This is a genomic window from Alteromonas sp. AMM-1 (assembly GCF_047290655.1).
Taxonomy (GTDB): domain Bacteria; phylum Pseudomonadota; class Gammaproteobacteria; order Enterobacterales; family Alteromonadaceae; genus Alteromonas; species Alteromonas mangrovi.
The window spans coordinates 57,672-110,585 of sequence record NZ_JBLBUE010000002.1 but is presented as its reverse complement, the minus strand read 5'-3'; the positions used below and the strand labels follow the sequence as shown (position 1 = coordinate 110,585).

The window sequence follows — 52,914 nt, the reverse complement described above, 5'->3', positions numbered from 1 at the left end:
GCACTGCACTTGCGCTTCATTGTATAAACGTCGCACAGACTGCTGCAAAATCATACAGCAAAGATCAACACGCCCTAATACGAACCAGCTAATTTGGCGTTATGCCAAATCAGCCAGCATGGCTTCCAGGGTAACCTGGTCTTTAGCGAACTGGCGAATGCCTTCTGCCAGTTTGTCGTGAGCCATTTGATCTTCGTTCATGTCCCAGCGAAACGCTTGCTCAGTTAATGCCGCAGGCGCGGGCTTTGGCGAATCAACCGGGTTGAGTTTACGCTCAAGTGTGCCTTCTGTATTTGCCAGTTCATCCAGCAGTGCAGGGCTGATGGTTAAACGATCGCAACCCGCCAGTTCCTGAATTTCACTGATATTGCGGAAGCTGGCACCCATTACAACGGTGTTGTAACCGTGAGTCTTGAAGTAGTCGTAAATACGGCTTACTGACTTTACGCCCGGATCGTTAGCACCGGTAAAGTCTTCACCTGGCTGATGTGCTTTGTACCAATCCAGAATACGGCCAACAAAGGGAGAAATCAGGAAAGCACCGGCTTCGGCACTGGCACGAGCCTGAGCGAAAGAAAACACCAGGGTAACGTTGGTTTTGATGCCCTGAGACTCAAGAATGCGCGCAGCCTGAATCCCTTCCCAGGTGGCGGCGATTTTGATCAGTACCCGGCTGGTATCGATACCCTGGTCACGATAAAGCGCCAGCAGGTGATTGGCCTTTTCAACGGTAGCCATAGTGTCGAAAGACAAACGGGCATCAACTTCGGTAGACACATATCCGGGTACCTGCTCCATTAATTTACTGCCTATTAACACTGCCAGCTTGTCGGCTGCCGCACCAGCAACATCGGTTACAGCGTTCTGAGCAGCTGCCCATTTTACTGCTTCGGCTGCCAGCGGGCGGTATTTTTCAATTTGCACGGCTTTCAACAGTAACGATGGGTTGGTTGTTGCATCCTGAGGCTGGTAGCGCTTAATTGCTTCAAAGTCACCTGTATCGGCAACTACTGTGGTCATGGCCTTCAATTGTTCTAGTTGGGTTGTCATAGCATTTTCCATTCAACGGTTAACACAGAGCGGCGCGGCATTTTCCTTTTTCACAGCCAATCAGGCTGCCAGCTATTGCTGGAAGTGATGAAAAACTAAACACCACACCATTAATATTAATTTTATATTACCTTTACATTTGCGTATTATTGATATTATCATACAATTAAATTTGGTGGCTAATTTAGTTAGCAGTTCGTGGAATAGAAAGTTTATGTCTCGTTATACATTAGGGCTCGATTATGGCTCTGATTCGGTCAGAGCGCTGTTGGTTGATGTAACAACCGGTACAGAGCTGGCCAGCCATATGGTGAATTATCCGCGCTGGGCACAAGGGCGCTATTGCGTACCCGCCCGCGACCAATATCGTCAGCACCCGCAGGACTACATCGACAGTCTTATCCAGGTAGTTAACGCGTTGTGGAAAAAAGTGCCTGCCGGTACCGCCGACAACGTTGTGGGTATGAGCTTTGACACGACTGGCTCAACCCCTGTACCTGTGAACGCAGAAGGTGTGCCGCTGGCCTTAACCGACGCGTTTGCGGAAAATCCAAATGCGATGTTTGTGCTGTGGAAAGATCATACTGCCGTTAAAGAAGCCAGTGAGATCACCAAAGCTGCCAACAATAACGATGTCAATTATCTCTCTTATATGGGCGGTATTTATTCGTCTGAATGGTACTGGGCTAAAGCGCTCCATATATTCCGCAACGATGCGGCGGTGAAAGCCGCAACTTACAGCTGGGTAGAACACTGCGATTGGATGACCGCGCTGATGTGTGGCACCACGCATCCATCACAATTACAAATGGGGCGCTGTGCTACCGGCCATAAATTAATGTGGAATGAAGCCTGGAATGGTTTCCCGCCAAACAGTTTCTTCACCAGTATCGATCCATTACTGGATGGCATCGTTGACACGCTTAACCCGTCTACACAGCCAAGTGATAAAGCCGCAGGCAATCTCACTCAGGAATGGGCCGACAAGTTAGGTCTGCCAGCAGGTATTGTTGTGGGGTTTGGTGCATTTGACTGTCATATGGGCGCGGTAGCAGCCAATGTCCGCGAAGGCGTGCTTACCAAAGTCATGGGTACGTCTACCTGTGATATTACCGTTACCACACCTCAAACATTGGGTGATACCTGTGTTAAAGGGATCTGTGGTCAGGTTGATGGTTCGGTTATTCCGGGCATGATAGGCCTGGAAGCGGGTCAGTCTGCGTTTGGTGACTTGTACGCGTGGTTTAAGAACCTGGTGTTATGGCCAACGCAAAACCTGCTGCACGAACTGATGGAAACCGGTGCCAGCGAACTGGCAGACAAAATTGAAGCCATTACCCTGCAGCGCTTGTCGAACGACGCTGCATTGTTGCCCGTGAGTGCAAACGATATAACCGCACTTGATTGGGTAAACGGCCGTCGCACACCCGATGTCGACCAAACGGTATCGATGGCAATCACCGGTATTAAAATGGGTGCCGACGCACCTAAGTTATTTAAAGCACTGGTTGAAGCCACGGCATTTGGTGCCCGTGCCATCACCGAGCGTTTCCGCTCTGAAGGCGTACCTATTGACTCCGTGGTGGTCATTGGTGGTATCTCCAAAAAATCTGACTACGTAATGCAAACCTGCGCCGATGTGTGGAACTGCCCAATCGACGTATTAGAAAGTGAACAGAGTTGTGCCTTAGGCGCCGCTATCATGGCTGCTGTGGCTGCTGGCGAATACCCAACTGTCGCCGACGCTCAGGCTGTGATGGCGTCGCCTGTTTGTAAACAGTACCTGCCGAATCCTGAAAACACAGGTGTTTACGACGAGCTCTATCAGAAATATCAAAGCCTTGGTGCCTATATCAGCGGAGGCAAGCCATGAGTTATACCGAGTTAAAACGCGAAGTGTATGAAGCCAATATGGAGCTTCAGCACCGTAATCTGGTGATCTACACCTTTGGAAACGTGTCACAAATTGATCGCGCAAAAGGCGTTGTGGCAATTAAGCCAAGTGGTGTGTCTTACGACCAGATGAAGCCCGAAGATATCGTTATTGTTGATTTGGAAAACAACATAGTGGAAGGCACCATGCGGCCTTCCTCCGACACCAAAACCCACACGCATTTGTATCGTGCGTTTGACAACATTGGTGGCGTAACCCACACCCACTCAACCTATGCAACGGCTTGGGCTCAGGCCAAGCAAAGCATTCCTTGCTTAGGCACCACCCATGCAGATTACGTGCACGGTGAGATTACTTGTACACGAGAGTTAACCAAAGAACAGGTAAACGGTGACTACGAAGAAGAAACGGGTGTGCAAATTACCGACGCTTATACCGACCGCGACCCGCTTTCAGCACCCATGGTGATTGTCGCGGGTCACGCGCCCTTTACCTGGGGCAAAGATGCAGCGCAGTCTGTATATCACGCTGCACTGCTCGAAGAAATTGCCCGTATGGCTTATTTAACCCGCACACTGAGTCCAAACGCGGCGCCATTAAATCAGGCCATTCTGGATAAACACTATTTACGCAAGCACGGCAAAAACGCTTACTACGGTCAGCAATAAGCCGCAACGCACCTTTATCTATAGAGGACAGAATTATGACTACAGTACAAAAAGAAGTTTGGTTTATTACTGGTTCACAGCACCTGTATGGTCCGCGTGTACTGGAAGAAGTGGCAAACAATAGCCAGGCGTTGGCAGCCGGTCTGAATAACAGCATTCAGCCAGTTAACATTGTTTATAAAGATACAGTTAAAACACCTTCTGAAATTCATCAGGTGTGTCAGGCAGCCAATAGTGCGCCTAATTGTATTGGTGTGATTTTATGGATGCACACCTTCTCGCCAGCAAAAATGTGGATTGCCGGTTTGAACGAGCTGCAAAAGCCCTGGTTACACCTGCATACACAGTTTAATGCCGGTCTGCCATGGAGCAGCATCGACATGAACTACATGAATACGCACCAAAGTGCACACGGCGACCGTGAATTCGGTTTTATCGGCACGCGTATGCGCAAAGAGCGTAAAGTGGTTGTTGGCCACTGGCAGGATCCAAAAACCGTTAAACAAATCGACGGCTGGTGTCGTGCGGCATTGGGCTGGGCAGAAAGCCGGTCGCTGAAAATAGTGCGCTTTGGCGACAACATGCGCCACGTAGCGGTAACGGAAGGCGACAAAGTTGCTGCGCAAATTACCTTCGGCTACGAAGTACATGCTCACGGTCTGCAAGAGCTGGCTGATGTAGTAGCAAGTGTGAGCGATGCTGATGTAGCAGCTCAAATGGATGCTTACTATCAGGAATACGATGTTAGCAAAGAGCTGCTGACCGACGATTACCAGCGCGACCGCTTGATGAAAGAAGCGCGTTTAGAGCTGGGTATGGAGAAGTTTTTCGTTGACGGTGGTTTCGGTGCTTTCACCAACTGCTTTGAAAACCTGGCAGGCTTAACCGGTCTACCTGGTTTAGCGACTCAGCGTCTGATGGCGAAAGGTTATGGTTACGGCGGCGAAGGCGACTGGAAAACTGCGGCCATGGTTCGCATCATGAAAGTCATGGCAAACGGCCTGGAAGGCGGTTGTTCCTTTATGGAAGACTACACTTACAACTTTACAGGTGGCGTAGATCAAGTGCTGGGTGCACACATGCTGGAAGTCTGTCCGTCAATTGCCGGCAAGAAACCGCGCCTGGAACTGCACCGCCATACCATTGGTGTGAAATGTGACGTACCGCGTTTGTTGTTTGCTGCTAAAGCGGGTCCGTCGATTAACGTATCGCCAATCGATATGGGTAACCGTTTCCGCATTCTGGTTAATGAACTGAATACCGTTGATCAGCCAGAAACGACACCAAAACTGCCTGTTGCGTCTGCACTGTGGGAGCCTAAGCCGAGTCTGGAAGTAGCCGGTGCTGCCTGGATTTACGCTGGTGGTGCACACCACTCAGCTTACAGTCAGGCTATCACGGCCAGCATGATTGAAGATTATGCTGATATGGCGGGTGTGGAAACCGTGGTCATCGACGGTGACACTAACCTGCGTACCTTTAAGTCTGAACTGCGTTACAACGCAGCTTACTATCAGCTTAAGCAAGGCATTTAATCGACCTGCTGGTGCGTTCACACGGTGAGTTGACATGATAATATTACGATTCATTGTAGTATGAATATTACCGGCACTTTTGTGCCGGTAACTGTCTCTTGAACCGTAACGAAGGAGTTTTCATGGTCGATTTATCCGGCTACCAGGGCATTATTTTTGATATGGACGGCACGTTGGTGGATTCCATGCCGTCTCACATGGTGGCATGGGAGCGCGCATGTCAGGCGTTTGGTTACCCGTTCGACCTGGACTATATGAATTCCCTGGGCGGCGTACCTACGCAACAAACTGTCGTAATACTGAACGAAAAATTCGGCATGGATCACGATCCAGTGGCTGTGGCAAAGTTCAAGCGTGAGGCATGGGAAACCATGGATCTCGAGCCTGTACTGATCCCGTCCACCATGGCGGTATTCGAGCATTATCGCCCTACCATGCCAATTGGTATCGGAACCGGTGCAGAGCGACCGCATGCTGAGCACCTGCTTGCCAAGCACGGATTGTTAGCACGGATTGATTCACTGGTGACGGCCTCTGATGTAACAAATGGAAAACCGCATCCCGAAACGTTTTTAACTGTAGCGAAGCAAATGGGTGTCGCGCCACAACATTGTGTTGTGTTTGAAGACACTGAGATTGGCTTTCAGGCTGCTAAAGACGCGGGAATGGACTGTATTATGGTAAAACAGGGCGAAATTCAGCGCTAACCGTGAATTAACGCATGTGTGTTGCTGGTTTCATCAGCGGAACACACCTGCCAGTGAACTGAATCATTACTTGCATTCCCTGTTATATTTGTAATATAAAAGTATAAAAATAATTATGGGAATGTTAACCATGTCTACGCTTTCGCTTACTTCAATACGTCCTTCACAACAATTTACCGCCTCCGGTAGTCGCGCTAAGTGGCTGCTGGCAGGTGTATTGTCACTCACCTTTGGCTGTAGCAGTCAGGTGATGGCAGAAAAAGGACAAACAATGACAACGACTCCCTCTGCAACAATCAGTGCGTATGGTGTGCTAAGTGACGCTACACCGGTGAAACAAGTCACGCTGAAAAACAGCAACAACATTGAAATTGATGTCATCAGCTACGGTGGCATTATTACCCGTATGTCGGTACCCGATGCCAACGGCAAATCCGGTAACATCGTGTACGGGTTTGATTCGCTGTCAGACTATGAAACGAAAAACCCTTATTTTGGCGCGTTGATTGGCCGTTACGGCAATCGTATTAAAGACGCTAAATTCTCGCTGTTTGGTACCGAGTACCAATTGGCTACCAACGATGGAAGCAACCATCTTCACGGCGGCGTGCAGGGCTTCGACAAAAAAGTTTGGAGCATGGAACCGTTTGCAACCAAAACCAGCGCTGGCGTGAAATTAACTCTCGTAAGCCCGGACGGCGATCAGGGGTATCCCGGTGAATTAACCACGGTAGTGACTTACACGCTAACCAACGACAATACGCTGGATATGCAGTTTATTGCCACAACCGATGCACCAACCATTGTTAACCTAACCCAGCACACGTACTTCAACCTCGCGGGCAAAGGCGATATTCTGGATCACGAATTAACCATTCACAGTTCAGCAATTACCCCGGTAGACAGTGGCCTTATCCCAACTGGTGAACTCATGCCGGTTGAAGGCACTGCATTTGATTTCACTGCGGCCAAAGCCATTGGCAAAGACATTGGTGATAGCCACAAACAGCTGTCATTAGGTAAAGGTTACGACCACAATTACGTGTTGAAAGCGCAGCCTGATGACCGCTTAATCGAAGCTGCAATGGTATACGAGCCAACGACGGGCCGCGTGCTGCGCGTACTTACCGAAGAGCCTGCGGTGCAGTTTTACTCAGGCAATTTCCTGGATGGCAGCACCACCGGTATGGGTCAGCAACATATCTTCCGCGGCGCTTTCTGCCTGGAGCCTCAGCATTCACCTGATTCGCCAAATCAATCCGCGTTCCCCAGCACAACCCTGTTACCGGGTGAAGTGTATTCAACGCGCATTGTGTATGCGTTCGAAACCAAGTAATACGAGTGCGTAATAATGTGGCAGCGTACAACTAAACTGATACTGGCGGTGCTGGTCACCGCTATTTCGTCGGGTTCGGTTTGGGCAAAGGCCATTGTCAGTTTGCACAGCCCGAACTACGAACTCAGTGCTCAGGTGTCGCTTAATAGTGATAATGCCCTGGTGTATCAGGTAAAGCGCAGAGGCGAGGCAGTGATCCAGCCTTCTGCTCTGGGCCTTACCCTCGCCAATGCATCGTTTGCCAGTGAGCTCAAACTGAACAGTGTTGGCGACGTACGCGCCATTGAATCGACTTATAGTCTGATACACGGGAAGAAACGTGACATTGTGTATCAGGCTAATGAAGTGCTGGTGAGTGTTGAAAATTCTCGTGGTGATGCGCTGGCAGTCCGCTTGCGATTAAGCAACGACGGCCTGGCGTTCCGCTACGAACTGTTGGGTAAATCTACCGACACACGCGTAGTGATCAGCGAGCAAACCAGCTATGGCATGTTTGCTGACACGTTGGGATGGCTGCAACCTAAAGCGGCGGCTCAGTCGGGGTGGATGAACACCAATCCATCTTATGAAGAAGAATACCAGCACGGTATTGTAGGAAAGCTTACACCACAGTTCGGCAATGGCTGGGTGTATCCGGCTTTGTTTAAATACAGGGATACCTATCTGGTAGTCAGCGAAGCTGGTATCACCGAAGGCTATGCTGCTAGTCACCTTGTAAGTGACGAACAAGGCATATTTGAACTTACGTTTCCTCATTCTGCGGAAACCGTTACTAACGGCCAATTGTTACCCGAGCATGCATTGCCTTTTACATCGCCATGGCGACTGCTGTTAGTAGGCGATCTGGATACGATTGCTGCTTCTACACTGGGCACTGATGTAGCCAACCCACTAGCATTTCAGGATACCGGTTACATAAAGCCAGGGCCTGCGGCATGGAGTTGGGGGTTGCTAAAAGATGAATCAGTTAATTCTACAACCCAACGCGAATTCATCGACTATGCCGCTGACATGCACTGGCCGTATGTGCTGGTGGATGTGAACTGGGATCAGAATATTGGTTACGACGGGATTGCTAAACTTTCAAAATACGCAGCGTCCAAAAGTGTGCGTTTATGGCTGTGGTATAACTCATCAGGGCACTGGAACCAAACGGTTTACAGCCCTAAAGGTCAATTGCTTACGCAGGCCGACCGCCGCAAAGAATTTGCCCGTTTGCAAGACATGGGGATTGCCGGTGTAAAGATTGATTTCTTTCCGGGCGATGGCGCAGCCGTATGGGATTACTTTAAAGCGATTCTTAGCGATGCTGCCGAATTTAAGCTGATGGTGAATTTTCACGGCGTAACACTGCCGCGGGGGTTGCAGCGAGAATACCCCAATCTGATGACGGCAGAAGGGATCAAAGGCCAGGAAATGATTACGTTCTTCCAGGACTTCGCCGACCGTCAGGCGTATCACGCAACCCTGTTACCCTTTACCCGCAACCTGTTCGATCCTATGGACTTTACGCCCACGGTGTTAGGCGACATTCCCAATATCGAGCGACGTACAACGAATGCTTTCGAATTGGCTGAAACCGTATTGTTCTATTCAGGTGTTCAGCACATTGTTACTACACCTGCGCAGATGCCATTGGTTGAGCCGCACGTAAAGCAGTTTCTGCAAACATTGCCGACAAGCTGGGACGACACAAAACTCATTACCGCTCACCCGGGCAAATATGTTGTGTTGGCTCGCAAGGCGCAGTGTCAGTGGTTTATTGCAGGCATTAATGCCCAGAATACACCACAGCAAATCGTTATACCGGCAGATGCCTATCCTCTGACGGGAGGAACGCTGTTAATGACCGGCGAAAACGCACGCCAAACCCGCATTCAAACCTTGCCAGCAGGCGATCTTCATTTAACGTTATCTACAAACGATGGGTTTGTGCTGACAACACAAAGAGAGAGTACCAATGATTGTAAAGTCGATTAAACGGCTGACTACTGCGGCCTTGTTACTGGCCGTACTGGGCGGATGCAGCAGCACCACGTCACAGAGTGATGTTACCGCTAAACAACCAGACAGCGTAGCCACGGAAGCTTCTGGTATCTTTACCAATCCGCTATTTCCAAATGGCGCCGATCCGTGGCTGGAATACTGGGACGGTAACTACTACCTCACCACCACCACCTGGACGTCACAACTGGTTATGCGTAAATCCCCCACATTAGCAGGACTGGCAGACGCTACTCCGGTAAATGTGTGGTCATCCACCGACCCTGATCGTTGCTGTAACTTCTGGGCATTTGAATTTCACCGACTAAAAGGCCCGAATGGCTTTCGTTGGTACATGATGTATACCGCAGGGCAAGACGGCACGCTGGATCACCAGCACCTGAATGTGCTGGAAAGTGTTGGCGACGACCCCATGGGGCCGTATCAGTACAAAGGCGCGTTAATGCCTGATGTATGGAATATCGACGGAAATTACCTTGAGCATAACGGCAAGTTGTACGTGATCTATTCCCAGTGGCGTGGCGATACCCAGCTCAACATTATCGCTGAAATGGAAAATCCGTGGACGTTAAAAGCCGGCCAGCCCCATACAATACTGACGACACCTGAACTGGACTGGGAAATCAGCGGCCGTAAAGTGACTGAAGGAGCCGAAATTCTGCAGCGTAATGGCCGCACCTTTATGACCTACTCAGCCAGTTTCTGTAACACACCGGATTACAAATTGGGCTTGTTGGAACTGGTGGGCGATGACCCAATGAATCGCGACCACTGGACTAAGTACCCAGAGCCGGTTTTCAGCCGCACTGAAACTGTATTTGGGCCTGGGCACAACGGCTTCTTTACCTCGCCGGACGGCAAGGAAGACTGGCTGGTGTATCACGGCAACGATTCTGTTGAACATGGCTGCAGTGCTACGCGTTCACTGCGCGCTCAAAAATTCACCTGGAATGAAGACGGTACACCACAATTTGGTGAGCCACTGACGCCGGGTGTTGAAGTTGCACCGCCGGGTGGCGAAAACGGCCCGCTGGTGACACGTGTTCAGGGGCAGCGTTATCAGTTGGTTAACGCAACCAGTGAACTGTGTCTGGATATTTCGGCTGACCCACAGGACAACCGTGCGGTTCAGCGCCAGTGTGCCGGCACCAACGGACAGTGGGTGTTGGACTCCACCACCGACGGCTTTGTGCGGTTAGCCAATCGCGAAGACAGCAAATTCCTTGAAGTAGCGGCTTGTAGCACGGCTGACAACGCGCGTGTACAGTCTGCGGCATGGCGTAACAACTACTGTCAGCAATGGCAGGTAGCGCCGGGCATTGATGGCAATGTAACGATCACTAACCGCTACTCAGGTAAGCCGTTGGCAGTTGCAGGATGCTCAGCGTCTGCAAACCAAGCGGTATTGCAGCAGAATGCCGACAGTGCCTGTAATCAGTGGCAGCTTCGCCCGATAGGTGAGGTGGCGCTGATGAGCCAGCAAAGCGGTAAAGCCATCACGGCTGATAAAGACAATGTGGTACAGCGCGCATTTAACTATCTGGACGAACAAACCTGGGTATTCCAACCCACAGACACTGGCTACCTACAGCTAAAAGCTGATGCGGCCAGCTCGCAGTGTCTGGGCGTGGTGAATAACCAGGTTGTGCCGGGGGCAAATATCGATATGGTGAACTGTGATAGTAAAACTGCTCAGTGGCGATTAGCCCCCGTGGAGGGTGGCGGCATGATGTTGTTTAACCGTTACACGCGTTTACCTCTGGGGTTAACCGACTGCGGATTAGCAGAGCAAACTAATATTGCGCAACAGCCTGATTTAGGTACGCGTTGCCAGGTATTCCATTTGCGCGAACCAAAGTAATTAATACGTAACCTTGTTGTTCGAGGGGCGGCACTGTGTAGGGCGGTGTTGCCCCTTCTTTTTTTTGGGGCGGTAAGCTGAAAAATCGGATAAGTGGATGAGTAACGAAGGGATGAGAGTGGGAAAGTTGCTTTTAAATTGATAGGCTTATACTCAATACTTCAAGTTAGTTCTATACTTAGAGAATAAGTATCGACTTTTTATGGAATTCACCTTGGTAAGGATAAGCATGCGAAAGAGCGTCTACCTACCCATTTTAATAAGCTTTATTGCTGTATTAGTAACCGGTTGTGTAATCAATGTTACGCCTCAGAATCTGATCTATCAGTCTCCAAAGGTGGAAACGCTGAACTTAACGAACTTTCAGGAAAAGGCGTTTAAAGACGGCATATCAGTAGCAATTAAATCCATTGCTATTACAGGTGTAAGAGGCAACAAAATCAGAGGCGTACAAGTGCTTTATCAAGGCGCTAAAGCCAATATAGTGTTGTTTGGAGGCAATGGTTCAACCATTAACAAGTCTGCCAGTAAGCTGCACAGATTAGGCAGTATTCCGGCCAATATCATTTGGTTTGACTATCCGGGAGCTGGTATCAGCGACAAGCCAGCAGATATGAAGCCAGAGCACATGTTGCAGGATGCGATGGCCGTATACGACTACGCCACCGAGAAACTGCGCAACGATAAGCCAATGTTAATTCATGGTGTGGACCTTGGCACTGCGGTAGCCACGTATGTTGCGTTAGAGCGCAACCCTGATGGATTGGTGTTGGAAGGTGCGGTAGTAAATTTAACGCAGCTGATTTACGACAACTCGCCTGGCTGGTCTGCCTGGCTGACGCGCTACAAGCTGTCTGACAGTTTAAAAGCGGTAGATAACGCGTATCAGGTTGGCACTTACACTGGACCATTGCTGGTTATTGTGGGTGAGAAAGACAAAAAGACACCGCCCAAATACAGCCAGATACTGTATCAGGTGTCCCCTTCAGAAAACAAAAATCTGGTCGTGGTTGAAGGAGCAGAACACAACAATGTACTGACTTCGCCCATTGCAGTAGAGGCTTATCAGGCATTTATTAAAAGCCTGTAAGCCTGGCTTCTTTTTTTAATGTTAAACAGGCGCAAGTCTCCCTGCGCCTGTTGATTTCACCTTTATTTTACTTCGCTTCATTACCATTGCTGTTTTGCACCCACTTGCACAGAAACAGGAATAACATGAAACAATATGTAAAGTATGCCTTATCGTTCGTTTTGCTAGGGGCTATTAACAGCACCAACGCAGCAGCAGGATGGTTTGTTGAAGGCGCTGCCCTTACTAGCTTTTATAACTACAACGAGCGCGATGCGCGAAATGCACTGCCCGACACGGTAACCCAGTTTCTCGGTGACGATGACCTGACTGGTAGCGATAATGATCTTATCAATTACTATCTGGCAGCAGGGTATTATGTAACGCCCACAACCAGTGTGAAGCTAACTTATGCCAGTGGCATAGATTTGGGCGTTTTAGACGGACTAAGCTGTTTATTTTGTTCCGACGGAACCGAGCACTACCATACCGATGCTGAACTTAGCTATATCTCGACTGACGTTACTTACCGTTTCTACACCATCAATGACGCGTTTCATTTCTATGCTAAAGCGGGTGTGGCTTACTATTTCATTGAAAGCATGACCATGCAGAAGCAGTCTGCCGAGTGGACGACGATAAGCACAGACAAAGCGAACAAATGGGGAGTACTTGGTGGCGTAGGTGTTGCCTGGGCTCTCACCGATAATGTTTCGTTGAACGGCGGTGTGAGTCTGCATCAGTTTATGGCAATAAAACAATACAGCATCGCCTTAGAGTACCGTTTTTAACCTCTTTTGAGTACGGGCTACGGGTAATAAGTTAGCTGGCATTTACAACAGACTCTTTGTCTGTTGTAAATACCGGCTAAGCGCTTACGCTGCTTGATTACCTGCGTGCATTATTGTGCTCGGAATTGGCGCAGGTATTCGCTTAGAATAATCAAATATAACCAATTCTTTACATTGGTTGAAATTAATAATAATTCGCATTAACATTCTTTCCCGCGATCGCAGTCCCTGGACACCTAACAACAATAATAACGCATCGCACACAGGCTTGTGCTTTAAGAACGCACACAAACAAATGGAGAGAATGGCTTGAAATTCCAACTATCTGCGATTACCGCAGCGTTGCTTATTAGCAATACTGCACTGGCAAATACCGAAGACGATCCGGAGCGTATTGTTGTTGAAGGGCAGTATTTGTCGTTCAATAAATCGAATTCGGTAAAAACCCCCACCCCCATCATTGATGTGCCTCAGAGCCTGTCAATTATGACCGCCGATGAAATCATCGCACGTGGTATCACCAGCATTGGTGAAATTATTGACTACACGCCAGGCGTGAATACCTCGATGGGCGAGGGGCACCGTGACTCAGTAGTGTTCCGGGGCGTACGATCAACCGCCGATTTTTATATTGACGGTAACCGCGACGACGTGCAGTACTTCCGTTCACTTTACAACATTGAACAGGTTGAAATTCTGCGCGGCCCTAACGCATTGTTGTTTGGTCGCGGTGGTACCGGCGGGATCCTGAATCGCGTATCCAAAAAAGCCAGACTGGACGATGCGTTTACCGGATACAAAGCTACGCTGAATACCTTTGGTGGATACAGCGCAGAAATCGATACTAACGCCAGCTTAAGTGAAACCTCTGCAGTACGCGTAAATGCAATGTATGAATCATTGGAAAATCACCGCGATTTCTTCGGTGGTGAGCGTATTGGCTTTAATCCAACAGCGCGGTTTGAACTCAGCGCTGATACTGTGCTGGACGTATCTTACGAATACATTAACCACGATCGCTTTATTGATCGCGGTATCCCCACTGGGGAAAATGGCAAGCCCGTTGAAGCGTTAAAAGACATTACGTTTGGCGATCCAAACAACAATTACCACGAACTGGATGCGCATGTGTTTCGTGCCAACGTAGAACATCAGTTTTCCGATACTATTAAAGGAAACCTGAACGCGTTTTACGGCGATTACGACAAAGTGTATGCAAACTTTTACGCAAACAACTTTGATGCAGCCGAAAATACCGTTGAGCTTGACGGGTATATTGATAACACCCAACGTGACAACCTGATTTTTTCGGGCAATCTGATTGGTGAATTCCAGACAGGTGGCATTGGCCATGTGGTGATCACCGGCGCTGAATTCATTCAAACCAACTCAGACCAGAACCGCTTTAACCCTGTATTCAGTACCTCAGGAAACGACAAAGAGACTTTTGCCATTGAGCGACCACTTAACATTCGCGGCATGGCTGGCGTGAATGCTGAAGGCACACCGTTTACTGTTGCGTTTACCGCGCTTAATGATGATACCCGTGTAACGCTGGATGTGTTTTCATTCTACCTGCAAGACGAAATTGCGCTTTCAGAACATCTGGACCTGGTGCTGGGTGCGCGTTTCGACAGCTTTGATATCGAAGTATTCGATGCGAAAGCGGGTAACACGCAAAATCGCAAAGACAGCCAGGTATCGCCACGTGCCGGGCTGATTTATAAGCCGCAGGAAAATATCTCTTTGTATGCCAGCTACAGCGAGTCATTTTTGCCTCGTAGCGGCGAGCAGTACACCGATATTAATGGCGACAAAAGCCAGCTCGATCCAGATACTTACAGCAACCAGGAAATTGGTCTGAAGTGGGATTTTGCGAAAGGGGTGAGCTTCACCGCTGCGGTGTTTGAAAACGAACAGAAATCGCCACAGGTAGCTGATGACGATCCGGCCACACTGGATGTGATCAACTCTGAAATTTCAGGCTTTGAACTGCAATTCAGCGGTGCAATTAGCGACGACTGGAACCTAACGGTGAACTACAGCAACCTTGACGGGGAAATTGTAGAGCGCACAGGCCCAACCGGACTGACCCCACGTGAGCTGCCGGAAAACACCTTCTCAGTATGGTCTACCTACCAGGTTAATGACCGCTTTGGTTTTGGTGTAGGGGCAACGTATCAGGACGAGAGCTTTATTAACAACAGCAACAGCGCTGTGTTACCGAGCTATACGCGTGTTGATGCGTCGGCATACTACGATATTTCAGATGATCTTCGCGTTCAGCTGAACATTGAAAACCTGACCGACGAAGTGTATTACCCTAATGCACACTCAACTCATCAGGTAACTGTAGCGGCACCAATAAATGCTATGTTAACCGTAGTCGGTAAGTTCTAATCGACGTCTTTATGCACAAAGCACAGGTTCAGCCTGTGCTTTGTTTAATCTTAGTCTTCTCGTAACGCCTTCATTTCATTAAGTAATGCCTTGAGCTTTTTAATTTCACGGCCGTATACCATGGTGACATCAGCGCGGTAAATCCTTGCTCCTGCCACGCCCAAAATAAGTGAAATGAGCCCGATTGCAGCATAAACAGTAAACGACGGCATTCCGTTGCTATTAACCATGTCCAGTTGGGTTAGCACTGCTATTGCATTGTCAGAATAAGCATATCGCACAGTACAAATTGCAAAAAGTGCAGGGTAAAAAAAACGGTAAATTTGGGTGTACTGAGCAATGGCATTATCTAACCAGATATCAAATTCGTTAAGGTACTCAAAGCTAGATTGGTCCTTGCTAATCTTGCTTAATTTCTTTAGCTGTCCGTGTCCTGCCATTACTAGTCCAGTTAGCATTGCTGCTATTATTGCGCCGACAAATGGCGCGCCAACGTAAGCCACGGCACTGCCAATAACCATCGCAGCAAAGAGCACAGCCTTCTGATTTGCAGCAAACAGCGATTCAAATTTGTCTACCAGGTTTTTTGACTTCATCGCATACAGATTATTCACTTTTGGAGCAATCAGTGCCATATCGTCAATAAATCCGCTTTGCCAGATGTCTTCAATGGATTTGCGCATGTCCGGTCTCCAAATTATTTAATAGTTTGTTCAGGCGGTGTTTAATTCGCGATATACGAACACCAATGTTATTCGCTGTCAGCCCGAGTATTTCCGCGATGACTTGATTCGATTGTTGCTCCAGGTAAAGGAGAATTAGGGCCCTGTCGATTTCAGATAACTGGTGAATTGCTTTGTACAAGTATCCGACTGATTCATCCTGAGCGGATTGAATGTCACTCATTACTTGCTCTGGCAGAGGGTCAGACGTAAAGGTTAATGGCGAGTGTGTTTGCCTTTTTAAATACGTTAAACACACGTTGAGGGCGATTTTGTAAATCCAGGTTGTCCAGGCGCAATTGTGGTTGAAGCGCTCATGGCTGCGCCATATCTGCAGACACACTTCCTGATAATAGTCTTCGAAGTCTTCCTGATTATTGGTGTAAGCACGGCAGATCTTAATAATGATGCCGGCATAAGGCAGTATCTGCGTGGTGTAAAAATCGCTACCCATTTATTTCGTCATAGTGTTGTTTTGTTAGTTAGTGGCTGGAAAGCTAATTTATTACACTCTAGTGCCCTTTTTTTATTTTGAAAGACATAACCGGGGAGGGTAACTGGTAAATTGGCATTTCAGGTATACTATGCTTCTTTACCTTTGAAGTCCTGACTTTTGCACAACGCTATTCTTGCACTCCGCCAGCGCGAACTGGCTTTATCAACCAAACCCTTTGCTGCACGTGGTGGAAAGGTAAAACGCTGTCAGCGGTGTTTGCTGCCAGTGCCAGACTGTATGTGTGCTCATACCCCTGCGCCTATGGCTGACGCAGCGTTTTTGTTTTTAATGGCGAAAGGCGAATGCTACAAGCCTTCCAATACGGGACGTTTGATTGCAGATGTGGTGAAAACCAATTTCGCCTTTACCTGGCAACGCTTAGAGCCCCAGCAAGCATTACTGGACTTGCTCAACGATGCGCGTTACGCGCCTATTATTATTTTCCCACATGAATATGCAGAGCCAGCGCGATGCATTCACAATCTTGATAGCGTGCCAGACAGCCGCACACCATTATTTATTATGCTCGACGGCACCTGGCGCGAAGCGCGCCGAATGTTTCGCAAGAGTGAGTACTTGCAGCATTTGCCGGTATTGGGGGTGCGCCCGGTTGCACAGTCTGATTATTTGCTTCGGGAGGCTGCCCATGATTATCAGTTGTGTACTGCAGAAGTCGGTGTTGAAGTATTAAAACTGGCTGGAGATACCGCGTCTGCTGACGCGTTGACTCGCTATTTTAAGGTATTTCGGCGAAGTTATCTGAAGGGTAAACCGCATTTGACCGATAAAAATGAACAGGCAGAAAACGGTCTGATGTGACGCATTTTCCGCCTGGGGTCGAACGGTTGTATCTATTACAGTAAGCGATATTACTGCAAGCGACCCACCAGTACCGATTTAGCTGGCAAGGTTAAATCATTCAGCGAAGCGCTAAACGCAGCAGGTTTCACTACTTCTTTTTGTGAGAATGTGTTCTTTGCTGTTATAGCGTCGTGAGTCAGTAACTCACCGGTAAGCTTACTAAAGTTACCGTTACTCAAGTTAAGCTCAATACTTGCTTCATTCTCTGGATCAAGATTCACCAGCGCTAAATAAACATGACCATCTGTCCCCAATGCCAGTGATGCGGTTACTGCAGGTAATTGCTTATCGCCTTGTTGGTATGCACCGCTATCAATCGTAAATGGTATCGCAGTAGCGTTCTGGAACACTTTGTACATGCCAAATACGTGATAAGTTGGCGTAACCAGCATATCTGCGCCATCGGTGAGTACCATTGCCTGCAGTACGTTAACCATTTGCGCAATGTTAGTCATGTGTACGCGATCTGCGTACTGGTTAAACAGGTTAAAGTTAACCGCGGTAACAACGGCGTCGCGCAGGGTATTTTGCTGATATAAAAAGCCAGGCTCTCTACCAGGTTCTGGATCATACCAGGTACCCCATTCATCTACATAAAGGCCAATTTTGCCTTCCGGATCGTTTTTATCCAGCTTGGCAATGTTGGCTTTCAGGTAGTCGTTCATCCTATACGTACGTTCCAGCGTGGCAAACCAATCGTCATTATCAAACTCAGTAGCATGGCCTTTTTTCTGCCAGTCACTGTTGGGCAAGGTATAGAAGTGGTAACTGATCCCATCCATGTTTTGCTGAATATTTGCGCTCAGCACATCTGTCCACTGTGTGTCTTCAGTATGTCCGCCGCTGCCCACCAGTTTAGGCTTTTTACCACGAGGTGTTTTGATAAACGTCGCGTACTGTTTATACAAGTCTGTGTAGTATTCCGGGCTCATGTTGCCACCACAGCCCCAGCTTTCGTTGCCAATACCGAAGTAAGCGATGTCCCAGGGTTCTTCGCGACCGTTTTTACGTCGCTCATTAGCCAGAGTGGAGTTTTTATCGGAGGTCATGTATTCAACCCACTCCGCCATCTCTTGTACGCTGCCACTGCCCAGATTGCCGTTTATATACGCATCAGCGCCAAGTAGCTCGATGAAATCAAAGATTTCATGTGTGCCAACAGCGTTAGTTTCTTCCACGCCACCCCAGTGTGTATTTACCTTTACCGGGCGTTCGCTCTGTTTACCGATGCCGTCGCGCCAGTGGTATTCGTCGGCAAAGCAGCCGCCGGGCCAGCGCACCAGCGGGACTTTTATTGCTCTTAATGCATTGAGTACATCATTGCGAAACCCCTTGGTGTTGGGAATATCGGAGTCGGGTCCTACATAAATCCCTTCATAAATACCCCGGCCAAGGTGCTCGGCAAATTGCCCGTAGATGTCTTTGTGTAACAGCGGGCCTGTCTCTTTCAGGTTCGCAGTAAGGGTGATGTCGTGTTGTTCCGACACACAGCCGAACGACAAACCAACGCCAAATAACGTGGCTACCAGCAATTTGCTTTTCATAATGTAACTCCTTAAGGCTGAATACCTTCCGTTGTCATGACGACGCGTTTTAACGTGCCATCTTCGTTGTAATAAAGTGGGTCAATGGACACAGAACGACGGAACCGGCCACCACTGGGTTTGCCATCAATTGGTGGTACTGCACCTGTGTGATAGATGAAGTAATCCTTGCCTTTAAACTCAATGATCGACTGGTGGTTGGTTTCTGTGTTTCCGGCAATTTCGTTCAGGATCCCTTTGTATTCCCATGGGCCATGAATACTTTTGCTCATGGCATAGCAAATCTTTTCCGGGAATTCACAGGCGTAACTTAAATAGTAGTTATCGCCTTTTTTATGCACCCAGGACGCTTCGGTGTAATTGGGTAAATCAAGTGCCTTAATCTCACCGTCAAGCTCAATCATATTGTCTTTGAGCTTCACGTATTTAGGAACCAAATTACCAAAAAACATATAGGTATCACCATTTTCCTCAATGAAAATAGCGGGGTCGATATCGTCCCAATCGTTCGGGGTATGCTTGGTCATGTCATCGGTAACCAGTGCTTTTCCAATGGCATCTTTGAACGGGCCAGTAGGTGAATCTGAGGTTGCTACACCAATGGCAAAGCCTGGCTTGTCGTCTTTGTGGCGAACGGTGGTATAGAAGTAAAACGTACCGTCTTTTTCTACCATGTGCGCTGCCCAGGCATCGCCTTTAGCCCATGTAAAGTCGGTGGCTTTCATAATCGGGCCATGTGCTTCCCAGTTCACCATGTCGGTAGAGCTGAAAACCAGCCAGTCGTGCATTTGAAAGAACACATCGTTGTTAGGCGCTTCATCATGGCCGGTGTACAAGTAAACTGTGTCGTTGTGCACCAGGGCTGCTGGGTCGGCTGTGAATACGTCGGTAAATAGTGGGTTGTTGGCTTGGGCACCACATGCCAGTATGCTGGCGCCTAAAAATACAATTGATTTGCGAAACATCAAATTCATTCCTTGTTAAGCATGAGGCGCAAAAGCGCCTCTCTATCATTATGGGTTGGCAAACAGGTTATTGATTTCCGTGGCATCCAGCGCTTTGTCGAAGACTTTGAATTCATCAACTCTTCCCTCAAACAGCGGATCCCAATCAAAGTAATTGATACCGAAAAGGAAGTCTCCATCCTGACCTGAAAACAGATCTGGGAATCCGGTACCCGTGAACTTCTCCACGCCATCGATATAAACTGTAATTGTTCCTTCGTTAACGCTAAAGGCCAGGTGAGACCAGGTATCTAGAGGGATTTTTTCTTTTGTTGCACCGTCAAACCAAACACCATTGTTGTTACTCCACAGCAATGTGTTGTTATCCCAGCTAAGCGGGACGAAACTTAACCAACTGTCAGCATCGGTGCCAGCAAAGAACGAGGGAGTGTGTTGTGTTTCTGCGGTTGGATATACCCAATAAGATACTGTGTATTGATATCCGTTGATTAATTGCCCGGTGAATTTTAACCCACCATTACCATTGAGCAGTAAAGCCTGGTTGTTCACACCGCTTACGTATTCACTAGAGCCTGTTTCATCGGTGTAAACTGCACCAGTTGCTATTGCATTCGTAAATACATTGTTTTGATCGGCAAGGGTATTGTCAAAAGAATAGTGCGCTAACAATCCACTGCCTGAATCCGCACGCACAGTTACCGTGAAACTTTTCGTCTCAGTTACGGAGTCCAGCGTTACCGAGACCGTAAGCGTTACGGAAGCATCTCCATTTGCCGATGATGGCCTTGTAACAGTTCCATCTGTAGCTATGTAATTGGGGTGAGAGGAAGTCCAGGTTAATGTTGCTCCTAATAGTCCCTCGGTAGGGAGTGCGAGGTTTGAGGTCACTACGTCTGCAAATGTAAGGCTGGATATAATAGCATCTACCGCTTCTTCGTAATCAACCACTGGCATGCGTGTTCCCCACACGGCGTAGCCGTTGCCTGACACAAGGGAGAATACCGGTACCAACTTAGATTCTTGCTGATGCCATTGCCACATGGCTTTTCCTGAATACGTTGCATTGGTAGACTGAATAGTTAATGTATTGTCTTCTAATGTATAACTTCCCTCAATTGCACCAGACACATTCCCTTTGTTGTCTAACGTGACATACTCTGCTTCTTTTACTGTGCGATTGATGTCTTTTCCGTGATTAATTACCTGATAAATGCCAAGAATATCCTCTTCATCAACGATATTCTCACCAACAATAGGTGCATATCGGTGTGGAGCAACTAACGGCCATCCATCATCGCTAAACAACAATTCATGAACACGAACTTCATGTAGCTCGCCTCGGTTAGGGAAACGAGTATGGAAAAACAATAAGTACTTCCCAAGTGTTTCATCATACATTGCCGAACCGTGACCCGGTGCCATATAGGCATAATCAGTGCCCGATAATCCCAGCTCAGAGGCAAACTTAAATCCTCCGATGATCTTATTTCCATAGGGAGCGATATTGTCCCAACTTCCGCTGGCATCAATAATGTCCTGTCCGGTGGAATCTGTGAATGGACCATTGGGGTTACGCGAGCGGGCAACCCGCATGTTGTAACCGTCGTTTTGAGCGAAACCGCCGTAAGACGTAAATAAGTAATAATAGTCATGCTTGGCGTTGTAGAGCATGAATGGCCCTTCTATCGCTGAATAAAATCCCCCAGTGAGCTTGGTGCCATAGCTATTGCTATTCAATGGTAGTCCTGTTGAAGGATTTAATTCCATAACCCAAATGCCGCCTGAGTATGAGCCATACACCATCCATAGACGGCCTTCTTTGTCAAAGAACACATCAGGATCGATGGCATTGGGGTGGACATTACCATTGTAGCTTTCGCCATTTACACCTGGCCCATCTTCTGTTCTGTGTCCGCTCTTTAGAATTAGCTGAATATTTTCATATGGCCCAGTGATGCTATCAGCGCGAGCGACACCTAAATACGAACGAGAAATACAGTTGCCGTCAGGATCTTCAGCACAATGGTCGTAATAGAAATAGTATTTCCCATCTTCGAGTTGTACGACATCAGCTGCCCAAGAGCCAACCCAGTCATCAGTCCAGGCTATGCCTTCTGCTGCTTGTTGTGCGTAAGTATTAAATAGCGGGTTTGTATCGGTTACGCCATCAGCAACTCGGCTCCAGCGTATTAGATCTGTAGTTTTGGCTGAGGATAAATGAGAGCCAAAAACATAGTACTCGCCTTCAGATGTTTTAATTACAGAAGGGTCGTGTACCGAAATATTCTGAAAAATAGGTGTTGTACTTACAGTTGGATTAGCTATCGGACCCTCACCACCTGTTCCCCCGCCAGTTGAAGGTGGATTTGTTGTACCACCTCCAGGATTCGAAGGTGTGGTTGGGGTAGAGGTACTTCCACCGGAGCCACCGCCACAAGCACTAACAAGGCTGGCGAGTAATAGCGCCAGCGCAGAATACCTAATTTTCATAGTGATACCTACTAAAATACTATTGTAATACATAATTATTATTAAGCAGAATATCACAGATAAATTCTATGTAAACACCATGTAAATTGGTCATTTTGTTAAATATAAGAAATTGTTGCTAAAAAACATAAAAGTCACAAAGATACCTCCTAAATGATTCTCGCGAATGGTGGGAATGTGTTTTTATTATGTATTAAGCTTATGTTAATAAAGGATATTTGTATGTTATTTGCTTGCTCTGTATAAACAGGTATGAAGGTATCGACAGACTTGGATCCAGATCAAAAAGTTCAATTTGTTTAACATTTGGAAGTTGACAGTCTAATAGTCATACAATAATATGATAGCGAATAACAAAAAATTAACAGTTAGCACAACATCAAAACATAGCCGGAATTGCACACTCGCACCCGGTATCGGAGTAAGCAACCCAGGTAATTAACCTGGGTTATTTTAAACTGGGAGAAGACTCTTATGTTCAAGCGAACGCACGTTGCCACCGCCATTGTATTGGCCATGTCGTGGCAGGCATCATACGCTCAGGACGCTAATTCAAATGAACAGCCTGTTGAAATAATTGAAGTATCAGGTGTTCGTGGTAGCTTGAATAAAGCCATCAACATCAAACGTCAGGAAAAGCAGATTGTTGATTCAATTGTTGCTGTTGATATTGGTAAGTTTCCTGATAATAACGTTGTCGAAGCCTTACAACGTGTAACCGGTGTTCAGGTTACAGATCGCGGTGCAGGTGAAGTTAACACTGTTACTATCCGTGGTTTATCAGACGTAACCACAACGGTAAACGGCCGTAATATTTTCACTTCATCTGGTCGGGCTGTAGCGCTAGCTGACATTCCCGCAGCGTTATTAGAAAGTGTTAACGTTTATAAAACCCGCTCTGCCTCTCAAATTGGCAGTGGTATCGCCGGTCAAATTGACGTAAATACACAACGTCCGTTCAATTTTGATGGTGCTGCTGTGGTGTTAGCAGGTCGTTTGATTAATCAGAATCAGGCAGACAAAACCGATCCTCAATTAAGTGCTTTATTTTCGAATCGCTGGGAATTAGATGGCGGTGCAGAAATTGGTGCTTTATTAAATGTGGCATACACACGCACTAATTACCGGGACCAAACCTTGACCGCCGGTGCTATGGTGCCATTTATGACCGAATCTCCGGCTGCTGGCTTTACGCCACTTCAGCGCATATTTCCTGACCAGTGTGCTGGTGGATGCTGGGAGCCGGGTACCGAAGAAGGTCTACCATTTGCGGCAGGTTCTACCCTTGATATTAATGGTGTAGACACACCTTATTATCTGGCTCGTGATGCTGTATTTGGTTTCGACAATACCGGCGAACGTGAACGCCCAGCAGTTAACTTGTCTGTGCAGTTTGCACCAAATGCTTCATCAGAATATACCTTTGAAGCATTCTATAATGGTTACCGTACATCCAACTTCAATACATTGAATTTTTACTTCGTGGATTGGTGGGGTAGTGTTGACGCGAATGACCCAATTGAAGTGATTGATGGTACAAATATTATTCAATCTCGCTATATCAATAATGCCTTTAACTTCAATTCTGGTGATTATTTTGAAGCCAGTACCGACAGCTATTTGTTTGCACTGGGCGGAAAATGGTTCATCAGCGATGAATTAAAGTTGGAGTCTGAGATTTATTATCAGAAATCTGAGTACGAAAGTGACTTCTTTGCCCTGCGTAATACAACTGTTCATCCTCGCTTGTATCACCACATTAATCCAACTGGAAACGGTGTGCCTGCGGTAGAAGTAATTGGAACCGACCCAGCTGATGCGAGTATTTATACTGTCGCAGAAGGCTATGATAATGGCTCTGCATCAGAAGGTGACGCGTTAACCTTTACATTTGATGGTGAATATACGCTTAACAGCGATATATTCGAGAACGTGAAGTTTGGTTTGTTCCTGGATAAGAGAACGGCAACTGAAGGTAACCGCGATATTAATGGTTTCCTGGGTGCCGCTATGTCTGATTTCGACGAATCTTACTACCGTACTAACAGTGGATTCTTTGATGGGCGTGCAACCTTCCCTGATTCGTGGGTTGTTATGGACGCACAAAAAGCGTTTGGCGAGCGCGATGTATGGCGTGATCGTTACGGCTTTACCGGCAACGCATTATTGAATATGTTCTACAACTTCGATATCGAAGAAACTACGTTGTCTTTGTATGTTGAAAGTGAATTCTCTTCAACTATTGCGGGTCGCAAGTTAGATGGTGAGATTGGTTTACGCTACGAATCAGCTGAAGCTGATATGCAGTTCTTCGATCGAGCTTTGGATCCTAGTTCAGCCAAACGTGACGACAGTTCTTTATTGCCTAGTTTAGTTGCTCGTTATCACTTAACCGATGATCTGGTTGCCCGTTTTGCTTATACACAGACTATTAGACGTCCGGCTTTCAGTGCACTTAACTCTTATGTGCAGTACTTCCCTGACGTAACGGACATTGGCTATGGAACTGCCTCGAGTGGTAACCCAGACCTGAAGCCTGTTGAATCTACTAACCTGGATTTCTCTCTGGAGTACTATTTCGGTGAAGGTAATACGGTTTATGCAACGTATTTCAATCGCGATATTGAAGGTTTGTCTTACGATTCTGTGCGTTCAATCACTGCGCAAGGTCCATTGGATGATGCGCCTGGTACATATATCCTGAGTCAGCCAGGTAATACATCGAATGCTACGCTTAACGGCCTGGAACTTGGCTTGGTTTACTTCCCGGAAGGTTTGCCAGGAATTCTGGATGGTTTAGGAATTCAAGCAAGCTATACCGCACTTGATTCTGAGCAGGATATTCCAATCTTTGACCGTACCACCGGTGATTTAGATTATTATATCAAGCAGCCTGTTTTTGGTGTGTCTGACAGTTCATATTCAGCGGTACTGATTTATGACAATGATGACTTCGATATGCGTTTGTCATATGTGTGGCGTGAGGACTTCCTGCGTCGTTATGAGGCCCGCTTGTTTGCGAACCCATTACCGATTTATCAGGAGCCAGAAAAATCATTGGATCTACAGTTAACGTATGATGTTACTGACACGTTAACCGTTACTTTCGATGCGACTAACATCACTGAAGAAATTTTCTCTGAGTACTATCAGTATCAGGATACACACAATTTCTACAACGGATTATACAGTCGTACATTTGCTCTTGGCGTACGTTACAAAATGTAATGTAATAATCTGAAATACGAAGCCCGGCTTGCCGGGCTTTTTCTATTTTAACTGGCTTAAAAATCAGCGGCCGGACGAGTATTTGAGACAAAGTACTTGTTATTTTAAAAGTATGATAATAGTATATTTGTTATTAACATTTGGTTTGCAAATGTCGTTAACACGGGGCTAATGTTCAGGCTCGGTATCCATTCATAATGACCTGCTTTGGCAGGTATTCAGTCGGAAGCGCGGTATGGTTTCGCAGAAGTTAACACGGTTAGAAAAAGTCGGATTTGGCGCCGGGGATATGGCAGTCAATGTGGTGATCTCCTCAATGATGTTGATCATCACCTTCTTTTACACAGATATATTCGGACTCAAGCCATCTGACATGGCTTTAATGTTCCTGTTAGTTCGCATCCTCGATGCTATCAGTGACCCACTGATGGGTATGGTGACCGACCGCTACACCAGCCGATGGGGGCGCTATCGTCCTTATTTCCTGTTCTTGTCGGTGCCGTTTGGTATTTCCGTCTTTCTGACATTCAGTACCCCTGACGTCGACTACAACGCCAAGCTTGTGTGGGCGTATTCTACTTATATTTTCGTTACGCTGATGTTTACTGCGGTAACCATTCCTTACATATCACTGATTGGTGTTATGACCGCTGATCCGAAAGAAAAGCTGTCGGCCAACGGCTATCGTTTGTTCTTTGCCAAGGTGGCAGCGTTTCTGGTAACCATTATTGTGCCCTGGATGGCGGGTGCAGATATGTGGGACGGTGACCGCGCCGCAGGCTATCAGGCTGCAATGGGGCTGATGGCAGTGCTCGCAGTGGTGATGTTCATGTTTTGCTTCTTTGCAACCACCGAGCGCCTTGAGCACGAAGTGGAAGACAAACCACTTAAAGAGCAATTGTCGCTGCTGTTTAAAAACGATCAGTGGCTGATTCTATGTGGCGTGTGTGTACTAGGCACCATCGGTTATGTTGTGCGCGGCTCGGTAGCCCTGTACTACGCAAAATATTACCTGGGCGGCGATTCAGGCATGCAGTCATTGTTCTTATCTACCGGCGTGGGTGCTGCCATTCTTGCCATGATTGCCTCTACCTGGATCACCAAACGTTACTGCAAGGTAAAACTGTTCCGCTTTAGTCAAATGGCAGTAGGCCTGCTATCTGTCGTCATGTATTTTGCGGTTGGCCCGGACGATCTGGTACTGGCGTTTGTGTTGTTCTTCCTCATTAGCTTTGTAGTGGATTTGCACGCCCCAATTTTCTGGTCTGCCATTGCTGAAGTGGTTGACTATGGTGAAAGCAAAGAAGGTAAGCGCGTGGCCGGTTTGGCATTCGGCGGTATCTCATTCTGCCAGAAGGCTGGTATGGGTGTAGCGGGTGCATTGGTTGGCTGGTTACTGGCGTATTTCGAATACACGCCAGGTACAGAACAAAGTGAATTCACCCTTACCGGCATAGTACTGATGCTCACAGTAATTTCAGGCTTCTTCCATTATCTGGTGGGCTGGTTGATGAACCGCTATGTGATAACCGACGTCGAATACGCAAAGCTTGCCAAAGTGGTTGCAGAAAACCGTGCCGCGAATGCTAAATCTGAAACGACAGCAAGCGACACCGTGCCTTCTACCTCTAACATGACACGTGGAGTTCAGTCATGATGAATACCAATGAGCCGTTGATCCCTCAACGCGCAGACCCGTTTATTTTCAAGCACACTGATGGTTTTTATTACTTTACTGCGTCAGTCCCTGCCTACGATGGAATTGAATTACGCCGTGCAGAAACAATCGAAGGCCTGGCGCAAGCGCCGACGCGTATGGTTTGGACTAAGCCCGACACCGGCCCCTACAGTGAGCTTATCTGGGCACCCGAGATCCATTTCAATGAAGGCGCGTGGTATGTGTATTTCGCCGCCGCCCCGAGCCGCGAAATCAAGGATGATCTGTTCCAGCACCGGATGTACGCCATCAAGTGTGACGACGCCAACCCGGTAGACGGCGAATGGGAATTCTGTGGTCAGATTGAAACGCCATGGGATACCTTCTGTCTTGACGCCACCACCTTCTATCACAACGACGAGTTGTACTATTGCTGGGCGCAGAAAGAGCCGGGTATCCGCGGCAACTCAAATCTGTATCTGGCGAAGATGGAAACCCCAACCAAAATTACCGGTGATATCGCACGATTAACTGTGCCTGAGTTGCCATGGGAAATCATTGGTTTTTGGGTGAACGAAGGGCCAAACGTCATTAAGCGTAACGGCAAGATCTTCATGACCTATTCCGCCAGCGCTACCGACGAAAACTACGCTATGGGTTTGTTGTACGCCGACCTGGACAGCGATCTTATGGACCCTGCCAGCTGGACTAAGTCGCAGGAGCCTGTGTTCCTGACAAACGAGCCTAAAGAAATGTTCGGTCCGGGCCACAACAGCTTCACCGTTGATCAGGATGGCAATGACGTGCTGGTGTATCACTGCCGTCAGTACACTGAAATCGAAGGCGACCCACTGTGGAACCCAGACCGCCACACGTTTGTGAAGCACCTGAAGTGGGACGAAAACGGTATGCCGGTTTTCGGAAAGCCCGGCCAGCCATAAACACACAACAATAAGCAAAACGCTATGATGAATCCTGTCTTTAAAAAATGGTGTCTGGCGTTTTGCGCCAGCGCTCTGCTGCCGACACTGTCGGCATGTAGTGCTGATAGCGCTAATCCTCAGGCGCAAGTCTCTGCTGAGCAGGCAAGCTCAGTTGCTGCCCTCCATACTATGCCAGTTGGCAAATTATTTGACTTGTCTCAGGTACGCATTACCGACGGACCTTTTGCCCATGCAATGCACACCAATGTCAGCTATTTGCTCGCCATGGAGCCAGACCGGTTGCTTGCGCCCTATTTACGCGAAGCGGGGCTTGCGCCCAAAGAAGATTCCTACGGCAATTGGGAAAACTCAGGATTGGACGGCCACATTGGCGGTCACTATTTAAGTGCATTGAGTCTGGCATATGCTTCAACGGGTGATGAAGCCTTGTTACAGCGTTTGCAATATATGCTGAATGAACTGCACCGCGCCCAACAAGCAACGGGCGGGTATCTCGGCGGTATTCCAAACAGTCAGGCTATGTGGGCGCAAATTAAAGCCGGCGAAATCAAAGCGGATTTGTTCAGTCTGAACGACCGTTGGGTGCCGCTATACAATATTGACAAGATTTTTCACGGATTGCGCGATGCTTATGAGATAGCGCATCAGCCTTTGGCAAAAGCTATGTTAAGTTCGTTGGGCGAATGGATACTCGACACCACCGCTAATCTTACCGATGACCAATTCCAGCAGATGCTGTACTCAGAGCACGGCGGGCTCAATGAAGTGTTTGCCGATATGGCCGCTATTTTCAACGACCCGCGTTATCTGAAGCTGGCACAACAGTTCACTCACCAGAAAATCATTCAACCTTTGATTGCGGGTCAGGATCAGTTGACTGGTTTACACGCCAACACACAAATTCCGAAAATCATCGGCGCCCTGCGTGTCGCTGAGCTGAACGATGACGCCGCGTGGGAAAAAGCAGCGACGTTCTTCTGGGATACCGTGAGTCAGCATCGCAGCGTGAGTATGGGTGGCAACAGCGTGCGAGAGCATTTCCACGATGACAAAGACTTCACCCCTATGGTGGAAGACATCGAAGGGCCGGAAACCTGTAACACCTATAACATGATGAAGCTCAGCAAAATGCTGTTTCTTCGCACGGGTGATGCCCGCTATCTGGACTTTTACGAACGCGCCACGTACAACCATATTCTATCCAGCCAGCACCCGCAGCACGGTGGACTGGTGTACTTTACGTCCATGCGTCCCGGTCATTACCGCATGTATTCTTCGGTACATGATTCTATGTGGTGTTGTGTTGGCTCAGGTATTGAAAACCATAGTAAATATGGAGAGTTAGCGTTTACTCACTCAGATGGTTCCTTATGGGTAAACCTGTTTATGCCAGCCTCATTACACTGGCAGGAAACCGGCGTTACCGTTACTCAGCGAACGGCTTTTCCCGACAATAACGCGGTGATTTTAACGGTGAATACCGAACTCGATGACACGCCATTTACGTTGAATCTGCGTCAACCCGGCTGGTCTCAGGGCGAGTTAGTAATTAGTGTTAACGGCAAGCCAATAAGTGCCGCGCTCACAAACGGTTACTGGCAGGTAACGCGAGACTGGAACACCGGTGACACAGTAACCTTCAAATTAAGCCCAATGCTTACTACTGAGCAATTACCGGATGGTCAGGACTACTATTCTGTGATGTACGGGCCGGTGGTCATGGCGACACCTGTTACGGCATTTGAAAATGAAACGCTGAACTTTGTGGCTGACGACAGCCGTATGGGTCACATTGCCGCTGGACCGGTATGCCCGCCTGAAGCGTTGCCTATTATGCTGGGTGAGCCAGAGGCATTCTTGCAACATCTACAACGCCCCGATCCTACGTCGCTGTCTTTTGTGGCCAGTGGTAATGTGGCTATTGCGAACCCGGTTGACGAAAATGCCGTTACGCGTCTTATTCCCTTCTTCCGTTTGCACGATGCCCGTTATCAGGTGTACTGGCCGCAAATGCAGGAAACCGCGTTCGATGATTACGTAAAAAGTGCTAATGCAAAAGCGGCTGAACTGGCCGCACTAAAAGCCATGACAGTAGATGCCATTACGCCTGGAGAGCAACAGCCAGAAGTTGAGCATGACTTCCGCGGCGAGCAGACGCGTGCAGGGGTGAATAACGGCATGCACTGGCGCGACGCCACTGGCTTCTTTGAATACCGCTTAAGCAATAAAGTGCTTGAGGCTGGCGTATTGCGAATTACTTACTTTAAAGGTGACGTAGGCAGACAGTTCTCGGTTTCACTGAACAACGAGCTATTAGCAGACGTATCGCTACCGGTTGGTGAGCCTGAGACGGATTTTTACACGGTGGATTACCCTTTAAGTCCGGCTATGCGCAAGGCAAACGTGCTTACACTGCGCTTTAGTGCTGCCTCTGGCTCTGTTGCTGGTGGTATTTATGGGATACGCTTGCTGAAAGATCCAAACTAAATAAAGCAATTTAACAGTAATGGCAAAACAAAAGAAACAAGCAAAAGGCTCCCGGGGCAGTAACCGCAATCTGACCCAGGATGTGCTAGCTAAATACCGTCAACGCCCCGATACCACCGAAACCGCATCGGGGCTGATTTACCGCATTATCGACGATGCACAAGGTGAACAGCCTGGTCCGCATCATCGGGTTAGGGTGCATCAGCGCATCATGCTGGGCGACGGTTCGGTTATCGACGACACCTACAAGAAGGGCTTACCCGAAGACTTTGCGATTAGCGAAGCTATTGAAGGGTTACAGGAAGCCTTGCCGATGATGTCAGTTGGCGCGCGCTATGAGTTCGTGATCCCGCCAGAACTGGCCTGGGGAAAGCGGGGTAACAGTGGCGCGATTGGGCCGAACGCAGTGATGATTGTCGACGTGCGGTTGGTCGATATTGAGTAATTCTAAAAACTGATTAGCTTGATTGATATATATCGATATAGTTAATTAATGAGTGTTGTTAGGATACTTCCATCAAATAAATGGTTTTTAATTTATAAAACCAATTGGAGGAAGTATCATGACAAAACGTTGCCCATTAACTACCAGTTCAGGTGCGCCAGTTGCGCACGACAATCAAAGCCGCACAGCCGGTGCCCGTGGCCCGGTGACGTTCGACAATCATTACCTGTTTGAAAAGCTGGCTCACTTTAACCGTGAACGTATTCCAGAGCGTGTTGTGCATGCTCGAGGGAGTGCCGCGTACGGTACTTTCACGCTAACTAAAAGTCTGAGTGATTACACTATTGCTGATTTCCTGCAAACCGAAGGTCAGCAAACGCCGGTATTTTTGCGCTTTTCTACCGTCGGCGGTGGTCAGGACTCCAGCGACTACGCTCGCGACCCTCGTGGCTTTGCGGTGAAGTTTTATACCCAGCAAGGTAACTGGGACATGGTGGGCAACAACACGCCGGTGTTCTTCCTGCGGGATGGCATTAAATTCCCTGACTTCATTCACTCGCAAAAGAAAAATCCGCGTACCAACCTGCCGGATCCACAGGCCGTGTATGAGTTTTGGGCGAACAACCCACAGTCGCTACATCAGGCCACTATTCTGATGTCGGACCGCGGCATTCCTGCCTCGTATCGCCACGTTAACGGTTATAGCTCACACACATTGAGCTTCTGGAACGATAACGGCGAACGTTACTGGGTTAAATGGCACTTTAAAACCAACCAGGGCATTCAAACTCTGACCAACGAAGAAGCGGCCACTAAGCCCGCCTTCGGTGCGCAGCAGGATCTGGTGGAAAGCATTGATAAAGGTGACTTCCCGAGCTGGACGGTGAAGGTGCAAATCATGACCGAAGCACAGGCGCAGGATTACTACATTAACCCGTTTGACGTCACCAAAGTGTGGCCGCACAGCGACTTCCCGCTGATTGAAATTGGCCAGCTTGAACTGAATCGCAACGTGGATAATTTCTTTGCGGAAAACGAACAGGCAGCATTTGCACCGAGCAATTTGGTACCGGGAATTGGCGCGTCGCCAGACCGTATGTTGCAAGCCCGGTTGATTGCTTATCAGGATGCGCAGCGTTACCGCATGGGCGCGAACTATAACCAAATTCCGGTGAATGCGCCGCGTTGTCCGGTACATCACTACCAGCGAGATGGCGCGTTTGCAGGAATTAATCCTGCGGTTGCAGGCAGCGGGGCTAACTTCTATCCGAATGACCGTGCTGAGCAGGGCGCCCCCGCAGAAGTGCCGGACGTAGCTGAGCCACCGATGCCGCTTGAGCAGGATGCCTGGTTGGGTATTCACGACAACCGTGATGACGACAACTTCTCACAAGCGGGTGATTTGTTCAGGTTGATGAGCCCGTGTCAGAAAGGACAGCTGGTTCACAATATCGCAGCAGGGTTACACCAGTGTACCGACGATGTGCAGCAGCGTATGCTGGCCCAGTACGAACAGGCAGATCCGCAGTATGCGGCTATGGTGAAGCAGGCCATTGCGACTTATCAAAAATAGAAGACGCTTTATTCGGGCCTGTTAATCGTCGATGTATTAGTTTTATATAGAAACTAATACATGTCCTAACCGGCCCGACGACGTGTTTTCACGAGAAGCTATCTTTTTTGAAGATGAAGTGGCTTCTTTGGTGTAGTATTGAGCTAATATCGAATCAATACTGCATCATATTGGGGCGGCGATGGCAACCAGACAAAGTATCAGTTTAAGCGAGCCTAATGCAGAATGGCTAAAATCTCAGGTTGAAAGCCAGGAATATGCGAGTCATAGCGAAGTGATCAACGACTTAATTCGTCAGCGTCGTAAACAAGACGAAGAAGCATTAACCCGCACTCGCCTTTTGCTTATTCAAGCCGAAAATCGCCTGGCGTCCGAAGGTTATAGCACTTTATCGGTTGAAGACATAAAAAAGGCGGTGTTAGCAAAGAAAGGTTAACGTATGCCTCGCTATCAACTAACTCCGGATGCGGCGGAAGATATTGAGCGATTATTCTTGTTCGGTATTGAACGTTTTGGGGTAAAACAAGCCACAAAATATCTTGATGGATTTCAATTGCGTTTACTGCTATTGCTGAATCTCCACAAACATATCCAATGGTTGAGCACATTCGAACTGGATATCGGCGGAGTGTGTATGGAGTACACGCTATTTACTTCCGCGCCATCGATATGGAAGCGGTCGAAATAACGCGTGTTATTGGGCGCGAGCATTTGGACGCCCTGTAATATAAAAGGTTTCTTGCTCGGCTTCAGCTTGCAAGTATTTTCAAATAACCAGCGAGCCAAAACAGCCCTTTACGGGCTGTTTGTTTATGGGGTTATGATATTTACGCCTGCTTCAGTGATTCAATAATGCGGCGGGCCCGGTTTGCACCCACATCCACGTGAATATCAATCATTTTCTTGCCGTTAAAGCGCTTCATATTTTCATACTGGGCTTCAATCACTACCTTGTCTTCATCAAAGGTAAAGGCCGTTTGGTCGAACACCTTTTTCATGGTGTCTTCCACGTTTTGAGTGGGGTTACTGGCCATGGTCCACAGGTAAAAACAGCTTTCGTCGGTTTCAGGCGTTAGCCCGTGAAAACCGCGCATATGAAAGCCGCCACGGTCCGGTGAATCAACCGGTTCGCTGCCTTGTTCCACCGCTCCTGTCCAGATTTCCAGATGTGAGGGGTGAAACACGATCTCCTGCCAGCGGTCTATCTTGCCACTAAACGGGTAAGCGGCGCTGTAAGTCGGTGGTGGCGTTGAATTCAGCATGTGACGCACTACTTTTACGCTGTTGCCATCCTGTGTTACATCCATTTGAGCATTCATGTGAATACTGGCGTTACCGCCAATGGTTTTAAGGTGCACGTAACCTAAATGGCTCAGATCCAATAAATTGTCATGGACTAACTGATAGGGCGCGTTGTAGTGGAATACATCACCGCTGTAATGATAAGCGGGATTATTGTGAACCGGGTAGTGTGGTGGTTCACAAGTGGGTTCACTGTTTACGTCGCTGCCAAACCAAATCCAAATCAAGGCATCTTGTTCTTTTACCGAATAGCGCTGTACTCTCGCTCGCGAAGGAATTTTGTCCTGGCCGGGTATTTCGATGACTTTACCGTCGCCGTTAAACAACAAACCATGGTAACCACAGCGTACGCCATTGTCTTCCAGTGTGCCTGCAGACAAGGGCAAGAAACGGTGACAGCAGCGATCTTCTAACGCGTTTACCGCACCGTCGGCAGTGCGAAATAACACCACGGGCTCATTTAACAGCGTTCGGCCCAGTGGCTTGTTGGTCAATTCACTGCTTAAGGCCGCCACATACCACATATCCAGCGGGAAGTTGTGGCGTGTGTCTGCTGTGCTTTCTGTCGGGATTGGCGGCGCTTCTGATGGGGAGAATTGTTGTACGGTCATGGGAAATATCTCGGGTGTAGGGTTATAGATCCAGTGTCAGCGATGCCGAAACAGCGCGTGAACAACAGGGGGTAAACTGGTTATGTTGCGACTTTTCCTGTTCGGTGAGATAACCATCGCGATGGTCAACTTCACCTTCCAGAACGTTCAGTAAACAGGTGCCACAAACGCCCTGTTCACAACTGGCATCTACTTCAACGCCAGCGTCATCCAGTGCTTCGAGTGCGGTTTGACTTGCTTTTACCTGTATGGTGAGTCCCGAGCGTTTCAGGAATAGTTCGAACGCTTTGTCGCTTCTGGTATCCACTTTTTCCAGCCCAAAGCGCTCTTGATGTATTGCGTTTGCAGGCCAATTCAGCGTATTTGCGATACTCAGTACTGCGTCCATAAAACTGTTTGGACCACAGGTATATAACCCGCTTTGCGCCCCATATTCACCGATGTTCTGTGTCAACCACGCTTTTACTTGTTCGCGGTTGTCTGGCTGAAGTATCCGCACGCGATCGGCAAAAATTCCATGTTGCAATTCAGTGTCAAACGCAACGCGCTGACCGGGCTTGCTGACATACAGCAAGGTAAACTCCTTACCTTGTTCTGCCAAAGCATGTGCCATCGACATGATGGGGGTGATGCCAATTCCCCCCGCTACTAACACTGTTTTGGTGTCTTCCGGGTTAAGGGCAAACAGGTTTCTGGGCGCGGAGATTTGAACACGCTGACCAGGCTGAAAAGAAGCGTGGATTGCCGCAGAGCCACCGCGAGAATTCGGGTCGCGAAGAACGGCAACACTGTAAGCATAGCGATTAGAGGGAGAGCTACACAGGGAATACTGGCGTGTGATGGCATCGCTAATACGAATATCAATATGGGCACCCGCTTCAAAAGCAGGCAAAGGCCGGTTAGCCTGATCTGTGAAGGTAAGCTTGACCACCGATTCTGATAACGGCGTGATCGCCTGAAGAATAACATCGAGCATAGAGACATCTTGGTTTAACTAATCATTAACATTATTAAATGGCAATATGGTTGATATGTCAACTATATTGAAGCTACTCAATGTTTATGATTGTCGCTAAGATAGGTGTTTTAATTTCCAGATACTCTTAATGTCTGAACAAAACCTAAATAAAAACAAACAGCTGGATTTAGAACGTTACGTACCGGCACTGATCACCTACCTGGCCAATAAATTATCCAGCGGGGCTTCTCAACACTATCGCAGTGAATTTGGTGTGGGTGTGGTTGAATGGCGGGTAATGGCGTTACTAGCGGTAGAGCCTGCCATTACGGCAAATAGAGTGTGCAAGGTTATTGGACTCGATAAAGCCGCCGTGAGCCGGGCGATTAAAAGCCTGGATAGTGCTGCGCTGATTACCTTGGAAAAAAGCGACAAAGATGCCCGTCAAATTCTGATCAATTTGTCTGCAGAGGGGCGTGAAAAACATGACGCCATTCTTCATGTTGCACTCGCCAGAGAGGCTAGACTTCTCGAAGTGCTTTCAGCAGAGGAGCGCGAGCAACTCATTGTTATGCTACAAAAGCTGAATGAGCAAATTCCCAAAGTAAATGCCTGATATTATTGCGCATTAGGTTGAATTAGCCGGCGCCTTGCAACACTGAGCGCATTCGTTCGCAAACTGGCCAGTAATGGACTCTCAGTTTGCCAGTAATGCCAATAAAGGGGCGTGTCGAGTGTGTAGTGAGGCGCTAAATCCACCATGTCACCACGCGCAATGCCATCGCCAATCTGTAATTCCGGCAATAATCCATAGCCTAAACCAGCAACCACCGATTGCCTGAATCCTTCTGAAGAGGGGCATAGGTGAATGCGTTTTGGCGTAGCTTTAACTATATCGGTTAAGAATTCATGCTGAAGTTTGTCGTGTTCATCGAACACTAAACAGGGGGCGTCAGCTAAATCTGCTACCGATTGAATGCCATGGGCTGCTACAAACGCCGGACTCGCTACTGCGCGATATCGCAACGCGCCCAAGTAGCTTACCAAGCCACCATTTACAGGCTCAGCAGTAGAGGCAATACACACCATCACTTCGCCGGATTTCATGCGATTCAGGACGACGGTTTGATCCTGCAGCACGATCTCAAATTGTAAGCGTGTGTTAACTTCGTTGTTGGTGGTCACCAGCGCTTCGGGTAACCAGGTTGCAATGGAGTCTGAGTTGGCCGCAAGCCTTACAATTAAGGGCTTTTGAGGGTCACTATTGTACTGTAGCGCGTTGATACCTAGCCCATATTCCAATTGCAACACCTGTTGAAGGTGATTCAGTAGCCGGGTGCCGGTAGCAGTGGGTTTGGGAGGTTGTTGTCGCAACAATACGGGTTCACCTAATTGTAACTCCAACTGCTGAATACGGCGACTTACCGCAGATTGGGTAATAAACAATTTGCGGGCGGCACGTTCAAATCCGCCTTCGTTAATCACTGCCGAAAGCGCGTGCAGCTGTGCGTAATCAATCATGAGTTTTGTGCATGTATAAAGATTATTATTCATTAGATTAATAACACACGGTACGTAAAATGCAAACCAAATTACGACGGAGTGGGCTATGTCTTTTCTTGCAGGTGTGTTGTTGGGGTTGAGTTTAATAGTGGCAATTGGCGCGCAAAATATCTGGGTGCTGAGTCAGTGTATGGCGGGCGCAAATCGCGTCGCGATAGCGCTTACTTGCATGCTGTGCGATGCAGCCTTGATCATTATTGGTGTATTTGCGGCTAATCGTCTAACCGAAGTGGCTCCGGCGCTATTGCCCTGGCTTACCGCTGGTGGTGTGGCGATGTTGCTGTATCTGGCATGGCAGGCTGGCTATCGGGCACTTAAAAGCAAATCAGGTTTGCGTACTGAGCAGGTAAAACCGCAGCATTGGTTTCGAACTGTGTTGGCTGCCTTGGCAATAAGTTTATTAAATCCGCATGTTTACCTGGATACCGTTGTATTGTTGGGCTCAATTGGCGCGCAGCAAAGTCAACCTGCTATGTTTGCGGTGGGCGCTTGTACTGCTTCGCTTCTGTGGTTTGGATCGCTAACTGCTTTCTCTCCAAAATTGAAAACGTTATTGAGTTCGCCACTGCGTTGGCGGGTGTTTGATGGTGCGATTGCTGTGATTCTTACCGGTATGGCGGTGAAGCTGTGCTTTGTTTGATATCAGAATTTGCATTACTCAGGTAGCAGGGACTTGTTTAGCTAATACCTACAGGCAGCGTACTAACCTATTTTCTGATTCCGGTTATTTATGTGTTGGCTGATGGTAAATAACTTGTTAATAATGTTGGGCGGCAATGTTGTACATTGTTTTATGCTTGTTCAGTTAACTACCAGGAGGGACAGAAAGATGAGGAGTCAAAAAGTAAAAGTAAGGCACTGTTTGATAGGGTTAACAGCAGTATCCGTACTGCTTAGTACTCAACTGCAAGCCAGTAATCAGGAAGACAGTCAGGCAGCGAATACCGAGGAGGAAGTTGAGAACATTACGGTTACCGGCAGGGCCGGAGATGCAGCGATGCAAGCCTTTAACGCAGGCGAATTTGCTTTAGCCGAAATGAAATTTAAGGAAAATGAGCAGTGCGCACTCAGGGTGGAACGAAACCGACAAGCATTTATTGAAGGCGTTCGGGAATCTCAAATTAGCCAGGAGGTAAATGGTGGTGGTGTGAACACCGGTAGCTCCATGACCGATTCAAATGCTGCCAGAGTTGAAGGCAATTCCTCAATGAACGCAATTGCGGCGAAAACGCAGAAAAATGAAGACAAAGTTCGTGAAAACACCTGTGAAAATCGCGCCTTTCAAATTTACATGACAGGCATGTCGCAGTTGCAACTCGGTCGCGCAGAAGACGCAGAAAGCAGCTTTGAGCGCGCAGTGGCATTAAGCCAAATCCAATACGATGCCCACTATCGATTAGCCTTAATGAAGCTGTTACGTCAGGATAAAGAGGGCGCAGCCGATCACCTGGATGCCATAAACACTATTTTAAAACGCTGCTACGACTGCGAAGCCCGCGACGAGATCGTAAGAATTTCTGACTTTCTTCAAAAGGCCGTTGACGGAAAAATAAAGCTGAACTAAGAAAAAGTTATTTTACCATCATATAGTTAGGATAACGATGTCATGGAAAAATACTTTGTGCTGTAAGCGAAAATTTGCTTGAAAAATAACCTTGAAAAGAATATGGTAAAAAAATGTATATAAATTGTTACAAATTGTTGGCACTTTAATACATATTTTTTGCTTCACGGTTGTAAACGCTTACAGCTTTTTTTTGTAACCGCTTTGAAAGCGCTTACATTTGAAGTAAAGGTCACTGAATACAAAAACAAAAAGTTCAGCTCGGGTGCGTGGATGGAGAAGAGAATGGATAAAAGGCACACTCAACAAAAAAGTTCGGATGGAAAGTTTAAGAAAAGTTTAATTGCCATGGCAATTGTGGGTTTTACTCAACAGGCATACGCTCAGGAAGCGCCTGCAACACAAGTAGAGGACGCTGAAGAATACGAAACGGAAGTCATTGAGGTTAAGGGTATCAGGGGAGCACTTGAAACGGCCGCTGATTTAAAGCGTTCTTCAAAAACCTTCGTGGATTCAATTACAGCAACAGACGCAAACGTATTACCAGATTTGTCGGTAGCAGAAGCACTGGCGCGTATTCCGGGTATTACCGTAACCCGTTTTACTGCTGGCGATGATGATTTCCCCTCACCGGAAGGCTCAGGTAACCTGATCCGTGGTTTGGGCTTTGTGCGCTCTGAGTTCAACGGCCGCGATGCATTTAGTGCAAACGGTGGTCGTGCTCTGGATTGGGCTGCGATTCCGCCAGAACTGATTGGCGGCGTTGACGTGTATAAAAACCAATCTGCTGATCTGATTGAAGGTGGTATTGGTGGTTCAATTAACTTAAGAACATTAGAGCCTTTCGATCGCGAAGGCCGCGTGTTCATTTTTAGCGCTGATACTACCTACACCGATTTGCGTGAGGAATGGAGTCCATCGTTCAGCGTAGTGGCTGGCGACAGATGGAAAACCTCTAAAGGTGAATTTGGTTTGTTAGGATCGTACTCAACATCCGATCTGGCCTCTGAAATTCACGGCTTCCAAACCGCTGCTCCTAACCCGCGTGACAACTTGTCACAGGATGCGTTTACCGGCGATTATATTCCGGAAGCCGGTTCTGTAGTGGCTGTGCCACAGGGCTTCCAGCTTCGTACTAATCAGGTAGACAGAACCCGCGATAGTTTCTATGTGGCCGGTCAGTGGCGTAGCCCGGACAACGATACCGAATTAACCGTTAAATATATTCGAGTAGAAAACGACAGTAACTCAGTAGAGCAAACTACCGAATCCTTTACCGATGCAAACAGCTGGAACCGTTTTGAATTAAGTGAACTGGTTGTTAAACCGTTTACCTCCGACGGTATCGCGCGTTGTAACGGTAACAACGAAAGCCCGGTGGGTTTCTGTGATGAAACCGTTCCGGTTACGGGCGGCTTGATGGAGCAAGGTATGCTGACCGATTCAGGTGATTCCTGGTACGGCGCATATGGTTTGCAACTGAGTAACCTTGGTGTGGGCGTTCAACAGGAATCCATGACCGACGATATCAGCTTCAATCTGAAAATGCGTCCTGCCGACAACTGGATGGTTGAAATCGACGGTCACCGCACCACCGCTGAATCTAAACATCGTGAGTTGTGGGTTGGCGCGAATACCTTTGTTCAGGCTTTCTACCGCCCTGATTTAGATAATCCTTATCTGGAACTCTCACATGATCCGCGTCTGGATATTGGTGGTTTTATTTTCGACGAAGGTGAAAATCAGAACGCTTGGCAGTATCCAACCAGTACCGCCGATGCAGGTTCAACATTTATGCCTTTCATCTCTGATGGTTACCGCGACGGTGAAGGTGAGTTAACCGCGCTTCGCGCAGATGCAACCTATCAGTTTGAAGGTGATTCGTGGTTTGAGTCGGTTAAGTTTGGAGCGCGTTACTCAGAGCGAGAACAGGTTAACCGTGACGCTGGTATGAACTGGCAGGCTGCATCTCAGGCGTGGAACGGCGGTATGGCCATGTACAACAACTTCGATACCGTTGCACACGAAATTGTAGATATGTCTGACTTCTATCGCGGTGGTGTAGTGGGCGGTGATAACACGTCTTTCGTATTCGTGGATTCTAACCTGTTACGCAATCCCCACCAGTTCTTTGATTTCTATCAGAACGAACCCGACCTGGCTAATGGTGGATGGAATCCTTATTCTGCGAATGATTTAGCACGTCGCACTCAGGACGGCAAATATACGCCAATCTATCAGCCGGATCAGATGTCTGATATTACCGAAGAAACCCTCAACCTGTATGTGCGATTGGATTTCTACAGAGACATTGGCAACGGCATGGACATCGAGGGTAACGTAGGTCTGCGCTATACCCGCACGCAAACGAATTCAGACGGTGAACTCAGTTACAATGAGGTTTATGAAGATAGTGACGATGTGAAGGACGAATACCCTCAAAGCGCAGAGGACCGCGATCATCCAGCTGATTTCCTGCCGGAAACTATTGTTTATCAACAACAGGCGTCAACTGAGCGAAAGGTGGATTTAACCGACGATCACTTCCTGCCTTCATTGAACGTGAAGTGGAACTTAAACGACGAAATGCTACTGCGCTTTGGTATCAGTAAAGCCATTACGCGTCCGAATATCCAGGATTTACGTGCGGCTCAATCGGTGAATGCAGCATTTACAACTATTGAATATGATCCATTGCCGCCTGATGATCCAAATGCCCAAATCCCCCGTGGATTTGAAGACGTTCTTTTGCGATCAATTAACTTAAACGGTGGTAATCCTGAGCTGAAATCCACTGAAGCGATTAACTGGGATATGTCGTTTGAGTGGTACTTCGAAGATGGAGAGTACTTCAGCGCCGCTATTTTTGGTAAGGACCTGAAAAACATCATAACTTATGGTGTAAATGTACTGGATACCGTTACGCTGGATGGCGCAACAGTAAACTACCAATACGTTGGCCCGATTAACCAGGATGACGCTGAAATTCGCGGATTAGAGTTCTCCTATCAGGACTTCTTCGACGAACTTCCAGGTATTTGGTCGCACTTTGGTGTTCAGGCAAACTATACGTTTATTGATGCGTCAGCCACACCACCACCGGCGTTTTTGGATGCCGATGATGATGGCGAACCAGATCCGGGTTCGTTTGCCAACAATCTACGTTTTGGACGTGATGACCTAATGGGACAGTCGCGCCATACCGCTAACCTGATTGGTATTTACCAGGACGAGAAGTTTGAGGTGCGAATTGCGTACAACTATCGCTCAGAGTACCTGAATGCTTATCGCGATTGGATCACAGGTGACCCGCTTTTCCAACAAGGCACGAGTTTTGTTGACGTATCATTACGCTACGACATTACCGAAAACGTGCAGCTAAGCTTTAACGGTGCGAACATCTTCGACGAGAAGAGCAGCTCCGAAGCGCAACTTGACCAAAGTGGTCAGCGTTATATGCGCTCAAGCTTCCTGAACGACCGTCGCTTCAAGTTTGGTATTCGCTATACCTACTAATAGCATGTAAGTGTTGTAAAATTAGTGTTCATGTAAAAAGGCCAGGTAACTGGCCTTTTTTATGACTGTTTACTGTGAACACCTATGCGTTATTTTGAGGCAGCTTTTACCATGCCGTCCAGCCACGCCTGATGGCCGTTAATCATTGGATTGGGTACGGTGTTTGCCAATTCAACGGCAGGTTTACCATTTTGAGTTTCTTGCGTAAGAATGCGCAATCGGCCGTGACTGAGTTCCTCTAACAACCATGCGTGATGAACGTCTAAACGGTTATCGCCTTCACCAAACCAGCCGTGCCATGCAATACGTGCAGCCTCGCCTTTAACGGGAGCAATAAATTCAACTACACGTGCTTCAACGGGAAAACCAAACGTCTCGAAATAAAAACGCGTATTCAGTGACAGGTGCGGACCTTTATCATCATAAATAGCAGGATTCGCGGCATTCTCATAAAACGTTGGCCATGTGGATGGCGTGATCAATAAGTCCCAGGCTTTACTAATACTAATATTGGGTATGATCACTTCGTTTGAACAAAAATTGTCGGTAAATCCCGGTACGAAGCCAAGTGGCCATTGAATTGAAGTCATGTGTTATTCCTGCGCTCTGTTGAATTGGCGTGAGAATAAGAGGAACACCGATTTCAATCCAATCGTCGAACCTGATGGGATTGATAACCTGACGTTATAACTGAATCGTACGGCTTTTTAGCAATCAATCAGATTAATGCAGTTTTCTAGTTGCTGCCGAATCCATTGATGTGCAGGGCTGAGGTGTGTACTTTCATGCCACACCATATATTTTGTAAAACCGGGGATGGTAATGGGCAGTTCCATTGTTTTAATGTTTATGTTGTTCGTTACTAACCGCTTTGGTGCTACCGCTATCAACTGAGTTTGCTGGATTAGCTCCATCAACACTAAAAAACTGGGAACTGAAATAGCCACCTTCCTGGCTAACCCCTTCTCTTTTAATACCTGATCTGTAATTCCGGCGAAGGCTCCGCCCTGATACGACACTATTGCATGGTCGGCATTACAGAATGCGTCAAGGGTAAGCTGTTGTTGAGTGGCTAATGGATGGTTGACCGACATAATACAAACGTATTCTTCGTTGAATAAAACCTTACCCTTTAAATCTCCCGGCGCAGTTTCAGGGGTCATAAATGCTACATCAATCAGCGATTTTTCCATTTGTTGGAAAATCTGATCATCACGTATGAAATGAGTGGCAATTCGGATATCGGGAGCCAGAGCGTTTAGCGTTTTAATAAAAGGCAAAATAATCGCTGACAAAGAGTAATCCGTACCGGCCATCGAAAACGTGAGTGCTGATGTTTGAGGTGAAAACACCGGTGGCTGTAGCGCGGTATCTAATTCAGATAACACCTTTTTAATTGGGCTTGCCAGTTCTTTGGCCCGGACGGTTGGCACAATCCCATGCTGAGAGCGAACAAACAGCGGATCATTGAGGCTTTCCCGCAGTCTATTGAGCATTCCACTGACGGCGGGTTGCGTAAGAGACAATCGTTCAGCCGCTCTGGATACGTTGCATTCATCCATTAATACAACAAAGGTTTTAAGCAGATTCAGATCCAGTTTTTCAATTGTTTTCATGTCGTTTTTGCGCCGAATTACTTCGTGAAATCCACTGTTAGCCTAATGTCTTTGAACTCTTCAAAGTCAGGTTTAGATAAACCAAATAACTCAGTAAATGGCGACGAATTCCTGATTGCCTCAATAGCTGCCTTCTCCAGAGCTTCGTTATTGTCGTCGGTTAGTACTTCATAGGCTATGACCTCCGCGCTATCGTTAAGTAAAAATGAAATGACGACAGGCTTAGGGTATGAAGTCTCTTTTACAGAGAGATTAGAAGTAAGCTTTGCTTTAATCACAAGGGTGCAGTCTATTATAGTGTGGCACTCAGATGATGGTGGGTGATTTGCCACACAACCAAACAAAAACACGATCACGAATAGCCATCTAAACATGTAAAATCCATTCAATGTTAGGTTGTAAAACATGACTTTAGCTCATTTTGGGGCTGGGCGGTATGTTTAAAGCATTTATCATTTATAGCAAGTCACCATTTATAACATACATACAAATTACACATTTTCTCAGCAGCATTGGAGTAATCGGAGTCATTGTTGAAAGTCGGCGATCGTTGATACTAGTCTGCATATAGTGTCATTCATGTTTTGCCAAATAGACACTGTATCGCTCACTGTGAGCAGATATCAATTCAAGGTTTTTTTGGGTTTTAAATAGCATCGCTGTCTGCTAAAAATCGGTTGATATTCGATTTTCACGTACCATGTTAATATCTTGTTGTCGAAGATTCATATTTGAGATATTTTCCGCAAATTAAGGATAACTTTAGCCCTTTCAACGGAATGATTATGCGTACATTGCGGGTGTTCATTACTCTTTTCGCTACCAGTTTACTTGTTGCCTGTGGAGGTGGATCAGAATCATCCACTGATAAGCCAGCTCCAGTAACACCTCCACCGGTAGTAACCCCACCACCAGAGCCAACAAATTCAGAAATTATTGCTCAATCCTATAACTATGATGAGGAAGAAGTTAAAACCGCAGCCATTGCTCTTGCAGATGAAAGATACCTGGGCCTGACCTCGCCTGCGGATGTCACAGAATTTGAAGCGTTTCGTAAAGCTTACAAACTTCTATTTCCTGATTACGATAATGACTACGAGACCAAGCCTCCAGGAATTATCTTTAACAGGTCGTGGCTGGATAATGGAGATGAAGTCGAATTAATCCACTCATGCCACGGATTGGGTACAGTCACCGTTTCAGGCGAGAGGTCTGCTGAAAGTCGTGTCCGAATATCTCAGCGTTACGAAGATTGTACGCCACCGTCTGAGGATTACGCTCTGAATGGGCAGATAGCCATAACAATTTATCAATTTGAAGAAAGCGTGGACAAAGAATTCAGTCTTTATTTCGATAATTTGAATTGGCAGGAGAATGGTATTGACTATGCTCTAACGGGGTTTATGTATGTCAAAAACGGTTTTAACCTTGGTGTGAATTCCAATAGTGATGTGATTAGGCACTACACACTTACAATAGGCTCGGAATCTTTTAAAATTAACACCCAGGGCGTCATTGAAGACGGTGCCGTATTCAGAGAACTCAAGTTAACTGGTGAGATATACATTGGCTCAAAGGGAAAACTTGCTGTGGACTACCAAGGGCGGCCTATCACAACTCCTGGTAGCTCTGATACAACATTTACCTTCGAAGGCAATCACGCCGGAACCTTTGAAATCGCAGTACAATTAGCGACATACCTAATCGACACTAATGATGATGGCGAATTAGATGCCGGTGCCCATTTTCGTGATCTCCATTCGCTGTTGTACGGTGACTTAACTGACAAATCAATAGTGTCACTAACTGAGCTTTCTGCACCGCCTTATGCGGGTAATCCTGTTTTTGACAGAACTGCCGATTATTTTGCCTCTGCCCCTATTACTGTTGAGGAAGGAGAATACGCAGACTCCGATACTGATTTAGAAGACTTAGAGATTTGGTTTCATTGGTATATCGATGGGGTCAAGGTTGAAGACGTCACAGGCAATACGTTTCCTGCCTATACAATTGGATTCGGAGAAGCCTTACACGTGTCGATGGTGGTGTCTGATGGCATAACCACAATGGAGTCTGATAGAGTCAGCGTCCCAATTCAGGATAGCCCCACTCAAGTCAACATTAGTGACTTTCCGGCTCAAGTCTCTCCGGGAGAAATAATCCGCCTTCAAGTTGAAATCTCAGATGCTGATATAGGTGCTGGGAATATTGCCACCCTTCTATCCGGACCAGAGGGAGCATTTATGGATGACGAGGGATACGTAAACTGGACAGCGCCTACGCAGCAACTATTTCAGGGGCAAACCTACTATTTTAATCTTGGCATTATAAACCGCGATGGTACATCTAGTGTACTAAACATACAGGAAACACATTTAGCCATAGATAAAGAGTTGCCTTTCAGTTGGTCACTAACCGGGAGGTCAGGCCCTTTTTACCTCGATGATATCGATTCTGATGGCTACGACGACCATATCAGCGCAACTAGCCTCGGGAGTATTGTTATTTCTGACTTTAAAGACAACAAATTTAGTCAGAAGTGGAACTACCCTTATGCTTTACCGGGTAAACAAAAATTAGAATGGTTAGTCTATGAAGACATCAACGGCGATGGGGCCAAAGATATTATTGCCTTTCAAGCAAATACGATTAGCGTTATTGAAGATTTAAATAAGCCAGCCTACGTACTTTGGCGCACAGGTGAGGCATATATTAAACGTGCGGTCATCAGTGACTTTGATAATGACTCGCTTCCTGAAATAGCGTTATTGGTGAGTGACAACCTATTTATCACTGGTAACTATGAACTATTAGTTATTGAACTGGATGGAAGCGAAATTTTCCGACGTGATCTACCTCGCAGTTATGAAATGATGCTGGCGAATGTCGACAATGATATTCAGTTGGAAGTAATCACCGACTCAGGCTTTGTAGTGGACACGCAGAGCTGGATAACCGAGTGGGAGTTGGAAGATGGTTTTGGTAGTGAACTTGCTGTCGGCGATGTTGACGGTGACGGAATCAGTGAAATCATAGCTTCAAGCAACGGTATTACTATTTATTCTGGGCAAAGCCAGACAATACTATACAGCCAGGGCAACCTGAATGGAGTTGAAGTGTGTGCGCTGGATACTACAGATGTCGATGCCGATGATAGGTTTGAAATTATCGCCAGCCCTTGTGACGATGAGGAGCATATCTGGATTTATAGGTTTACTGGCGACACTTTTGAGATTTTAAGTGGTGTAATAAGTCAGGATTCCAATACACGAATGGTATTAACTGGTGACGTTGATAGAGATGGCAAGCTCGAATTTGTTTGGGCAAACAACAGCGCATTAGTATTCACTGCGGAGCTTGAAGGAACCACACTGACATTTAATGACACGTTGGAACAATATGTCGATGAGTATTCCAGTCCGGTTGGGTGGACAGACTGGCTAACAGCGTCAATGCTACCGACGTTTGTTTTAACCTCTTATCAGAATTACCAATTTCATAGCCTGTTAGTTTCACTGGATCAATCAGCCGGCACGCTAATCAGATCAGAGCCTTTTTCAAATACTGGATTTGGTTTCAGCTCATCAACCAATAAGGTACTGGTTGATGACTTCAATGGAGATGGACTTGATGAACTCTTTTTAACGTTTTCATCTGAACGCACAGAGCGTTTCTCTGTTCTTCGTGCACTAGACCAAGAATATGTATGGCAAACCCCTGGGGATATGCTTAATGGCAGTATCGTAGCCATGTCTTCAGTAGATGTGACCGGAGACGGAAATAACGATGCGATTATACTGACGTACAAGGATTTATTGGTGTTTGATATTACCAATCAGACCTTTGTTAACGGTTCGCAAAGAAGTTGGTTTTACGCGGACGACATCATTACGGTTGATATTGATGGTTCCACCGCTGTTTACATTCTCGACCAAGGATCACTGAATGAAATGGTAATCAGGGACGGCAATTTGTTATATACCGACATCGACTGGTCTTTCTCTTGTGAAGAGGTAGTGCCGTTTTATTACGACAGTGATAGCCAACCAGAGCTGTTGTGTGTCGAACAAGCTAGTACAACAACAAAACTAAAGGTACTGGAAATCACTCCTCAAGGCATCGAGCTAGTCCATGACAATACTGTAGGGGCCAGAGTACAAAATCTCATTGTTGACCCCAGACGAGAAAACAATCAGCAGTTTATTGGTATTTATACTGAGGATAACAGTGACAATGAATACGCTAAATTCAATGTGGTTTCTATAGACAGTAACGGAGGGATCATAACAAAATCCCCAGACCTGTCAGGGACAATCGAAAGTGGCTTAATGAAAGCTTACCGGAATTCACAGGGTAATCTTGAATTGCAAATATCAACCTCAACGCATATGTATCATTTCCAATAGTCAGTGTGCTAATAAAATGGCAGGCCATTCGCACACTTGGCCTGCTGTTTTCAGCAATTAACAGCGAACCAATATTATCAATATGAAACAATAACACTGTATTAATAGTATTTGGTTTCCGAGTTCCTGTGCGTTTTTTCAAATCCCTGTAACGCAGTGTACCTAGTTAACTCCACAGTCAACTTAATTTCTATGGTCTCTTGAAAATCAGGCCTAGATAAACCAAATAATGCTTAGGTAATGACCTCTGTACTATCGTTCAGTAAAAGTGTTATGGCAATAGGTTTAAGGTATACCGGTTTTCTTGCATGAGTTAAAACGCCGTAAACGGTAGAACGCATAAAGGTAAAAACGGGCGTTATTACAGCTAGTTGCTGCTACAGGCGTTGTGCGATTCAATTGTGCTTGTTGATAAAAGGTAATTAGGTTTGGTCTGAATCACTCCGTTCCCGCCAGTGTGAAGTCACAAGAAGCAATTGACAGTGTTTAACTAACCTATCAAAATGATAGGTTCCAGGTTGATAGGCTACGAATGAGCCCAGACTATCCTAAAGGTGTTGATGAGTTTCCTCTGACGGAAGCAACAGCCAGGCAAATAATTTCGGATTTGGCCGAAAATCACACGCATCGTATTCGCTGGAGTCAGCATGTTAAGCAGCGAATGATCGAACGAGGTGTGACAACCGGGCAGATCTTAACGTTGCTGCAAAGCAAACGCGCCGTATTCAGGGAGGGACCCTAACCCGAGCCCAATGGAGATTGGAAATTTAACTTGAAGGGGTTAGCTGCGGGCACCGTTATTGAACTAACTGTAGCCCTGAAGAATCACCATGATAGCCCAAGTTCAGTGTTAGTTACTGTTTGGATTGATTAGGGGACGTACCATGTATCATTATGCAGAAAGCGGCTTATCAAACATTTATCTTAAAAACGGTTTTGTATCGGAAACTATTGATGGTGAGGAATATATCTCCATTGATGATATGCAAGGACTGCACAAAACCATTGCACAGGTTATTGTTGATAATAACCGACCGCTGAATAACGAGGAGTTTAAGTTTCTGCGTATTCAGTTGAATGCTTCCCAAAAGCTGTTGGGTAAGCGGTTTGGTGTATCAGAACAAACCATTGCGCGCTACGAGAAAGGCCAATCAGATATACCTCGCACCACTGATGCGGCATTGCGTTCTCTTTACATGGAAAGCTTAGACAAAAGCAATCCGGTTAGTTACTTTTTGGATTTGCTGTCTGATACCGAAGCCAAAGCAGCCGCTAAAGATATCTTATTGGAAGAAGTGCAGCATCACTGGGCCGTTGCTGTCTAAGGCGTAGCTATAAAGGTAGCTTTGCGATATTCCTTACCTGCCAGCATTCCCCAAGCTTAAAACCTGCGCTACCATGCGCCCGATATTGAATAAATGAGAAAGGGCATGACTGAGCAAATCCGAATTGAAGACGTTGTTGTGGGCGAGGGCAGTGAGGCGAAGAAAGGCGCGCTGATCACCGCGCACTATCGCGGGTTATTGGATGACGGCACGGAGTTCGATTCGTCCTATGAAAAAGGCCGACCGTTTCAAACAGTGTTGTCGAAAACTAAGGTCATTCAGGGGTGGTTTCAGGGCCTACAGGGGATGCGGGTTGGCGGTACGCGCAAGTTGTGGGTTCCGGCTGAGCTAGGCTACGGCGAAAGGCAGGTGGGCAAGATCCCACCAAACAGCAATCTGTACTTCGAAATTGAATTACTGGAAGCCCTTAATCGCGACGACTAGCAGGCATAGGGTAATGCCAGCGGTTGCCCGGGCTAACCTGTTTAGACCGGCAAATTGGCTTTGCAGTGCTTCGCAATAAAATCCTCGTGTCCCGGCATGACCTGTAGGCACTTACCTGTCACCGTATGAATTTCTTCCATCCTACGATGTAACTCATCCTCTGAGAGAATATCGGCAATGGGGTGATAGCGCTCGGGCTGAATGCCCTGACCGTGCATAACGGCAAACCAGCTCACGTGGTTAAACAACTCGTTATCGTGGCGGTACAAGCGGGCATTTTGTTTGTAGATCTCAATGCGCTTATGCAGCGACTCGGGAATATCCATGGTGCGACAGTAATGCCAGAATGGACTGTCGTTTCTGCGTGTGGCTTTGTAATGCAAAATCAGGAAATCACGCACCTGCTCGTACTCAAGTCGCGTACGTTCATTGTAATAATCAATATCGTGCTGATTAAACAGCTTGTCAGGGAAATTCGTCATTAACCGGGCAATGGCGGTTTGAATTAAGTGTATCGACGTGGATTCCAGTGGCTCTAAAAAGCCAGATGCCAATCCCAGCGACACCACATTTTTGTTCCAGGGCTTTTTGCGGATCCCGGCTTTAAAGCGAAGGTAATTGGGCTTGGAAATCGGCTCGCTGTTCAGGTCGGCGTACAGACTTTGCAATGCTGTGTCGTCGTCCATAAACTTGCTGCAATACACGTGGCCGTTGCCGGTGCGAGACTGTAATGGAATACGCCATTGCCACCCTGCTGACTTTGCGGTAGCACGGGTGAAAGGGGTTAACTCGTCGAGTTTATTGCTGGCTACCGCAATGGCCCGGTCGCAGGGCAAATAATGGGACCAGTCTTCGTAGCCGCTATTTAAGGTTTGTTCGATAAGCAGGCCTTTGAAGCCCGAGCAGTCGATAAACAAATCCCCTTCAATGTGATGGCCGTTATCGGTATCCACACTGGCGATATGGCCGTTTTCCGGATGCTGATTTACCCGGGTGATTTTGCCTTCCGTGCGCACTACGCCATTGGCTTCTGCTATGCCACGTAAGTGCTTGGCATACAGCATGGCATCAAATTGAAACGCATAGGCAATGGTGCTTAGCGGCGAACCTTGTAGTTCAACCTGAGCGCGCTGAAACTTATTGGCCTGGGCTGCCAGGATTTGAAGGTTAAATTCGTCGATGGGTTTGGCTTGCCCCATTTTTTGCTGGCGCAGCCATAGGTGATGAAAGTGGATCCCTTCCATGTCCATGCCGTAAGGCCCAAATGGGTGAATATACGACTCACCGGTTTGCCCCCAGTCGACAAATTCGATCCCCAGCTTAAAAGTACCGTTGGTGAACTTAACGAAGTCGTTTTCGTTAATTCCCAGCAACCGGTTAAAGTAAAGAATGTGCGGAATGGTTGCTTCGCCTACGCCTACCGTGCCAATTTCTTCTGATTCGATAAGCTGAATCGTGATCCTGTTGTCATTCAACAGCTTTGACATGGCAGCGGCTGCCATCCACCCGGCAGTTCCACCGCCTACAATCACAATCTTTTTAATACTGTGCTCTGACATTATTGTCGTCCCATTGAAAACGTTGGGTTTGGTTGCATGGCGATATATTTTTCAATAAACATTGCATGGTCGGGTAGGCGCGCAACAGATTGTTCCATGGCCTGCTTCATGGAGTTCAGGCTACGCTGAATATCCGCCACCGGGATATTGGCCAGAATCGGGTCGAAGGTTTTGGGGAATATGCCCTGACCGACCATTACCGCTACCCAACTGGAGCGGGTAAAAAGTTCATGATCGTCTCTGAATACGCGGCCGCCTTGCTGAAATAGCGTCATCTTATGTGTTAGTGAGTCTGGTATATCCATGTCTCGCACATAGCGCCAGAACGGGCTGTCATCGCGGGTGGTGGCTTTGTAATGCAGAATAATGAAGTCGCGTACCTGTTCGAATTCCCGGGTCATTAAGCGGTTGTATTCGTTGCGGATCACAGGGTGTAGTCCGGCATCCGGGTACAGTGAAATGAAGCGACTAATACCCTGCTGAATCAGAAACAACGAAGTGGATTCCAACGGCTCCAGAAAACCGGCCGACAAACCAATACCAATGCAGTTTTTCTCCCAGAAAGCTTCCTGGCACCCGGTTTTAAACTGAATGGTACGCACTTCTGAAATGGGTTTACTGTCGAGTCCATCGAGCAGAACCTGACGAGCCTGGTCGTGATCCATAAAACGGTCACAGTAGATGTGCCCATTACCGACGCGTTGCTGGGTAGGGATGCGCCATTGCCAGCCAGCGATTTTTGCCGTTGAACGCGTGAAGGGTAGAACCTTGTCGGTTTGTTCTGTGGCAATCGTTTGCGCGGTGTTGCAGGGCAGCCAGTGGCTCCAGTCACGGAATTTTACGCCCAGTGTGTCGCCGAGTAATAAGGATCGGAATCCGGAGCAATCGAAAAATAATTCACCGCCCACGGTGGTGCCGTCTTCCAATGTCAGGCCGGCAATATTGCCGGTGTCTTTGTGTTGTTGCACGCTGGCAATTTTGCCCTCAATGCGTTGTACGCCACGCTGTTCTGCGTATTTACGTAAATAGGCGGCATAAGCGGTGGCATCAAAGTGATAGGCGTAGCGCAAATGTGAGAGCACTGAGTTGGGGTTTTGCTCTGGCAGCACAAACTTGTTCTGTTTCGCGGCGACTGCACAGATGCTGTAATCTTCTAACTCACTGGTATTTCCTGCTGTCAGGGTGTGTAGCCAGTACTGATGAAAGTCCACGCCGTTCATATCGACGCCGTGTCCGCCAAATGGGTGGAAGTAACTGTCGCCTAATTTACCCCAGTCGTTAAACTCAATACCCAGTTTAAAGGTGCCATTGGTGGCTTTAATA

The 52,914-nt window shown here is 47.3% G+C and carries 40 protein-coding genes (1 of these 40 cut by a window edge); 26 read left to right on the top strand and 14 right to left on the bottom strand.

The features are described from left to right. Positions 1–99: 99 nt before the first annotated feature. Entirely contained in the window at positions 100–1,050 is a 951-nt protein-coding gene (gene tal, locus ACLR2L_RS01050) for a transaldolase (protein WP_413364940.1), read from the bottom strand. A 214-nt stretch (positions 1,051–1,264) separates the two neighbouring features. Between tal and ACLR2L_RS01045 the strand changes: the two genes are divergently transcribed. The 10 genes from ACLR2L_RS01045 to ACLR2L_RS01000 all read left to right on the top strand — a co-directional run bounded on the left by ACLR2L_RS01045 (position 1,265) and on the right by ACLR2L_RS01000 (position 15,315). After that, the gene (locus ACLR2L_RS01045) at positions 1,265–2,923 is read left to right on the top strand and encodes a ribulokinase (protein ID WP_413364938.1); all 1,659 of its coding nucleotides are present in this window, start codon (positions 1,265–1,267) and stop codon (positions 2,921–2,923) included. After that, positions 2,920–3,612 (top strand): L-ribulose-5-phosphate 4-epimerase, encoded by a 693-nt coding sequence (locus ACLR2L_RS01040; protein ID WP_140958663.1) that lies wholly within the window; start codon positions 2,920–2,922, stop codon positions 3,610–3,612. Before ACLR2L_RS01045 ends, ACLR2L_RS01040 begins: the two co-directional genes overlap by 4 nt. Positions 3,613–3,647: 35 nt before the next feature. Continuing rightward, positions 3,648–5,147: an L-arabinose isomerase gene (gene araA, locus ACLR2L_RS01035; protein ID WP_413364935.1), complete on the top strand. Its 1,500-nt coding sequence runs from the start codon at positions 3,648–3,650 to the stop codon at positions 5,145–5,147. A 122-nt stretch (positions 5,148–5,269) separates the two neighbouring features. Continuing rightward, the gene (locus ACLR2L_RS01030; RefSeq protein WP_140958665.1) at positions 5,270–5,854 is read left to right on the top strand and encodes an HAD family hydrolase; all 585 of its coding nucleotides are present in this window, start codon (positions 5,270–5,272) and stop codon (positions 5,852–5,854) included. Between the two features lie 130 nt (positions 5,855–5,984). Then, positions 5,985–7,190: an aldose epimerase family protein gene (locus ACLR2L_RS01025; RefSeq protein WP_413364933.1), complete on the top strand. Its 1,206-nt coding sequence runs from the start codon at positions 5,985–5,987 to the stop codon at positions 7,188–7,190. 15 nt (positions 7,191–7,205) lie between these two features. Continuing rightward, positions 7,206–9,170, top strand: a complete 1,965-nt coding sequence (locus ACLR2L_RS01020) for a glycoside hydrolase family 97 catalytic domain-containing protein (protein WP_413364930.1) — start codon at positions 7,206–7,208, stop codon at positions 9,168–9,170. Next, on the top strand, positions 9,151–11,055 hold the full coding sequence (locus ACLR2L_RS01015) for a family 43 glycosylhydrolase (RefSeq protein ID WP_413364928.1): 1,905 nt from the start codon (positions 9,151–9,153) through the stop codon (positions 11,053–11,055). Before ACLR2L_RS01020 ends, ACLR2L_RS01015 begins: the two co-directional genes overlap by 20 nt. A gap of 229 nt (positions 11,056–11,284) precedes the next feature. Continuing rightward, positions 11,285–12,145, top strand: coding sequence for an alpha/beta hydrolase (locus ACLR2L_RS01010; RefSeq protein WP_413364925.1), 861 nt, complete (start codon positions 11,285–11,287; stop codon positions 12,143–12,145). Between the two features lie 125 nt (positions 12,146–12,270). Further along, positions 12,271–12,915: an outer membrane protein gene (locus tag ACLR2L_RS01005; RefSeq protein WP_413364922.1), complete on the top strand. Its 645-nt coding sequence runs from the start codon at positions 12,271–12,273 to the stop codon at positions 12,913–12,915. Positions 12,916–13,224: 309 nt separating this feature from the next. Continuing rightward, a complete protein-coding gene (locus tag ACLR2L_RS01000; protein WP_413364920.1) occupies positions 13,225–15,315 on the top strand; it encodes a TonB-dependent receptor in 2,091 nt (696 codons plus the stop codon). A 50-nt stretch (positions 15,316–15,365) separates the two neighbouring features. Here ACLR2L_RS01000 and ACLR2L_RS00995 read toward each other — a convergent pair whose 3' ends face one another. Together ACLR2L_RS00995 and ACLR2L_RS00990 are read right to left on the bottom strand one after the other, a co-directional pair. Further along, a complete protein-coding gene (locus tag ACLR2L_RS00995; protein WP_413364918.1) occupies positions 15,366–15,998 on the bottom strand; it encodes a hypothetical protein in 633 nt (210 codons plus the stop codon). Beyond that, positions 15,982–16,491, bottom strand: coding sequence for an RNA polymerase sigma factor (locus tag ACLR2L_RS00990; RefSeq protein ID WP_413364915.1), 510 nt, complete (start codon positions 16,489–16,491; stop codon positions 15,982–15,984). The genes ACLR2L_RS00995 and ACLR2L_RS00990 overlap by 17 nt, the downstream gene beginning before the upstream one ends. Positions 16,492–16,650: 159 nt before the next feature. Between ACLR2L_RS00990 and ACLR2L_RS00985 the strand changes: the two genes are divergently transcribed. Further along, positions 16,651–17,352 carry a tRNA-uridine aminocarboxypropyltransferase gene (locus ACLR2L_RS00985; RefSeq protein ID WP_413364912.1) on the top strand — a complete coding sequence of 234 codons (702 nt, stop codon included), beginning with the start codon at positions 16,651–16,653 and terminating at the stop codon, positions 17,350–17,352. A 50-nt stretch (positions 17,353–17,402) separates the two neighbouring features. On the opposite strand, the gene ACLR2L_RS00980 is transcribed toward ACLR2L_RS00985, so the two are convergent. The 3 genes from ACLR2L_RS00980 to ACLR2L_RS00970 are packed head-to-tail and all read right to left on the bottom strand — an operon-like array spanning position 17,403 to position 22,393. Further along, positions 17,403–18,938, bottom strand: a complete 1,536-nt coding sequence (locus tag ACLR2L_RS00980) for an alpha-N-arabinofuranosidase (RefSeq protein WP_413364910.1) — start codon at positions 18,936–18,938, stop codon at positions 17,403–17,405. Positions 18,939–18,949: 11 nt separating this feature from the next. After that, entirely contained in the window at positions 18,950–19,903 is a 954-nt protein-coding gene (locus tag ACLR2L_RS00975; protein ID WP_413364908.1) for a glycoside hydrolase family 43 protein, read from the bottom strand. A 48-nt stretch (positions 19,904–19,951) separates the two neighbouring features. Beyond that, complete coding sequence (locus tag ACLR2L_RS00970) at positions 19,952–22,393, bottom strand: family 43 glycosylhydrolase (RefSeq protein WP_413364905.1); 2,442 nt, start codon at positions 22,391–22,393, stop codon at positions 19,952–19,954. 474 nt (positions 22,394–22,867) lie between these two features. On the opposite strand from ACLR2L_RS00970, the gene ACLR2L_RS00965 reads away from it, so the two are divergent. From ACLR2L_RS00965 to ACLR2L_RS00930, 8 genes are all read left to right on the top strand, one after another. Then, complete coding sequence (locus tag ACLR2L_RS00965; RefSeq protein ID WP_413364902.1) at positions 22,868–25,621, top strand: TonB-dependent receptor; 2,754 nt, start codon at positions 22,868–22,870, stop codon at positions 25,619–25,621. 235 nt (positions 25,622–25,856) lie between these two features. Further along, positions 25,857–27,278 carry an MFS transporter gene (locus ACLR2L_RS00960; RefSeq protein WP_413364900.1) on the top strand — a complete coding sequence of 474 codons (1,422 nt, stop codon included), beginning with the start codon at positions 25,857–25,859 and terminating at the stop codon, positions 27,276–27,278. Continuing rightward, positions 27,278–28,219 (top strand): glycoside hydrolase family 43 protein, encoded by a 942-nt coding sequence (locus ACLR2L_RS00955; protein WP_413364948.1) that lies wholly within the window; start codon positions 27,278–27,280, stop codon positions 28,217–28,219. The genes ACLR2L_RS00960 and ACLR2L_RS00955 overlap by 1 nt, the downstream gene beginning before the upstream one ends. Before the next feature lie 24 nt (positions 28,220–28,243). After that, positions 28,244–30,709 carry a beta-L-arabinofuranosidase domain-containing protein gene (locus ACLR2L_RS00950; protein WP_413364898.1) on the top strand — a complete coding sequence of 822 codons (2,466 nt, stop codon included), beginning with the start codon at positions 28,244–28,246 and terminating at the stop codon, positions 30,707–30,709. Between the two features lie 19 nt (positions 30,710–30,728). Next, positions 30,729–31,154, top strand: a complete 426-nt coding sequence (locus ACLR2L_RS00945; RefSeq protein WP_413364896.1) for an FKBP-type peptidyl-prolyl cis-trans isomerase — start codon at positions 30,729–30,731, stop codon at positions 31,152–31,154. 118 nt (positions 31,155–31,272) lie between these two features. Continuing rightward, a complete protein-coding gene (locus ACLR2L_RS00940) occupies positions 31,273–32,727 on the top strand; it encodes a catalase (protein WP_413364894.1) in 1,455 nt (484 codons plus the stop codon). 181 nt (positions 32,728–32,908) lie between these two features. Beyond that, positions 32,909–33,163, top strand: a complete 255-nt coding sequence (locus tag ACLR2L_RS00935; RefSeq protein WP_413364892.1) for a type II toxin-antitoxin system ParD family antitoxin — start codon at positions 32,909–32,911, stop codon at positions 33,161–33,163. A gap of 3 nt (positions 33,164–33,166) precedes the next feature. After that, the gene (locus ACLR2L_RS00930; protein WP_413364890.1) at positions 33,167–33,415 is read left to right on the top strand and encodes a hypothetical protein; all 249 of its coding nucleotides are present in this window, start codon (positions 33,167–33,169) and stop codon (positions 33,413–33,415) included. Between the two features lie 139 nt (positions 33,416–33,554). Here ACLR2L_RS00930 and ACLR2L_RS00925 read toward each other — a convergent pair whose 3' ends face one another. Then, positions 33,555–34,640: a Rieske 2Fe-2S domain-containing protein gene (locus ACLR2L_RS00925; protein WP_413364888.1), complete on the bottom strand. Its 1,086-nt coding sequence runs from the start codon at positions 34,638–34,640 to the stop codon at positions 33,555–33,557. Between the two features lie 22 nt (positions 34,641–34,662). After that, on the bottom strand, positions 34,663–35,616 hold the full coding sequence (locus tag ACLR2L_RS00920) for a PDR/VanB family oxidoreductase (protein WP_413364886.1): 954 nt from the start codon (positions 35,614–35,616) through the stop codon (positions 34,663–34,665). A gap of 130 nt (positions 35,617–35,746) precedes the next feature. Between ACLR2L_RS00920 and ACLR2L_RS00915 the strand changes: the two genes are divergently transcribed. After that, positions 35,747–36,214: a MarR family winged helix-turn-helix transcriptional regulator gene (locus ACLR2L_RS00915; RefSeq protein WP_413364884.1), complete on the top strand. Its 468-nt coding sequence runs from the start codon at positions 35,747–35,749 to the stop codon at positions 36,212–36,214. A 2-nt stretch (positions 36,215–36,216) separates the two neighbouring features. Here the strand turns inward: ACLR2L_RS00915 and ACLR2L_RS00910 are convergent, their stop codons facing one another. After that, positions 36,217–37,119 carry a LysR family transcriptional regulator ArgP gene (locus ACLR2L_RS00910; RefSeq protein WP_413364882.1) on the bottom strand — a complete coding sequence of 301 codons (903 nt, stop codon included), beginning with the start codon at positions 37,117–37,119 and terminating at the stop codon, positions 36,217–36,219. 88 nt (positions 37,120–37,207) lie between these two features. Between ACLR2L_RS00910 and ACLR2L_RS00905 the strand changes: the two genes are divergently transcribed. The 3 genes from ACLR2L_RS00905 to ACLR2L_RS00895 all read left to right on the top strand — a co-directional run bounded on the left by ACLR2L_RS00905 (position 37,208) and on the right by ACLR2L_RS00895 (position 42,241). Continuing rightward, positions 37,208–37,801: a LysE/ArgO family amino acid transporter gene (locus tag ACLR2L_RS00905; protein WP_140958688.1), complete on the top strand. Its 594-nt coding sequence runs from the start codon at positions 37,208–37,210 to the stop codon at positions 37,799–37,801. 189 nt (positions 37,802–37,990) lie between these two features. Then, positions 37,991–38,725, top strand: a complete 735-nt coding sequence (locus tag ACLR2L_RS00900; RefSeq protein ID WP_413364879.1) for a hypothetical protein — start codon at positions 37,991–37,993, stop codon at positions 38,723–38,725. Positions 38,726–39,010: 285 nt separating this feature from the next. Further along, positions 39,011–42,241 (top strand): TonB-dependent receptor, encoded by a 3,231-nt coding sequence (locus tag ACLR2L_RS00895; protein WP_413364877.1) that lies wholly within the window; start codon positions 39,011–39,013, stop codon positions 42,239–42,241. Between the two features lie 89 nt (positions 42,242–42,330). On the opposite strand, the gene ACLR2L_RS00890 is transcribed toward ACLR2L_RS00895, so the two are convergent. The 3 genes from ACLR2L_RS00890 to ACLR2L_RS00880 form a co-directional block, all read right to left on the bottom strand. Further along, on the bottom strand, positions 42,331–42,831 hold the full coding sequence (locus ACLR2L_RS00890) for an SRPBCC domain-containing protein (RefSeq protein ID WP_413364875.1): 501 nt from the start codon (positions 42,829–42,831) through the stop codon (positions 42,331–42,333). Between the two features lie 117 nt (positions 42,832–42,948). After that, the gene (locus ACLR2L_RS00885) at positions 42,949–43,857 is read right to left on the bottom strand and encodes a LysR family transcriptional regulator (RefSeq protein WP_413364873.1); all 909 of its coding nucleotides are present in this window, start codon (positions 43,855–43,857) and stop codon (positions 42,949–42,951) included. A gap of 17 nt (positions 43,858–43,874) precedes the next feature. Further along, a complete protein-coding gene (locus tag ACLR2L_RS00880) occupies positions 43,875–44,231 on the bottom strand; it encodes an energy transducer TonB (protein ID WP_413364871.1) in 357 nt (118 codons plus the stop codon). A gap of 411 nt (positions 44,232–44,642) precedes the next feature. On the opposite strand from ACLR2L_RS00880, the gene ACLR2L_RS00875 reads away from it, so the two are divergent. From ACLR2L_RS00875 to ACLR2L_RS00865, 3 genes are all read left to right on the top strand, one after another. Further along, positions 44,643–48,263 (top strand): FG-GAP repeat domain-containing protein, encoded by a 3,621-nt coding sequence (locus ACLR2L_RS00875; RefSeq protein ID WP_413364868.1) that lies wholly within the window; start codon positions 44,643–44,645, stop codon positions 48,261–48,263. A gap of 884 nt (positions 48,264–49,147) precedes the next feature. Further along, positions 49,148–49,588 carry a helix-turn-helix domain-containing protein gene (locus ACLR2L_RS00870; protein WP_413364866.1) on the top strand — a complete coding sequence of 147 codons (441 nt, stop codon included), beginning with the start codon at positions 49,148–49,150 and terminating at the stop codon, positions 49,586–49,588. Between the two features lie 105 nt (positions 49,589–49,693). Beyond that, positions 49,694–50,032 (top strand): FKBP-type peptidyl-prolyl cis-trans isomerase, encoded by a 339-nt coding sequence (locus ACLR2L_RS00865; protein ID WP_155016190.1) that lies wholly within the window; start codon positions 49,694–49,696, stop codon positions 50,030–50,032. 41 nt (positions 50,033–50,073) lie between these two features. On the opposite strand, the gene ACLR2L_RS00860 is transcribed toward ACLR2L_RS00865, so the two are convergent. Beyond that, positions 50,074–51,591 (bottom strand): tryptophan halogenase family protein, encoded by a 1,518-nt coding sequence (locus tag ACLR2L_RS00860; protein WP_413364863.1) that lies wholly within the window; start codon positions 51,589–51,591, stop codon positions 50,074–50,076. After that, a protein-coding gene (locus ACLR2L_RS00855) for a tryptophan halogenase family protein (protein WP_413364861.1) crosses the window boundary here: on the bottom strand, positions 51,591–52,914 show its 3' portion. The gene runs 209 nt beyond the window's last position; 1,324 of the gene's 1,533 nt are visible here — the last part of the coding sequence; its start codon lies beyond the right edge, outside the window; it ends in the stop codon at positions 51,591–51,593. Before ACLR2L_RS00855 ends, ACLR2L_RS00860 begins: the two co-directional genes overlap by 1 nt.

Coding starts and splice junctions, on each gene's coding strand:
- tal (WP_413364940.1), bottom strand. CDS start 1,050: ATGACAACCCAACTAGAACAATTGAAGGCCATGACCACAGTAGTTGCC.
- ACLR2L_RS01045 (WP_413364938.1), top strand. CDS start 1,265: ATGTCTCGTTATACATTAGGGCTCGATTATGGCTCTGATTCGGTCAGA.
- ACLR2L_RS01040 (WP_140958663.1), top strand. CDS start 2,920: ATGAGTTATACCGAGTTAAAACGCGAAGTGTATGAAGCCAATATGGAG.
- araA (WP_413364935.1), top strand. CDS start 3,648: ATGACTACAGTACAAAAAGAAGTTTGGTTTATTACTGGTTCACAGCAC.
- ACLR2L_RS01030 (WP_140958665.1), top strand. CDS start 5,270: ATGGTCGATTTATCCGGCTACCAGGGCATTATTTTTGATATGGACGGC.
- ACLR2L_RS01025 (WP_413364933.1), top strand. CDS start 5,985: ATGTCTACGCTTTCGCTTACTTCAATACGTCCTTCACAACAATTTACC.
- ACLR2L_RS01020 (WP_413364930.1), top strand. CDS start 7,206: ATGTGGCAGCGTACAACTAAACTGATACTGGCGGTGCTGGTCACCGCT.
- ACLR2L_RS01015 (WP_413364928.1), top strand. CDS start 9,151: ATGATTGTAAAGTCGATTAAACGGCTGACTACTGCGGCCTTGTTACTG.
- ACLR2L_RS01010 (WP_413364925.1), top strand. CDS start 11,285: ATGCGAAAGAGCGTCTACCTACCCATTTTAATAAGCTTTATTGCTGTA.
- ACLR2L_RS01005 (WP_413364922.1), top strand. CDS start 12,271: ATGAAACAATATGTAAAGTATGCCTTATCGTTCGTTTTGCTAGGGGCT.
- ACLR2L_RS00995 (WP_413364918.1), bottom strand. CDS start 15,998: ATGCGCAAATCCATTGAAGACATCTGGCAAAGCGGATTTATTGACGAT.
- ACLR2L_RS00990 (WP_413364915.1), bottom strand. CDS start 16,491: ATGGGTAGCGATTTTTACACCACGCAGATACTGCCTTATGCCGGCATC.
- ACLR2L_RS00980 (WP_413364910.1), bottom strand. CDS start 18,938: ATGAAAAGCAAATTGCTGGTAGCCACGTTATTTGGCGTTGGTTTGTCG.
- ACLR2L_RS00975 (WP_413364908.1), bottom strand. CDS start 19,903: ATGTTTCGCAAATCAATTGTATTTTTAGGCGCCAGCATACTGGCATGT.
- ACLR2L_RS00970 (WP_413364905.1), bottom strand. CDS start 22,393: ATGAAAATTAGGTATTCTGCGCTGGCGCTATTACTCGCCAGCCTTGTT.
- ACLR2L_RS00965 (WP_413364902.1), top strand. CDS start 22,868: ATGTTCAAGCGAACGCACGTTGCCACCGCCATTGTATTGGCCATGTCG.
- ACLR2L_RS00960 (WP_413364900.1), top strand. CDS start 25,857: ATGGTTTCGCAGAAGTTAACACGGTTAGAAAAAGTCGGATTTGGCGCC.
- ACLR2L_RS00955 (WP_413364948.1), top strand. CDS start 27,278: ATGAATACCAATGAGCCGTTGATCCCTCAACGCGCAGACCCGTTTATT.
- ACLR2L_RS00950 (WP_413364898.1), top strand. CDS start 28,244: ATGATGAATCCTGTCTTTAAAAAATGGTGTCTGGCGTTTTGCGCCAGC.
- ACLR2L_RS00945 (WP_413364896.1), top strand. CDS start 30,729: ATGGCAAAACAAAAGAAACAAGCAAAAGGCTCCCGGGGCAGTAACCGC.
- ACLR2L_RS00940 (WP_413364894.1), top strand. CDS start 31,273: ATGACAAAACGTTGCCCATTAACTACCAGTTCAGGTGCGCCAGTTGCG.
- ACLR2L_RS00935 (WP_413364892.1), top strand. CDS start 32,909: ATGGCAACCAGACAAAGTATCAGTTTAAGCGAGCCTAATGCAGAATGG.
- ACLR2L_RS00930 (WP_413364890.1), top strand. CDS start 33,167: ATGCCTCGCTATCAACTAACTCCGGATGCGGCGGAAGATATTGAGCGA.
- ACLR2L_RS00925 (WP_413364888.1), bottom strand. CDS start 34,640: ATGACCGTACAACAATTCTCCCCATCAGAAGCGCCGCCAATCCCGACA.
- ACLR2L_RS00920 (WP_413364886.1), bottom strand. CDS start 35,616: ATGCTCGATGTTATTCTTCAGGCGATCACGCCGTTATCAGAATCGGTG.
- ACLR2L_RS00915 (WP_413364884.1), top strand. CDS start 35,747: ATGTCTGAACAAAACCTAAATAAAAACAAACAGCTGGATTTAGAACGT.
- ACLR2L_RS00910 (WP_413364882.1), bottom strand. CDS start 37,119: ATGATTGATTACGCACAGCTGCACGCGCTTTCGGCAGTGATTAACGAA.
- ACLR2L_RS00905 (WP_140958688.1), top strand. CDS start 37,208: ATGTCTTTTCTTGCAGGTGTGTTGTTGGGGTTGAGTTTAATAGTGGCA.
- ACLR2L_RS00900 (WP_413364879.1), top strand. CDS start 37,991: ATGAGGAGTCAAAAAGTAAAAGTAAGGCACTGTTTGATAGGGTTAACA.
- ACLR2L_RS00895 (WP_413364877.1), top strand. CDS start 39,011: ATGGATAAAAGGCACACTCAACAAAAAAGTTCGGATGGAAAGTTTAAG.
- ACLR2L_RS00890 (WP_413364875.1), bottom strand. CDS start 42,831: ATGACTTCAATTCAATGGCCACTTGGCTTCGTACCGGGATTTACCGAC.
- ACLR2L_RS00885 (WP_413364873.1), bottom strand. CDS start 43,857: ATGAAAACAATTGAAAAACTGGATCTGAATCTGCTTAAAACCTTTGTT.
- ACLR2L_RS00880 (WP_413364871.1), bottom strand. CDS start 44,231: ATGTTTAGATGGCTATTCGTGATCGTGTTTTTGTTTGGTTGTGTGGCA.
- ACLR2L_RS00875 (WP_413364868.1), top strand. CDS start 44,643: ATGCGTACATTGCGGGTGTTCATTACTCTTTTCGCTACCAGTTTACTT.
- ACLR2L_RS00870 (WP_413364866.1), top strand. CDS start 49,148: ATGTATCATTATGCAGAAAGCGGCTTATCAAACATTTATCTTAAAAAC.
- ACLR2L_RS00865 (WP_155016190.1), top strand. CDS start 49,694: ATGACTGAGCAAATCCGAATTGAAGACGTTGTTGTGGGCGAGGGCAGT.
- ACLR2L_RS00860 (WP_413364863.1), bottom strand. CDS start 51,591: ATGTCAGAGCACAGTATTAAAAAGATTGTGATTGTAGGCGGTGGAACT.